61 protein-coding genes (1 of these 61 running past the window's edge) are annotated in these 54287 nt (G+C 66.1%); 18 read left to right on the top strand and 43 right to left on the bottom strand.

Going from position 1 to position 54287, the window contains the following annotated elements; all coding sequences use genetic code 11:
• A protein-coding gene (locus MGN01_RS13435) for an FAD-binding and (Fe-S)-binding domain-containing protein (RefSeq protein ID WP_147047136.1) crosses the window boundary here: on the bottom strand, positions 1-1534 show its 5' portion. Its footprint begins 1397 nt before the window's first position; the window shows 1534 of its 2931 coding nt (coding positions 1-1534); the start codon lies at positions 1532-1534; its stop codon lies off the left edge, out of view.
• Between the two features lie 145 nt (positions 1535-1679).
• Between MGN01_RS13435 and MGN01_RS13430 the strand changes: the two genes are divergently transcribed.
• The 3 genes from MGN01_RS13430 (at position 1680) to MGN01_RS13420 (ending at position 5440) form a co-directional block, all read left to right on the top strand.
• On the top strand, positions 1680-2777 hold the full coding sequence (locus MGN01_RS13430; RefSeq protein WP_238258418.1) for a threonine aldolase family protein: 1098 nt from the start codon (positions 1680-1682) through the stop codon (positions 2775-2777).
• 103 nt (positions 2778-2880) lie between these two features.
• Positions 2881-4197: an MFS transporter gene (locus MGN01_RS13425; protein WP_147047135.1), complete on the top strand. Its 1317-nt coding sequence runs from the start codon at positions 2881-2883 to the stop codon at positions 4195-4197.
• A gap of 40 nt (positions 4198-4237) precedes the next feature.
• Positions 4238-5440, top strand: coding sequence for a CaiB/BaiF CoA transferase family protein (locus MGN01_RS13420; protein ID WP_147047134.1), 1203 nt, complete (start codon positions 4238-4240; stop codon positions 5438-5440).
• An 18-nt stretch (positions 5441-5458) separates the two neighbouring features.
• Here the strand turns inward: MGN01_RS13420 and MGN01_RS13415 are convergent, their stop codons facing one another.
• The 3 genes from MGN01_RS13415 to tsaD all read right to left on the bottom strand — a co-directional run bounded on the left by MGN01_RS13415 (position 5459) and on the right by tsaD (position 10069).
• Complete coding sequence (locus MGN01_RS13415; RefSeq protein ID WP_147047133.1) at positions 5459-6463, bottom strand: NAD(P)H-dependent glycerol-3-phosphate dehydrogenase; 1005 nt, start codon at positions 6461-6463, stop codon at positions 5459-5461.
• A 57-nt stretch (positions 6464-6520) separates the two neighbouring features.
• Entirely contained in the window at positions 6521-8758 is a 2238-nt protein-coding gene (locus MGN01_RS13410) for a mechanosensitive ion channel family protein (protein WP_147047132.1), read from the bottom strand.
• A gap of 261 nt (positions 8759-9019) precedes the next feature.
• Positions 9020-10069: a tRNA (adenosine(37)-N6)-threonylcarbamoyltransferase complex transferase subunit TsaD gene (tsaD, locus tag MGN01_RS13405; RefSeq protein WP_147047131.1), complete on the bottom strand. Its 1050-nt coding sequence runs from the start codon at positions 10067-10069 to the stop codon at positions 9020-9022.
• A 170-nt stretch (positions 10070-10239) separates the two neighbouring features.
• Between tsaD and MGN01_RS13400 the strand changes: the two genes are divergently transcribed.
• The 4 genes from MGN01_RS13400 (at position 10240) to MGN01_RS13385 (ending at position 16113) form a co-directional block, all read left to right on the top strand.
• On the top strand, positions 10240-10944 hold the full coding sequence (locus MGN01_RS13400; RefSeq protein WP_147047130.1) for a uroporphyrinogen-III synthase: 705 nt from the start codon (positions 10240-10242) through the stop codon (positions 10942-10944).
• Between the two features lie 129 nt (positions 10945-11073).
• On the top strand, positions 11074-13230 hold the full coding sequence (locus MGN01_RS13395; protein WP_147047129.1) for a hypothetical protein: 2157 nt from the start codon (positions 11074-11076) through the stop codon (positions 13228-13230).
• 165 nt (positions 13231-13395) lie between these two features.
• Positions 13396-14922, top strand: coding sequence for a heme biosynthesis protein HemY (locus tag MGN01_RS13390; protein WP_147047128.1), 1527 nt, complete (start codon positions 13396-13398; stop codon positions 14920-14922).
• A 96-nt stretch (positions 14923-15018) separates the two neighbouring features.
• Positions 15019-16113, top strand: coding sequence for a hypothetical protein (locus MGN01_RS13385; protein WP_147047127.1), 1095 nt, complete (start codon positions 15019-15021; stop codon positions 16111-16113).
• 56 nt (positions 16114-16169) lie between these two features.
• Here MGN01_RS13385 and MGN01_RS13380 read toward each other — a convergent pair whose 3' ends face one another.
• The 3 genes from MGN01_RS13380 to MGN01_RS13370 are packed head-to-tail and all read right to left on the bottom strand — an operon-like array spanning position 16170 to position 19180.
• On the bottom strand, positions 16170-16508 hold the full coding sequence (locus tag MGN01_RS13380; RefSeq protein WP_147047126.1) for a DUF1491 family protein: 339 nt from the start codon (positions 16506-16508) through the stop codon (positions 16170-16172).
• A gap of 49 nt (positions 16509-16557) precedes the next feature.
• On the bottom strand, positions 16558-17226 hold the full coding sequence (locus tag MGN01_RS13375; protein ID WP_147047125.1) for a peptidoglycan-binding domain-containing protein: 669 nt from the start codon (positions 17224-17226) through the stop codon (positions 16558-16560).
• 55 nt (positions 17227-17281) lie between these two features.
• On the bottom strand, positions 17282-19180 hold the full coding sequence (locus MGN01_RS13370; protein ID WP_147047124.1) for a PAS domain-containing sensor histidine kinase: 1899 nt from the start codon (positions 19178-19180) through the stop codon (positions 17282-17284).
• A gap of 362 nt (positions 19181-19542) precedes the next feature.
• Here MGN01_RS13370 and MGN01_RS13365 point away from each other — a divergent pair, with 362 nt between their 5' ends.
• The gene (locus MGN01_RS13365; RefSeq protein WP_147047123.1) at positions 19543-19827 is read left to right on the top strand and encodes a hypothetical protein; all 285 of its coding nucleotides are present in this window, start codon (positions 19543-19545) and stop codon (positions 19825-19827) included.
• 7 nt (positions 19828-19834) lie between these two features.
• Here the strand turns inward: MGN01_RS13365 and dgcA are convergent, their stop codons facing one another.
• Both dgcA and dgcN read right to left on the bottom strand, forming a co-directional pair.
• On the bottom strand, positions 19835-20818 hold the full coding sequence (gene dgcA, locus MGN01_RS13360; RefSeq protein WP_147047122.1) for an N-acetyl-D-Glu racemase DgcA: 984 nt from the start codon (positions 20816-20818) through the stop codon (positions 19835-19837).
• A 4-nt stretch (positions 20819-20822) separates the two neighbouring features.
• Positions 20823-21836 carry an N-acetyltransferase DgcN gene (dgcN, locus tag MGN01_RS13355; RefSeq protein ID WP_147047121.1) on the bottom strand — a complete coding sequence of 338 codons (1014 nt, stop codon included), beginning with the start codon at positions 21834-21836 and terminating at the stop codon, positions 20823-20825.
• Positions 21837-22073: 237 nt separating this feature from the next.
• Between dgcN and hslV the strand changes: the two genes are divergently transcribed.
• Positions 22074-22610 (top strand): ATP-dependent protease subunit HslV, encoded by a 537-nt coding sequence (hslV, locus tag MGN01_RS13350; RefSeq protein WP_147047289.1) that lies wholly within the window; start codon positions 22074-22076, stop codon positions 22608-22610.
• A 192-nt stretch (positions 22611-22802) separates the two neighbouring features.
• Complete coding sequence (hslU, locus tag MGN01_RS13345; RefSeq protein WP_147047120.1) at positions 22803-24116, top strand: ATP-dependent protease ATPase subunit HslU; 1314 nt, start codon at positions 22803-22805, stop codon at positions 24114-24116.
• Between the two features lie 149 nt (positions 24117-24265).
• On the opposite strand, the gene MGN01_RS13340 is transcribed toward hslU, so the two are convergent.
• Entirely contained in the window at positions 24266-24403 is a 138-nt protein-coding gene (locus MGN01_RS13340) for a methyl-accepting chemotaxis protein (RefSeq protein ID WP_307725953.1), read from the bottom strand.
• A gap of 47 nt (positions 24404-24450) precedes the next feature.
• Positions 24451-25512 carry an MBL fold metallo-hydrolase gene (locus MGN01_RS13335; protein ID WP_147047119.1) on the bottom strand — a complete coding sequence of 354 codons (1062 nt, stop codon included), beginning with the start codon at positions 25510-25512 and terminating at the stop codon, positions 24451-24453.
• 377 nt (positions 25513-25889) lie between these two features.
• Between MGN01_RS13335 and MGN01_RS13330 the strand changes: the two genes are divergently transcribed.
• A complete protein-coding gene (locus MGN01_RS13330; RefSeq protein ID WP_147047118.1) occupies positions 25890-29075 on the top strand; it encodes an efflux RND transporter permease subunit in 3186 nt (1061 codons plus the stop codon).
• Between the two features lie 10 nt (positions 29076-29085).
• Entirely contained in the window at positions 29086-30312 is a 1227-nt protein-coding gene (locus tag MGN01_RS13325; protein ID WP_147047117.1) for an efflux RND transporter periplasmic adaptor subunit, read from the top strand.
• 7 nt (positions 30313-30319) lie between these two features.
• On the opposite strand, the gene MGN01_RS13320 is transcribed toward MGN01_RS13325, so the two are convergent.
• Positions 30320-31411 (bottom strand): Rieske 2Fe-2S domain-containing protein, encoded by a 1092-nt coding sequence (locus MGN01_RS13320; RefSeq protein WP_147047116.1) that lies wholly within the window; start codon positions 31409-31411, stop codon positions 30320-30322.
• Positions 31412-31780: 369 nt separating this feature from the next.
• Positions 31781-32233, bottom strand: coding sequence for a hypothetical protein (locus MGN01_RS13315; protein WP_147047115.1), 453 nt, complete (start codon positions 32231-32233; stop codon positions 31781-31783).
• A gap of 268 nt (positions 32234-32501) precedes the next feature.
• Here MGN01_RS13315 and MGN01_RS13310 point away from each other — a divergent pair, with 268 nt between their 5' ends.
• From MGN01_RS13310 to rimM, 5 genes are all read left to right on the top strand, one after another.
• Complete coding sequence (locus tag MGN01_RS13310) at positions 32502-32723, top strand: eL24 family ribosomal protein (RefSeq protein WP_147047114.1); 222 nt, start codon at positions 32502-32504, stop codon at positions 32721-32723.
• Positions 32724-32738: 15 nt separating this feature from the next.
• The gene (ffh, locus tag MGN01_RS13305; protein WP_147047113.1) at positions 32739-34304 is read left to right on the top strand and encodes a signal recognition particle protein; all 1566 of its coding nucleotides are present in this window, start codon (positions 32739-32741) and stop codon (positions 34302-34304) included.
• Positions 34301-34648, top strand: a complete 348-nt coding sequence (locus MGN01_RS13300; RefSeq protein ID WP_147047112.1) for a chorismate mutase — start codon at positions 34301-34303, stop codon at positions 34646-34648. The genes ffh and MGN01_RS13300 overlap by 4 nt, the downstream gene beginning before the upstream one ends.
• Complete coding sequence (rpsP, locus tag MGN01_RS13295; RefSeq protein ID WP_147047111.1) at positions 34648-35013, top strand: 30S ribosomal protein S16; 366 nt, start codon at positions 34648-34650, stop codon at positions 35011-35013. Before MGN01_RS13300 ends, rpsP begins: the two co-directional genes overlap by 1 nt.
• A 208-nt stretch (positions 35014-35221) precedes the next feature.
• On the top strand, positions 35222-35827 hold the full coding sequence (gene rimM, locus MGN01_RS13290) for a ribosome maturation factor RimM (protein ID WP_147047110.1): 606 nt from the start codon (positions 35222-35224) through the stop codon (positions 35825-35827).
• A 12-nt stretch (positions 35828-35839) separates the two neighbouring features.
• Here the strand turns inward: rimM and MGN01_RS13285 are convergent, their stop codons facing one another.
• Together MGN01_RS13285 and MGN01_RS13280 are read right to left on the bottom strand one after the other, a co-directional pair.
• Positions 35840-36634, bottom strand: a complete 795-nt coding sequence (locus MGN01_RS13285; RefSeq protein ID WP_147047109.1) for a bestrophin-like domain — start codon at positions 36632-36634, stop codon at positions 35840-35842.
• Positions 36635-36716: 82 nt separating this feature from the next.
• Positions 36717-37469 (bottom strand): class I SAM-dependent methyltransferase, encoded by a 753-nt coding sequence (locus MGN01_RS13280; RefSeq protein ID WP_147047108.1) that lies wholly within the window; start codon positions 37467-37469, stop codon positions 36717-36719.
• Between the two features lie 79 nt (positions 37470-37548).
• Here MGN01_RS13280 and trmD point away from each other — a divergent pair, with 79 nt between their 5' ends.
• Positions 37549-38256 (top strand): tRNA (guanosine(37)-N1)-methyltransferase TrmD, encoded by a 708-nt coding sequence (trmD, locus tag MGN01_RS13275; RefSeq protein WP_147047107.1) that lies wholly within the window; start codon positions 37549-37551, stop codon positions 38254-38256.
• 100 nt (positions 38257-38356) lie between these two features.
• Here the strand turns inward: trmD and rplQ are convergent, their stop codons facing one another.
• From rplQ to rpsJ, 28 genes are all read right to left on the bottom strand, one after another.
• Positions 38357-38773: a 50S ribosomal protein L17 gene (gene rplQ / locus MGN01_RS13270; RefSeq protein WP_147047106.1), complete on the bottom strand. Its 417-nt coding sequence runs from the start codon at positions 38771-38773 to the stop codon at positions 38357-38359.
• Positions 38774-38924: 151 nt separating this feature from the next.
• A complete protein-coding gene (locus MGN01_RS13265; protein WP_147047105.1) occupies positions 38925-39944 on the bottom strand; it encodes a DNA-directed RNA polymerase subunit alpha in 1020 nt (339 codons plus the stop codon).
• Between the two features lie 93 nt (positions 39945-40037).
• Positions 40038-40922: an MBL fold metallo-hydrolase gene (locus MGN01_RS13260; RefSeq protein WP_147047104.1), complete on the bottom strand. Its 885-nt coding sequence runs from the start codon at positions 40920-40922 to the stop codon at positions 40038-40040.
• A gap of 23 nt (positions 40923-40945) precedes the next feature.
• Entirely contained in the window at positions 40946-41335 is a 390-nt protein-coding gene (gene rpsK, locus MGN01_RS13255) for a 30S ribosomal protein S11 (RefSeq protein WP_009866710.1), read from the bottom strand.
• A gap of 174 nt (positions 41336-41509) precedes the next feature.
• The gene (rpsM, locus tag MGN01_RS13250; RefSeq protein ID WP_147047103.1) at positions 41510-41878 is read right to left on the bottom strand and encodes a 30S ribosomal protein S13; all 369 of its coding nucleotides are present in this window, start codon (positions 41876-41878) and stop codon (positions 41510-41512) included.
• Positions 41879-42098: 220 nt separating this feature from the next.
• The gene (locus MGN01_RS13245; protein ID WP_147047102.1) at positions 42099-42701 is read right to left on the bottom strand and encodes an adenylate kinase; all 603 of its coding nucleotides are present in this window, start codon (positions 42699-42701) and stop codon (positions 42099-42101) included.
• 131 nt (positions 42702-42832) lie between these two features.
• Positions 42833-44179 carry a preprotein translocase subunit SecY gene (gene secY / locus MGN01_RS13240; RefSeq protein ID WP_147047101.1) on the bottom strand — a complete coding sequence of 449 codons (1347 nt, stop codon included), beginning with the start codon at positions 44177-44179 and terminating at the stop codon, positions 42833-42835.
• Between the two features lie 104 nt (positions 44180-44283).
• The gene (gene rplO, locus MGN01_RS13235; RefSeq protein WP_147047100.1) at positions 44284-44781 is read right to left on the bottom strand and encodes a 50S ribosomal protein L15; all 498 of its coding nucleotides are present in this window, start codon (positions 44779-44781) and stop codon (positions 44284-44286) included.
• A 10-nt stretch (positions 44782-44791) separates the two neighbouring features.
• On the bottom strand, positions 44792-44983 hold the full coding sequence (gene rpmD, locus MGN01_RS13230) for a 50S ribosomal protein L30 (RefSeq protein ID WP_147047099.1): 192 nt from the start codon (positions 44981-44983) through the stop codon (positions 44792-44794).
• Positions 44984-44995: 12 nt separating this feature from the next.
• The gene (gene rpsE, locus MGN01_RS13225; protein ID WP_147047098.1) at positions 44996-45583 is read right to left on the bottom strand and encodes a 30S ribosomal protein S5; all 588 of its coding nucleotides are present in this window, start codon (positions 45581-45583) and stop codon (positions 44996-44998) included.
• A 101-nt stretch (positions 45584-45684) separates the two neighbouring features.
• Entirely contained in the window at positions 45685-46047 is a 363-nt protein-coding gene (rplR, locus tag MGN01_RS13220; protein ID WP_147047097.1) for a 50S ribosomal protein L18, read from the bottom strand.
• A 9-nt stretch (positions 46048-46056) separates the two neighbouring features.
• Positions 46057-46590 carry a 50S ribosomal protein L6 gene (gene rplF, locus MGN01_RS13215; RefSeq protein ID WP_147047096.1) on the bottom strand — a complete coding sequence of 178 codons (534 nt, stop codon included), beginning with the start codon at positions 46588-46590 and terminating at the stop codon, positions 46057-46059.
• Positions 46591-46606: 16 nt separating this feature from the next.
• Positions 46607-47002, bottom strand: coding sequence for a 30S ribosomal protein S8 (rpsH, locus tag MGN01_RS13210; RefSeq protein WP_147047095.1), 396 nt, complete (start codon positions 47000-47002; stop codon positions 46607-46609).
• 12 nt (positions 47003-47014) lie between these two features.
• Positions 47015-47320, bottom strand: coding sequence for a 30S ribosomal protein S14 (gene rpsN / locus MGN01_RS13205; RefSeq protein WP_147047094.1), 306 nt, complete (start codon positions 47318-47320; stop codon positions 47015-47017).
• A 39-nt stretch (positions 47321-47359) separates the two neighbouring features.
• Positions 47360-47890, bottom strand: a complete 531-nt coding sequence (gene rplE / locus MGN01_RS13200) for a 50S ribosomal protein L5 (RefSeq protein WP_147047285.1) — start codon at positions 47888-47890, stop codon at positions 47360-47362.
• Positions 47891-48002: 112 nt separating this feature from the next.
• Positions 48003-48320: a 50S ribosomal protein L24 gene (gene rplX, locus MGN01_RS13195; RefSeq protein ID WP_147047093.1), complete on the bottom strand. Its 318-nt coding sequence runs from the start codon at positions 48318-48320 to the stop codon at positions 48003-48005.
• Positions 48320-48688, bottom strand: a complete 369-nt coding sequence (gene rplN, locus MGN01_RS13190) for a 50S ribosomal protein L14 (RefSeq protein ID WP_147047092.1) — start codon at positions 48686-48688, stop codon at positions 48320-48322. Before rplN ends, rplX begins: the two co-directional genes overlap by 1 nt.
• Positions 48689-48941: 253 nt before the next feature.
• Positions 48942-49214 carry a 30S ribosomal protein S17 gene (gene rpsQ, locus MGN01_RS13185; RefSeq protein WP_147047091.1) on the bottom strand — a complete coding sequence of 91 codons (273 nt, stop codon included), beginning with the start codon at positions 49212-49214 and terminating at the stop codon, positions 48942-48944.
• A gap of 12 nt (positions 49215-49226) precedes the next feature.
• Positions 49227-49445, bottom strand: a complete 219-nt coding sequence (rpmC, locus tag MGN01_RS13180) for a 50S ribosomal protein L29 (protein ID WP_147047090.1) — start codon at positions 49443-49445, stop codon at positions 49227-49229.
• 14 nt (positions 49446-49459) lie between these two features.
• Positions 49460-49873, bottom strand: a complete 414-nt coding sequence (gene rplP / locus MGN01_RS13175) for a 50S ribosomal protein L16 (RefSeq protein WP_147047089.1) — start codon at positions 49871-49873, stop codon at positions 49460-49462.
• Between the two features lie 33 nt (positions 49874-49906).
• Entirely contained in the window at positions 49907-50653 is a 747-nt protein-coding gene (gene rpsC / locus MGN01_RS13170) for a 30S ribosomal protein S3 (protein WP_147047088.1), read from the bottom strand.
• A gap of 10 nt (positions 50654-50663) precedes the next feature.
• Entirely contained in the window at positions 50664-51047 is a 384-nt protein-coding gene (gene rplV / locus MGN01_RS13165) for a 50S ribosomal protein L22 (protein WP_147047087.1), read from the bottom strand.
• A 1-nt stretch (position 51048) separates the two neighbouring features.
• On the bottom strand, positions 51049-51327 hold the full coding sequence (gene rpsS, locus MGN01_RS13160) for a 30S ribosomal protein S19 (RefSeq protein ID WP_147047086.1): 279 nt from the start codon (positions 51325-51327) through the stop codon (positions 51049-51051).
• Positions 51328-51332: 5 nt separating this feature from the next.
• Positions 51333-52169 carry a 50S ribosomal protein L2 gene (gene rplB, locus MGN01_RS13155; RefSeq protein WP_147047085.1) on the bottom strand — a complete coding sequence of 279 codons (837 nt, stop codon included), beginning with the start codon at positions 52167-52169 and terminating at the stop codon, positions 51333-51335.
• A 26-nt stretch (positions 52170-52195) separates the two neighbouring features.
• A complete protein-coding gene (locus MGN01_RS13150) occupies positions 52196-52492 on the bottom strand; it encodes a 50S ribosomal protein L23 (RefSeq protein WP_147047084.1) in 297 nt (98 codons plus the stop codon).
• The gene (gene rplD / locus MGN01_RS13145; RefSeq protein WP_147047083.1) at positions 52489-53109 is read right to left on the bottom strand and encodes a 50S ribosomal protein L4; all 621 of its coding nucleotides are present in this window, start codon (positions 53107-53109) and stop codon (positions 52489-52491) included. Before rplD ends, MGN01_RS13150 begins: the two co-directional genes overlap by 4 nt.
• Positions 53109-53849: a 50S ribosomal protein L3 gene (rplC, locus tag MGN01_RS13140; RefSeq protein ID WP_147047082.1), complete on the bottom strand. Its 741-nt coding sequence runs from the start codon at positions 53847-53849 to the stop codon at positions 53109-53111. The genes rplD and rplC overlap by 1 nt, the downstream gene beginning before the upstream one ends.
• A 49-nt stretch (positions 53850-53898) precedes the next feature.
• Positions 53899-54207, bottom strand: a complete 309-nt coding sequence (gene rpsJ / locus MGN01_RS13135; RefSeq protein WP_147047081.1) for a 30S ribosomal protein S10 — start codon at positions 54205-54207, stop codon at positions 53899-53901.
• Positions 54208-54287: the final 80 nt, after the last annotated feature.

Below are 54287 nucleotides of genomic sequence, written 5' to 3'. Positions count from 1 at the left end.
CGAACCCGTCCTTCACCGTCTCGAAGGCTCGCGTCAGCGTAGGCCCGAACAGCGGCTCGACGAACTCGGAGCGCGAGATGCCGTCGCCGTGCTCGCCGGAATAGGAGCCCTTGTAGCGACGCACCAGATCAGCGGTCTCTTCCGCGATCGCGCGCATCTGCCGGACGCCGCCGGCATCCTTCATGTCGAGGATCGGCCGCACGTGCAGGCAACCAACCGAGGCGTGGGCGTACCAGGTGCCGCGGGTGCCGTGCTTGGTGAACACCTCTGTGACGGCATCCGTATAGTCGGCGAGGTGCTCGAGCGGCACCGCGCAATCCTCGATGAAGGAGATCGGCTTCGCATCGCCCTTCATCGACATCATGATGTTGAGGCAGGCCTCGCGCACCTCCCAGACGGTCTTCTGCCGAGAGGGCTCCATTACCTCCACCACGGCGTCGGGGAAGCCGTGATCTGCCATGCAGGCGTCGAGACTCTTCAGGTCTCGCTTGAGTGAGTCGAGATCGTCGCCGGCGAACTCGGCAATCAGCAGGCAATTCGGCGTGCCACGGGTGATGTCGGCCAGTGTCGACCTGAACAGCGGGATGTCGGCGCCGAGCACCAGGACATTATTGTCCACGAGCTCGACCGCGACCGGCCCGAGGGCGACGAGATGCTGCGTCGTCTCCATCGCCGCGCGGAACGACGGGAAGTGGCAGATGCCGAGCACACGATGCGTCGGCAGGCGCGACAGCTTCAGCGTCACCGAGGTGGTGGCGGCGAGCGTGCCCTCGGAGCCGACCAGCAGATGTGCGAGGTTCGGGCGCGGCTCAATCAGGCTGTCGAGGTTGTAGCCGCCCACGCGGCGCTGCACGTTCGGGTACCGGTCGAGAATTTCCTGGCGGTTCTCGTGGGCGAGCGCGAGCATCCTCCGAGCCAGTTCCTCGGCCCTGACGGAGCCGGTGACGCCCAGGCTCTCATTGCCGGTCAGGCTGAAACCGAAGGCCTCCGCGTCGTGAAAAAGCGCCTCCATGGCGAGCACGTTGTCGCTCATCTTGCCGAAGCGCAGCGAGCGGGCGCCGCAGGAATTGTTGCCGGCCATGCCACCGATGGTGCAGCGGGTCGCGGTGGATGGTTCGACCGGGAAGAACCAGCCGTCGGCCTTCACGCGGGTGTTCAGCCGCTCCAGCACCATGCCCGGCTCGACGGTGATCGTGCCAGCCTCTGCATCGTAGCCGGTGACCGCATTGAAATGGCGCGAGCAGTCGACGACGAGCCCCGACCCGATCGGCTGTCCGTTCTGCGAGGTGCCGCCCCCCCGCATGATCACCGGCACGCCGTGCTCGGCGGCGATGGTCAGGGTAGCAGCTAGATCGTCCCGGCTCTTGGGCAGGACCACGCCCGCCGGCATGATCTGATAGATCGACGCATCCGTGCTGTAGCGCCCGCGCGTGAAGGTATCGAAGCGGACATCTCCTTGCAGGGCAGCCGTCAGTTCGCGGGCCAGATTCCCGCCAAGATCGGACCCGGCCTGCAGCCCCGCGCTCGCTCCCATTGTGTTTTTCCGTTTTGTCTGCTTGTCAGGGCTGGTCCTCACCGGCCCGCCCGCGTCATACTCCGCAATCTGAATTCTTCATACAATCCGCTGCATGGCGAGATCGAGACGGTCGATCGCCGCTGTCGCATGAGGCCCATCAGGCGTGACCATCGATCTTTTCAGCGATACGCAAACCCGTCCGACCGCCGGGATGCGCGAGGCCATGGCCCGCGCCGAGGTAGGTGACGAGCAATCGGGCTCGGACCCGACCACTAATGCGCTCTGCGAGCGCGTGGCGGCGATGCTCGGCATGGAGGACGGCGTGTTCATGCCGTCCGGGACGATGTGCAACCTCGTCTCCATCCTGGTGCAAACACGAGCCGGTGACGAGATCATCTGCGACGACCAGTCTCATATGTACAACACTGAGGCCGCTGGTGCGGCCGCCATCGGTGGCGTGTCGGTCAAGCCGTTGCCGACCCGCGTCGGGCTCTACAGCCTGGCGCAGGCCGAGGCCGCGATCCGCGTCCCGCAGCGGACGGCACCGCGCTCGGCGCTGATCTCCATCGAGCAGACCACGAGCTTTTCGGGCGGCACTGTCTGGGATCTGGGCGTGATGCGCGCCATCCGCGACCTCGCTCATTCCAAAGGTATCAAGGCGCATATCGACGGTGCTCGGCTGCTCAACGCGGTGGTTGCGACCGGCATCGCGGCGAAGGATTACGCGGAAGGCTTCGACAGCGCTTGGATCGACCTCAGCAAGGGCCTCGGTTGCCCTGTCGGTGCCGTGCTCTGCGGCTCGCGGGAATTCGTGGTTGAGGCCTGGCGCTGGAAATACCGGCTCGGCGGCGCCATGCGGCAGAGCGGCGTCCTTGCCGCTGCGGGTCTCTATGCGCTCGACAACCATATCGAGCAGCTGGCCGAGGACAACGCCAACGCCCATCGCATCCACGAAGCGATCCGCAACGCGCCGGGCCTCGCCTTCGACGAGACGGCCGGGCAGTCGAATATCCTCTGTTTCTCGGTTGCCGGCCTCGGCGTCACTGCCGCTGCCTTCGCGGAAGCCTGTCGGAAACACGACGTCCGCATCCGCGCGATCGGCCGCGATCAGATCCGAGTCACGGCCAATCTCGACGTCGACCGTGCCGGCAGCGAGCGGGCCGCCGAGGTGATACTGGCCACCGCGTCAACTTTCGCGAGCCGCGCGGAGACACCCCACAGCTCATCCGCGGGGTTGCCGGCGGGATCGCTCGCCCAATAGAGAAAATGCATTATACGGACGCGGGCGACGACCGCCCGAAGCCCGCAGCCCCTCAAGAGGCTGCACCAAACAACGACAACAAGAACTTCTCAAGGGAAACGCCATGACGCCGCCGATCGAGGCCAAGCGGAAACCGCCGCTCATCAGTGCAACCAACAGCGTCTTGCTGCTGCTCTGCCTGATGTACTTCATCACGTATCTCGACCGCGTGAACGTCGCGACGGCCGGCGGCGAGATCATGAAGGAACTCGGGATGTCGAAGACCGAGTTCGGTCTCATCCTGTCGGCCTTCGCCTACCCCTACGCGATCTTCCAGGTCATCGGCGGCTCGGTCGGCGATAAGTTCGGTGCGCGGCGCACGCTGTTCATCTGCGGGATGATCTGGGCGGTGGCGACGATCCTGACCGGCCTCGTCGGCGGCCTCATCAGCCTGTTCCTCGCCCGCGTGCTGCTCGGCTTCGGCGAAGGCGCAACCTTCCCGACCGCGACCCGCGCCATGCAGAACTGGACGGCACCGGGCAAGCGCGGCTTCGCGCAGGGCATCACCCACGCCTTCGCGCGGCTCGGCAATGCCGTGGCGCCGCCGATCGTCGCCTTCCTGATCTACCATGTCGGCTGGCGCTACTGCTTCGTCATCCTCGGCCTCGTCAGCTTCATCTGGGTTGCGATCTGGTACATCTACTTCCGCGATAACCCGTCCGACCACAAAAGCATCACGCAGGACGAACTCGACGTGCTGCCTGCGCCGCGCGCCCCGGGCACCTCGCAGGCCGTGCCGTGGTGGACGCTCACCAAGCGTATCGCGCCTGTGACGATCACCTATTTCTGCTACGGCTGGACCCTGTGGCTGTTCCTTGGCTGGATCCCGACCTTCTTCAAGGAGAGCTACGGGCTCGACCTCAAGAATTCGGCGCTCTTCGCCTCGGGCGTGTTCTTCGCAGGCGTCGTCGGTGACACGCTGGGCGGCGTGCTCAGCGACGGCATCCTGAAGAAGACGGGCAACATCAAGCTCGCCAGGCTCTCGATCATCGTGATCGGCTTCCTCGGCGCAGCGGCGAGCCTCACCGGCGTGTTCTATACCAAGGACCTGACCTTGGTGGCGCTGCTGCTCTCGTCCGGCTTCTTCTTCGCCGAGCTCGTGATCGGACCGATCTGGTCCGTGCCGATGGACATCGCACCGAAATATGCAGGCACGGCGAGTGGCTTGATGAACACCGGCTCCGCGGTGGCGGCGATCGTGTCGCCGATCGTGTTCGGCTTTGTCGTCGACAAGACCGGAGACTGGACGCTGCCCTTCATGGGTTCGATCGGCCTCTGCCTGCTTGGAGCCGTCCTCGCCTTCACGATGCATCCCGATCGCAAGTTCGAGGATACGTCGTCGGATACGACGGCGCCGACCGGCCTGAAGAAAGCCGCCTGAAGCTCACGCTGAACGACGGGACGGCATGACGGAGAAGCACATGGGCCAGGGCCCTCTCGCGGGTGTCCGGGTCATCGAGCTGGCTCACATCATGGCCGGCCCCGTCTGCGGGCTGATGCTCGGCGACATGGGCGCCGACGTCATCAAGGTGGAGAAGATCGACGGCGGGGACGACACCCGCCGCTCGGTCCCGCCCTCGATCGAGGGTGAGAGCGCTGCCTACATGATGATGAACCGTGGCAAGCGCGGCATCGCCCTCGACCTCAAGAGCCCGGAGGGCAAGGCTGTGCTCCGCCGCCTGCTCGCCGATGCCGACGTGCTGATCGAAAACTACCGCGGCGGCACGATGGAGAAGCTAGGCCTCGGCTACGAGACCCTGCGCCAAGAATTCCCAGGCTTGATCTACTGCGCGCTCTCCGGCTTCGGCCGGACCGGCCCCTACGCCGACCGCGCCGGCTTCGATCTGGTGGCCCAGGGCATGAGCGGCTTGATGAGCATCACCGGCGAGGGACCGGGCCGGCCTCCGATGAAATGCGGACCGCCGGTCACCGACATCACCGCCGGAATCCTCGCGGCCATGGGCGTGCTCGCCGCCTACACCCACAAGCTCAAGACCGGCGAGGGCCAGGCCGTCGACACTTCGCTGTTCGAGGCGGGTATCACACTCACTTACTGGCAATCGGCCATCGCGATGGCGACCGGCGTGGCCCCCGGCCCGATGGGCTCGGCGCATCCGCTGAATGCACCCTACGAGGCCTTCGAGACAGCCGATGGCTGGATCACCATCGGTGCCGCCAACCAGACCAACTGGCTGCGGCTGCTCGGCGTTCTCGGCGTCGAGGAGCTGGCGAACGATCCGCGCTTCGCAGCGAACCGGGATCGCATGGCTCATCGCGAGGAGTTGGTCGCAGCGCTGGCGCCGCATTTCCGGAAAGAGAGTTCGGAGTCTTGGCTGGCGCGGCTCGAAGAAGGCGGCGTTCCAGCCGGGCCGGTCCTCGATGTGTTGGCCATGCAGCGTGACCCGCAGACGCTCGCCCGCGAGATGGTGGTCGACGTCGATCACCCGAAGGCAGGTCGGATGCAGACACTTGGGCTGCCGGTGAAGTTCTCGCAGACGCCAGGGCAGGTTCAGGGACCGGCCCCGACATTCGGCCAGCATGGCCGCACGATCCTGGCTGAGGCCGGTTACGATGACGCCGCCATCGAGGCCTTGGTCGCAATCGGCGTCATCCGCGTGGCCTGACGGACTGCGTCGGGCCGCTTAGTCCGTTTCCGCCTTGAGCGGCCGGGCCAGAAGGCGCGCCACCACCCCATCGACGTCGGATGTGCCGGAGACGACGTCGGCCACCGCCTCCGCGATGGGCATCTCGACATTGCGCGCCCGCGCCAGAGCGATCAGCGCCGCCGCGGTGAAAGCGCCCTCGGCGAGTTTGCCGCCGGCGGCTTTTTCAGGCGTGGCACCACGGCCGAGACGATCTCCGAAGGCGAAGTTGCGGGACTGTGTCGAGGACGCGGTGAGGACGAGGTCGCCGAGGCCCGACAGTCCCATCAGCGTCTCTGCCCGTCCGCCATAGGCCTTCGAGAACCGCATGAGTTCCGCGAAGGCGCGGGCGATGAGGGCCGCACGGGCGCTCTCGCCGAGGCCGCGGCCGGCGACAATGCCCGAAGCAATGGCAAGCACGTTCTTGCCGGCACCGCCGATCTCGACGCCACGCACGTCGTCGGTGTGGTAGAGGCGGAAGGCCGGGCCGGAAATCAGTCCGGCTAGCCGCGCCGCTTCCGCCCCGTCGGTGCAGGCGAGCGTCACCGCGGTCGGCAGGCCGCGGGCGACGTCCGCGGCAAAGCTCGGGCCGGAAAGCACGGCGACGGTGGCTTTCGGCAGCGTTTCGGTGGCGACATCGCTCATGAACGAGTCGGTGCCCCGCTCGATCCCTTTGGCGCAGAGCACCAGCGACGCTTTGCCGAGATGCGATCGGAGCTGCCCGAGCACCTCGCGTACGGTCTGGGCTGGCGTGACCAGCAGGACGGTGCCAGCCTCAGACAGGCAGCTCTCGTCACACGTGGCCCGCACCTGGTCGTGCAGGGGGATGCCCGGCAGATAGCGCGTGTTGTCGCGCGTCTTCTGGATGTGAGCCGCCCCAACCGGGTCGCGCAGCCACAGCGTGACGTCCCGACCTGCGCAGGCGGCAGCATTCGCCAGGGCCGTACCCCACGAGCCGCCGCCGACGACAGCGACGCGGTTGGCTCGTCCGCTCTCGACGCTCATGGTATCTCCCGCCTCCACGGCACCCTGGGTCGTCGCGCCGGTGCCGTCAACGGCGCATCAGGCCGCGACGGGCGACTCTCCGCCACCCCGGATGCCGAGGCGCTCGCAGAGGCGCAGGATGTTCATCATCAGGTGGTTCACGATCTCGGTCTCGTTGGCGCCATTCCGGACATCGAGGCCGTATTTCAGCGTGACCTCGATCCCATCCTGACTCAGAGCCGAGACGGCGACCGACGTGCGCTCGGGCGTCGATTCGGGGATTTCGGCGACGAGTTCCTTCACACCCGAGACCAGCGCCTCGATCTGCGGCACGGTGGTATCGTAAGGGATCGGCAGCTTGGCCGAGTTGAGGTGGAAGCGGCGCGTGCCGAGGTTGTTCACCGTCGCATCCGAGAGCTTGCCGTTCGGCACGATGATCAGGCTGTCATCGGCCGTACGCACCCGCGTCGAGCGGATGCCGACATGTTCGACCGTGCCCTTGGTGTCGCCGGTAGCGATCCAGTCACCGCGGCGGAACGGCCTGTCGATCGCAAGGATGCCGGCGCCGAAGACGTTCGACAGGGTCTCACGGGAGGCAAAGGCCACAGCGAGACCGCCGATGGACAGGCTCGCGACGACGCCCTCGTAGGGCAGCGACAGCTGGATGGCGATGTAGGTGAGCCCCGCTGCGACGAGCCCTATCTTCAGCGCGCCGAAGCCGAGCGAGACGAGAATGTTGTCCATGCTCATGCGGCCGCCCTCGCCGCTGCTGAAGTAGCGAGCGACCACCGCGTCCACGAGCCGCCAGCCGAGCCACATCACCGAGACGGCGAGCATCACGCCGGTGACGCCGACCGAGATGCGGGTTGCCAGATCGGGTAGGCCGAGGGCCGGCACCAGGGCGTTGTAGACGAGGAAGACCACGGTGCCCCAAAGCGGCCAGCGGAAGGCGCGGCGCGCTGCCCGCGGATCTGCCTTACCAACGGCGTGCAGGAGGAAGACCAGGATCGCGCGGGCGATCAGCCATCCGAGGCCGATTGCGAGCACGATGATCGTTGCCCAGCCAGCGATCTGCCACGCTTCGAGCGGTCCGAATTCCGTGAGCATCGGTGGGGCAACGCCGCGCACCCATTTGCGCACCTTGAAGAACACCGAGGGCGGCGCCGGCAGGCTCTTCGTCTCGCTCGTCGGCATCTCCTCGACGGCGATGTAGAGATTGCGCGCATTGCGCACGGTCTCGGGGGTAAACTTCCAGCTCATCGCGTCGCCAGCGCCCTTCGGCGCGATGACGATGCGGCCCTCCGGATGGCTGAAGACGACCAGCGGCTCGCGGTTCTGGGGATCGTCCGAGATCTCCTGCGGCGCCATCTGCCCGATGCGGTTCACGATGCCGTTGAGGTACTGGAGGGCAAGCACGCCCTGATCGTTGCGCACAGCCTCGCTCAGTTCGGAGGTGTCCAGCGTTGCGAGTGCCTGGGCGCGGCCGCCGGTATTCCATTCCGAGAAGGCGCGGGTGAAGCTGCGCATGGCGTCACGCGCGCTCTTGCGCAGTTTGTATGCTTCGGGGCTTGGCGGCCGGCCTCCTGACCGAGCGAACAGGGCCTTGCGGCCTGCCTCCAAGGCGGCTTCATCGGGCATGGCGATGAACCACTTGTCGCCCTTCTTGAAGAGATGCAGCGGTAGCATCGCGCCGGTGCCGGCCTGTTCGAGCTTGAGGTCGACGGCGTCTTTATTGGTCTTGCGACCCGGGACCCCGTGCAGGCGGAAGGTGGTCTGATCGACGAGGTTGAACAGCGTCTGGGCCAGTCCGAGCTTCTGCTCCGGAGTGATCGCGCCAGCATTCTCGCCGAAATCGATGACGGAGACGGCACGAGTCATCTGGTCTGGTGCATCGTAGCGGGCGCTGTTGCCGGCATCGACGAAGGTGCGCAGGGCCTGGCGTGGGCCGCGCTGGTCGATGCCGAGCGCCTCCGGGTTTCCCGTGGTCCGCCCGCCGGTCCACCACTCGCCGGTGTCGAAGCGGCCCATGAAGGACTGGCCGTCATCGGACAGGACGAACTCGATGCCGCCCGAGCGCTCCCCCTGGATCCAGCGCCCCTTCAGCGTGCGCCCCTGGACCTCACCCGCGATCGAGCCGTCGTAGGACAGGTAGGTACCGTGGACGTGACTGCCTTCCTGCTGCAGCGCCATCCGCGCGCCGCCCTGGCGCCAACGTGTATTCCAGGTGCCGGTCCAGTTCGGATCTCCGGCGAAGCTCGGGGCGGAAACGAAAGTGACGGAGATCAGGACGAGCAGCAGGCGTAAGGCGTTGTGCATTGCGTTCCGAAGACGGTGGAAGACGACCGGAAGCTAGGTGGCCGCGATTGAAGGTCAACCATCGGCTCAAAGCACACATTTTCGCCGCATTCTGCCAATGACAGATCGTCATTCGGTCGAGATACGTGATGAAATCAGTATTTAAGGATCCGATCGGCCCATAAGATCCATCGGACATTGTAGATGTGCGTCTTTAGCATCTCATGCTGAGGTCGCTGTTCCCCGCCTCAGCATAAGCAGCTTGGTCAATACCCGGACGCCTCAGGCAGCCGTTGACGCGACGGCGAACGGCCAACGGGCACGGGCCGGGGCCGTGAGATCGTCGACGAGTCCAGCGCGCAGGCGCTCGATCCCGGCCCAGGCGATCATCGCACCGTTGTCGCCGCAGAGCGGCAGCGGTGGTGCGACGAAGCTGAGACCGACCTGCCCGGCCTGCGCTGCCAATGCCCGCCGGATGGCGCCGTTCGCGGCGACGCCGCCCGAGGCCACGAGCGCGGTCGGTCGGCCAGCAACCGCATCGAAGCCGCGGAGCGCCACCCGGACGCGGTCAGCGACCACATCGACCACGGCGGCCTGGAAACTCGCGCAGAGGTCGGCGATGTCCGTGCGCGCTAGCGGGGCGATCTTTTCCGCCTCGATGCGCAGCGCCGTCTTGAGGCCGGACAGGGAGAAGTCGGCCTCGCGCCGTCCGAGCATCGGCCGCGGCAGGGCGAAGCGCTCCGGATTGCCTGCCTCGGCCATCCGCTCCACCTCGGGGCCGCCCGGATAGCCGAGCCCGAGCAGCTTCGCGACCTTGTCGAAGGCCTCGCCAATGGCATCGTCGATGGTACCACCGAGCCGGACGTAATCGCCGACGCCGCGCACTGCCACGAGCTGGGTGTGACCGCCCGAGGCAAGCAGCAGTAGGTACGGGAAGGCAATCCCATCCGTGAGCCGTGGTGTCAGCGCATGGGCCTCGAGGTGATTGATCGCGAGCAGCGGTTTGCGTGAGACGAGTGCCAGCGACTTGGCCGTGACGAGGCCGACGAGCACGCCGCCGATCAGGCCGGGCCCCGCGGCCACGGCGATCCCGTCGAGCTCGGCCAGGGTCGTGCCGGCCTTGTCCAGCGCCCGTTCGATCAAGCGGTCGAGCACTTCGACATGAGCGCGCGCCGCGATCTCCGGCACCACACCGCCATAGGCTGCGTGCTCGGCGATCTGGCTCAGGACCTCGTTGGAGAGGATGTGCCCACTCGGCTCGTCGCCGTCGAGTCGTGCGACGACTGCGGCAGCCGTCTCGTCGCATGTGGTCTCGATGCCGAGGATCTTCATCGGATGTCGCTCATGCAGGCGCTGGCCGTGGCGGACTTAATTCGCCGGGAGGGGCAGGTCGAAAGTCGGCCCAGCCAGGATAAGCCGAGCATACTTGGAAAAGGATGGCCCGAGGGTTTACGGCAGATCGACACCGCCGAACAGCGTGGTCGGTCCGAGGGAGGGCTCGAATGCGGATCTGGGTCGCCCGCCCTGAGCCGGGTGCGTCGCGAACGGCAGAGAAGCTGCGCGTTCTCGGGCATGCGCCTCTCGTTGCGCCGATCTTCACGGTGGCGCCCACAAGGCAAAAGAGGCCGGCCGGGCGTTTTGACGCCGTGCTGCTCACCAGCGCCCAAGCTGTCCCTGTGCTCGCCACATCCAACTTGGACGAGGCCAGTCCGGTGCTCGCCGTCGGCGGCAGGACAGCCGAAGCGGCTCGTGCGGCGGGTCTCGACCCGGTTTATGACGCGGGCGGTGACGCGGTGGCATTGGTCCGCCTGGTACGGTCGCAGTTGGCTCCCGGAGCGAGACTGCTCCACGTCGCCGGCGAGGACCGCAAGGCAGAGCCGGCGGAAAGTCTGGTGACGGCCGGCTACGACCTCGCCGTCTGGGAGTGTTATGCTGCGCGACCCGTGGCCACCCTCCCCGCCGCAGTCGCGGAGGCACTGCGCGACGGCAGCCTCGCGGCGGTGCTGCACTATTCCCGCCGCAGCGCGGAGGCGGCTCTGCGGCTCACGCAATCCAGCGGACTCGACGCGCGCTTTCGGATATTGGATCACTACAGCCTGTCCGCAGACGTGGCCTTACCCCTGGTCGAAGCCGGCCTCGCGGCCCATTTCGTTGCGGCACAGCCGAGCGAGGACGCGCTCTTGGCCGGTCTCCCAAAACCGGTCTGAGCGCGAGGGCCTTGCCCGGGCGAGACAACGAGACCAAGCAAGCCGGCGGAAGACGGCAGGGCCTCTGCGACGGTGGCATGAGCGATTGCCACCGTCGGCCAGAAGCCGAACAAGAGGGACGACACGCCCGTGACATCACCGGCAGACGAGCGCGGCAAACCCAGCGGCCGACCGGACGAGACCTCCGGGAAGCCGGGATCGACGCCGGCCAAACCCGGTTCGACCGGCAGCAGCACGATGGCGCCAAGTGCGACGCCAAAGCCTGCCGAGGGTCAGAAGCCTAGCGAGCCGGCCAAGGCCGGCGCCGCCGGCAGCAGCGCGGGCTCGTCGAGTGCGGCCGGCACGAAATCTTCTGAGACACCAAAGACCGCCGCCGAAGGTGGCGGCAAGGATGCTGCCGCGAAGAGTACAGGAGCTGCCGGCGGTACCGCATCCTCCGCCTCTTCGAGTTCCAGCCCGAACGCGGCCTCGTCCAGCGCATCATCCAGTTCAACCGTGCCGAAGGCGGCCGCCGCCGACGCCTCGAAGACATCCGGTCCAGCACCGACGGAACCGGCAAAGGCGGGAGCTACCGGGAGCAGCGCGGTCCCGCCAGCCTCCTCTTCGACCTCGTCCGGCGCGCCGAAACCCAGTGAACCCCTCAAGGGGGGCGCCACCGGGACCACCACCGCCGGTGCGGGTGCGTCGAAGCCTGGTGCCAGCGCGGGCGCATCGGGCGCCGGCGCGTCGTCCAAGCCGCAGCAGGGCGCTGCGCGCGTCGGCCGCGACGACGCGCTCACCGACGGTCCGATCATCGATCTCAAGGCGAACCGCAGCAGCGATCCAGCGGGCGCCAAGCCCGCAGCAAAGGACGGCGGCAGCACGCCGCCGCCTGCGGCAGCGGCCGGCGCATCCAAGGGCCCCGGCTTCGCCGCTTTGGCCTTTGCCGGCCTCGCCGGTGGCGTGATCGGCGCACTCCTGTTGTTCCTGCTCGCCCAGACGGGCGTCTTGGCATCCAAAGGTGACCGTGCCCGGCTCGACGAACTCGACAAGCGCATCGCATCGCTTGCCCCCAGCAGCAGCGTCGCCGCGCTCGACAAGCGTGTGAGTGCCAACGAGACGGCACTGAAGCCGCTCCCCGAGGCTATCACCAAGGCTCAGGCGGCGGCCTCCGGCGCGGTCGAGAAGGCCGATCAGGCACTGCAGAAGGCGTCGGGTTCCACCGCACCGGTTGCCGAGGGGGCGCCCGTGGCACCTTCGGATCTGGTAGCGCGTCTCGATGCGCTGGATCAGCGCGTCTCGGCCTTGCAGGAGGAGCCCGGCCGCGACCAGGGGTCGGACGCGAAGGCCGTCGCTCACGGGGACGATCCAGTTCGTCTCGCGGACATCGATGAGCGTCTCAAGGCGCTCGAGACCAAGGGTCAGGCACAGGGCGCTACCGTTCCGGAGGAGGATCTGGCACCGAAACTCGCCACGCTTCAGAGGGACGTCGAGGCGCGCACGAAGGCGAACGAGGCGGCCGACAAGGCGCTCGGCCAGCGCCTCGACCAACTGCAGCAATCGCTCGATAGCCGGATCGCGGCCGTGACCGAGGCCGTGCAGCAGGCGAGCCGGCAGACTGCCGAGGCCGGCAAGGCCCAGGCCGAGGAGGCGGCTAAAGCCATCGATCGTCGCCTCCAGGAGCAGGGTGACCGCATCGCTGCCCTCGACAAGACGATTGACGGCAGCGCAAAAGCGGCGACGGTCCAGGCGGCGTTGCGGGCCGTTGCAGCCAATCGCATCTCGGATGCGCTGGCGACCGGTGCTCCCTACGCTGACGCGCTCGCAAGCCTGCGCGGTAATGATTCCGGGGAGGGCGCGCAGTTGCAGCCACTGACGGCCTTCGCCGATGCCGGGGCTCCGACCGCATCCGTACTTGCTGACGAATTCCGACCGATCGCGGAGAAGATCGCCTCCTCGCGCCGCGCGGCCCGGGCGTCTGCTCGTGCTTCCAGTGGGAGCATCGGTGATCGTCTGCTGGGCATGGCGGAATCTGTGGTGCAGGTGAAGCGCGTCGGTTCGACCGGCAACACGGCGTCCGCGACGCCGGCGGCGGATGACGAGCCCGAGGCCAAGGTGCAGGACGCGCTCGACCATAGCCGTCTCGACGCGGCGGCCAAGGCCTTCGCGGCGATGCCGGAAGATGCGCGTGCTCAGGCCAAGGAGTTCGGGGCGCGACTGAAGTCGGCCTCCGATGCCCGGGCCGCCGCCCAAGCCCTGCAGGCAGATGCTTTCAGGGAACTCCAGGCGCCGGCTGCCGGCCGCTGAGGGTGACAACGCACTTCGAGAGCCACCCGAAGGTAGGGTGGACGATCGCGGCTCGGATCGGCGGCGCGGATGCCGCGCCGCTGCCCGGCCGTGTTACACCGCAACAGTTTAGCGCGGCCGATCCGTCGCGATCCGGCCATTCGACGTTCTGGAGTTCTTGACCGAATGTGGCGCGCCCTTGTCTTCCTTGCCCTCCTGGCCATTGCCGCCGTTGGCGCTGTCTGGGTCGCCGACCACCCGGGCACGGTCACCATCGTATGGAGCGGTTACGAAGTTGGCGTCAGCCTCGCCGTGGCGCTGGTTGGTGTTCTCGTCGCGGTGCTGGTCGTAGGGATCATCCTCGCTGTGGTGCGCGGCGTCATCGGGCTGCCCGGCTTCCTCAGCCGCTCGACGCGGGAGCGCCGCCGCGCCAAGGGCATGTCGGCTCTTTCGCGGGGGATGATCGCGGTAGGCTCGGGCGATCCGCTGGCCGCACGACGTCATGCCGGCGATGCCGAGCGCCTGCTCGGCGCGCAGCCGCTGACCCTGCTGCTCAAGGCGCAGGCCGCCCAGATCTCCGGCGACCGCGACGCGGCCGAAAAGGCGTTCCGCAGCATGGCCGACGATCCAGAGACGCGGGTGCTCGGCTTGCGTGGCCTCTATGTCGAGGCACGCCGCCGCGAGGATGACTCGGCGGCGCGTGCCTACGCGATCGAGGCGGCACGTCTGGCACCCAGCGTGACCTGGGCGAACGATGCCGTGCTCGAAGCACAATGCGCCGACGGTGACTGGTCTGGCGCGACGCAGACGGTCGAGCGCCGCGCTTCCCTCGGCCTGATGGACAAGAGTGCTGCCCGCCGCCAGCGCGCCGTGCTGCTCACCGCCTCGGCCCAGCAGCATGAGGCCGGTGAGCCGGAAGCGGCGCTCGCCGAGGCGCAGAAGGCGGTGAGCCTCGCACCGGATCTCGTGCCCGCTGCCTGCATCGCCGGCAGGCTGCTCGCTCGCAAGGGCGACTTACGCAAGGCTGCAAAGGTTCTCCAGACGGCGTGGAAGGCCGAGCCGCATCCCGACCTCGCCAAGGTCTATCTTGGCCTGCGTCCCGGCGATTCGACGCAGGACAGGCTCAACCGCGCCGAGGTGCTGGCCCGGCTGTCGAGCTGGCATCCGGAGGCTCGGCTCGCGGTCGCACAGGCGGCGACCGAAGCGCGCGACTTTGCCAAGGCACGGGAGACGCTGGCGCCCCTCGTCGCCGATCATCCGACCGTGCGCACCTGCCTGCAGATGGCTCGGATCGAACAGGCCGAGCACGGCGCCGAGACCGGCCGCGCCCGCGAATGGTTGGCACGTGCCACCCGTGCCCCGCGCGATCCCGCCTGGATCGCCGACGGCATCGTCTCGGAGCGCTGGGCCCCAGTCTCGCCCATATCGGGCCGCGTCGACGCCTTCGTGTGGAAGACGCCGCCGGAACTGCTCGGTGGCCCCGATCGGGAGGCCGAGCATGAGCCCGAGACCACGCAGGCGTCTGACGTGGGGAAAGGCCCGTCCACGTCCGGCGATCATGGACCCGGTACAGGGCCGCTCAAGCCGATGAGCGACGCGGCTGCCAGAAGCACCTCTCCCGTCGACAGCGGTACGCCGCCCGTTCCCCCCGTCTTCAAGGCCGGGCAGCCTGCCGGCAGGAACGAGACGCCCGAACTGCGCGGCCTCTCGTGAGCGAGGCCGGGACAACCGCGGTCACGCCGGCTTAAAGCTCGATTCACGCAAACTCGCTTAACCTGGGCAAAGCGAGTTCTGCGTAATCGAAAGCCCATGACCTCATCCGTCATTGACACGCCGGACATGACCGGCCTCATCGAGCTCTCGCGCGATCCAGGGCTCGATCTGAAACCGGTGATCCTAAGGGTTCAGACCGATCTGTTCCTGGCCGCGCCGATCCGCGACCGGGCCGTGCTGTCCTCCTTCGCCTCTCTCGCGACCGGCCTGATCTCGACCGTCGACGAGGAGACGCTGCTTACCGTCGCTCGCAAGCTCGCGCCTTGCCCTGAGACGCCGCAGGCCGTGCTTGCCGCTTTGGCCGCCCGCGGCGGCGAGGCCTGCAGGGAAGTGATCGATTCTGCCGTGGTGCTGGAGCCAAGTGTCATCGCCGCCGCGCTGGAATCGGGCGCCGATATCGGCGCGGCCATTGCGGCCCGGGCCGAGCGCGACCTGCGCTCAAGGCGCTCTCCTGCCGCGCCGACACAGCCAGCCACGTCCGATGCGGCGCTCGACCGCGCGGGCTTTGACGATCTGATGAACCGAGCACGTCAGGACGGCGATGTCGCAGCCGCCCTGCTCGCGCGCTCCGATATCGCCGCTGCCGATCTCGCCCCGCTCTGGCTGCATGCAGAGCCGGCCGTGCGGCTGAAGATCCATGAGGCGGTTGCAGCCACGGCAGCCCTGCGTTCGCATCCGCCAGCTCCACGCGGCCTCGGCGAGACGCTCACGGGCCTATCGCGGAATGGCGATGTCAAAGGCTTTACCGCGGCGCTTGCCGGGGCGCTCGGCCTTCCGGCGAATTTCCTTGCTTCGGCGCCAAATCCCGCCTCGCGCTATGATCTCCTGACGCTTGCCCTGCGCGCGGCCGATCTCAGCGAGGCGGAGGCGGTCTACGTCTTCCTCACGCTGAATGCGACCGTCGCTCGCTCGGCCGACCGTGTCTTCTCGCTCGTGCAGCTCTTCCGCTCATTGACGCGTCCCGCGTCCCGCGATCTCCTGGCGGCCGTCCTCGACGTCCGGCTGCAGGAGCGGGCAGCCAGCGCAGAGCACCGTCCATACTATGCTCCGGATACTGAAAAGCCGCGGCCGGCGGCGGAGCGCATCTCCGCTCGCAACATCCTGCCAACCCGCATTCGGCAGACGAGTTGAAGCGGGTCCCCGGCCGATCGGATCGGCCTTCCGCGGCCCGCGTCGATCGACCAACATCACTCCACCAACTCGAGCCCGTGGCGTCCGTCGCGGTCGTCGATCTCGATGATCCACAGATCCTCGTCGAAGCGGATCTCTTTGGCGATGCGCGTCTCGACATCGGCGCCGTCCGCGCCCTTCAAGATCGCTGAGAAGCGCCGCTCGCCGTCATCCGCCTCGATCAGCGCCTGCGGAGCCGGGCCATAAAGATCGGCGGTGCCGTTCAGGCGGTCGACCTTGAGAAAGATTGCGCCTGCCTCTGGCGAGCCGCGCCGGCGCTGGACCGCAGGAATGCCCTCAACGGCAAGGCGGCGCAGATGCGCGGAGACCCAGAAATCGGCGCGGAGACGAGGCATGGCTCCGCGATAGCGCGTCGGGCGCGCCTCTGCACCTTCGCCGTCGCGGTCAGCCCTTGGCCGCGCTGGCCTTGGCGGCGAGTTCACGAAGCGTCCGGCCCGATGCTTCTCCTGTCACAGGAAGCTTGCGGTCGCGCTCGAACTTCTCGATGGCCGCCTTCGTCGCCGGTCCCATCACGCCGTCGGCCTTGATCGTGCCGTAGCCGAGCTTCGCCAGTGCCCGCTGAGCCTGTACAACCTTGTCGACGGTCTTCGGCGTCACCGAGGCCGTGGTGTCACTAGGAGTGCGCAGGATGTCACCGATGGCATCGCGGACGGGGGCCTTCTCACGGGCGTGCGGTTCCGCCGCTGCAGCGACAGGCGCCACGGGCGGGGTCACAGGAGGCGCCGGTGCGGCCTTCGCCTGCTGGATCGCGGCCTTCGGGAGAATCGGGGCCGGGTGAGGTCCTGACTGGCGGCCGAGCGCGTTCACGCTGACGTAGCCAACTGCCACCAGCGCCGCCATGGAGCCCAAGGCTTCGCCGGGACGGGTGATGCAGGTCCGGGCAATCCAGCGGCCGAACGCGGCCGTCGTTGCAAGGAATTCAGCAGTCGCCGAGCCGGAGGATTGCGCGCGTGCGGCGCGGCGCGGCGCCGCTTTGGCAACGGCTTTCCCGGCTCGCATATCGCGCGGCACGATGATCTCGCGCTGGTCCCGCTGCGGGCTTGGCTCGCGCATCAACGCGCTCCTTCGATGGTTCGGATCGCTGCTTCGTGTCGAAGGCCCAGCATGGTCAGCCCGCCTTCCGGAGCGTGCCGACGCTCTCGTTGTACGGGAGAGGGCCGTCGTCGAAGAGGCCGATCGGCAGACGCACGACAGTCGAAGCGGACGCGGCAACCGGCGCTGCACCGCGCAGACTCGTGCGGATCGGTGCCGGTTCGGCCGGAGTCGTGCTGCGGCGCGGCTCGACCGGCAGCGTCACGGAGACGGTCGTACCGAGACCCGGTGCGCTCTCGATGGAGATCGAGCCGCCATGCAGCCCGACGAGACCGCGCACCACCGAGAGACCGAGGCCGGTGCCTTCATGCGCCCGCTCGTAGCCGCCATTTGCCTGGAAGAAGGGGTCGCCAATACGCGGCAGGTCGTTCTCGCCTATGCCGTAGCCAGTGTCGCTGACGACGAGGTCGAAGTAGTTCGCGCCGCGCCGCACACCGACCTCGATCCGGCCGCCTTTCGGCGTGAACTTCACGGCGTTCGAGATCAGGTTGATCAGCACCTGCCGGCAGGCGCGCGCATCCGCCTTCAGCTTGGCGCCCGGCGGGATCGCCTCGCGCACGAGCCGGATGCCAGCGCCGTCCACCTTCATCTGCATCAGGTCGCAGCAGCCATTCACCAACTCGGCCACGTCGAGCGGTTCGGGATCGAACTCGAAATGCCCGCTCTGGATGCGCGACATGTCGAGCAGAGTGTTCACGACCCCGAGCAGGTGCCGGCCGGAGGAAGCGATGATGTCGGCATATTCCTTCGAGCGCTCGGCGGTGAGCGTGCAGGCGCCCTCACCGGCCAGCACCTCGGAGAAGCCGATGATCGCGTTGAGCGGCGTGCGCAACTCGTGGGTGACGGTAGCGAGGAACTGGCTCTTCACAGCGTCGGCACGCTCGGCATCGGCGCGGGCTTGGTCGAGCTCGGCTGCGTGGCGATGATGCTCCGAGACATCGCGTGTGACGGCGACGACGGTCGCACCTTCCGCGCCGCCGAGGCCCGCCTCGATCCGGTGGGCGCGCATCTCTGCGAACAGGGAGGTGCTGCCGTCGGCACCTGGAGCGGCCAGGTGCAGACGGAAGGGAACCGTGACCGGCTCGCCGCTCACGGCGACATCACTGATCGCTTTCAGCAGCGCCGGACGGTCGCCGATATGCACCCGATCGAGCAGGCCGAGACCGCGTAGGCGGCTGGGCTCGGTGCCGACGAACTTCAGCGCCGAGGCGCTCGCCTCCAGCACGCGGCCATTGCAGTCGTGCCAGGTCACGAGGTCGTCGATGGCGGAGAGGAGGAGGCGGTCGCGCGCCTCGCTGTCGTGCATTCGGGCGCGCCATTCGCCCTCGCGGCGGAGGTGCTCGATGACCTGCGCGCAGATGTGTCCGATCGCGGTGATCGCGAAGAGCGGCATCGCGATGGCGCTCGGCCAGCCGATCACCTGTGCGGTCAGGTCGAACTGCCCCACCACGACGATGGCGAGGGCGCCGAGAGCCGCAATGATCGCAGCGGCCACGGTGGCGCGGATCGACCCCGAGACCAGGGCTTCGAGGGGAATCGCGACCAGCCAAAGCGCGGCCGCCGAACTCGACCCGCCGGTGAGCGCAGCAAGACAAACCACGACGCCCGTCAGGCCGGCGGAGGACAGAGCATGTGCGATCCAGAGGATGCCGGTCCGCGACAGGACCGCGGCAGCCAGCACCGGCAGGAACAGGGAGGCGATGCCGAGGGCCTCGATGCCGCTCGGCACGCCACGCCACAGCAGATAGGGCGGCAGCGCCGCCATCATCACCACGCCTGCGGCGAGGCGCGACACCAGGAAGCGCTCGTGCCGGAAGCGGATTCCCGGTTCGTCGAGGGCGGTCTCGTGAACGAGCCCCGCCAGGCGGGCGTCGAACAGCGACGCAAAGGTAGTGTTGATACGCAAACTCGCCACGCGCCACGCGATCGGCCGCAAACCGCGACCGGAATTCGCGCCCTTCAAGCTTATCGCTTCATCCGATGCAGACCGTCGCAGAGCCGGTTTAAGTGACGATGAAGCGGATACGTCGGATCGAGTCGCATGCGTCCGATCATGAGCGCCGGCCGCCTCAGAAGGATGAAGCCGTGGCAGTTTTCCACAGCCAGGCTCGCCGTTTTTCAGCGTTTCCCAAAGGGCTATGCGACCGAGACAAGGCTTCGTTCACCACGCCCAACTTTTCCAGCTGCTGCGTGGGATGCGCTTCATGCTCCGGTGCGAGGGTAAGGCTCGACACCGTCACCGTACGGGCGCGACGCCCGTATCCAGCAGGTCGCACCATGTCGTTCCTTCTCCGGGCTGCCCTTGTGATTGCAGGCCTGTCCTATTTCGCCATGCAACGTGACGGGACCGTCCCGCAGGCTGCGGACGTCAAAGCCGTAGCGGAGCGCCAGGGCGAACAACTGACGGCACTGTCGGGATCCGTGCCGGCCCAGATGCGCGATGCCGCGGCCAGGGCTGCCACGGCGGAGTTGGTCAAGCGCCTCTCGACGCAGACGGCCTCACGCGACACGCTGCTGGCCCTCGACCGCCTGCCGGAATGGCGTGGCAGCGACCTTCGCTGAGCGAGGACTACCCCCAGAGAGCGGCCGTCGGCGGGTGCACCGTACTTCCTTCGTAGAGCAGACCCGGCTCACGGTCCCGAGCCAGAAGGAGTGGCCCGTCGAGATCGACATAGGCCGCGCGCGAAGCCAGCAGCATGGCAGGCGCCATCGCGAGTGAGGTGCCGACCATGCAGCCGACCATGATGGCCAGACCGCGCGCCTGCGCCTCTGCCGACAGCATCGCCGCCTCGGTCAGACCGCCGGCCTTATCGAGCTTGATGTTGATGGCGTCGTAGCGCTTGGCCAGCGCGTCGAGGCCGGCGCGATCGTGCAGGCTCTCATCCGCGCAGATCGGGATGGTGCGGTCGATCGTCTCGAGCAGCGCGTCCTCACCGGCTGGCAGCGGCTGTTCGATCAGGCCGACGCCCGCCGCAGCGCAGGCCGCGAGGTTGTCCTCGATGGTCTCGGGCCGCCAAGCCTCGTTGGCATCGACGATGAGCCGCGAATCCGGAGCGCCCCGCCGCACGGCGGCGATGCGGGCCGGATCGCCCTCCCCTCCGAGCTTGACCTTCAGGAGCGGGCGATGCGCGGCTTTTCGCGCGGCGGCTTCCATGCTCTCGGGATCGCCGAGGCTAAGCGTGTAAGCCGTCGTCGTGGGCGCCGGCGAACCGAGGCCCAGCAGCTCCCACACATGGCTGCCGCTGCGCTTTGCCTCGAAATCCCACAGCGCACAGTCGAGGGCGTTTCGGGCGGCCCCCGGCTTCATCCGGTCGAGAAGGTCGCGTGGCGAGACCCCGTCGGCTACCGCGCCGGCCTGCACCTCAATCAGCGCCGTCACGCTCTCCACAGTTTCGCCGTAGCGTGCGTAGGGCACGCACTCACCGCGCCCACGGGTCTTGCCTTCCTCCACCGTCGCAACGACGACCACGGCTTCCGTGCGACTGCCGCGGGCGATGGTGAAGGCGCCGGCGATGGGAAAACGCTCGACCGTGACGGAGAGGCGGCGGGTCATGGGCTCAGGCCTTCGCAAACTCGGCGGCGATGCGGTCGACGATCCCATCGACGCCGAAGCGCACCGGATCTGTCGCCGGAAGATCGTGCTCTCTGGCGAGATCGTCGAGAAGCCGCCGTGCCTCTGCTTCCTCCAGTGCCTGTGTGTTCACGGCAATGCCGACCGGCCGGATACCCGGATTGGTCAGGCGACCGCTGGCGACCGTCTGCTGAATGACGTCGGCGATAGAGGGAAGCGGGTGCCGCACGCCGCGCATCGTCGTGCGGGTCGGCTCGTGGCAGATCACGAAGGCATCCGGCTGCGCGCCGTGCAGCAGGCCCAGGCTGACCCCGGCGAAGGATGGGTGGAACAGCGAGCCTTGCCCCTCGATCAGGTCCCAGTGTGCGGGATCGGCGGCGGGCGAGATCCACTCGACGGCACCCGAGATGAAATCGGCCACCACGGCATCGATGGCGACGCCGCGGCCGGAGATGAATACGCCAGTCTGACCCGTCGCGCGGAAATCCGCGTCGAAGCCGCGCTCGCGCATGCGCTTTTCGAGAGCCAGCGCCGCGTATTTCTTTCCCACGGAGCAGTCGGTGCCGACGGTGAGCAATCGCAGGCCCGGCCGCTTGGTGCCCTTGCCGGTATCGAACCGCTCGTCGCTATGGCGGACGTCGTGGAGTTGCCGGCCATTTCTCTGCGCGGCTTCAGCGATCTCGGAGATCGAGCCGAGGCGCACGTGCAGGCCGCTCGCCACGTCGAGCCCGGCCTCCAGGCCGGCGACAATCTCGGCGACCCAATGCTCCGGAAGCCGGCCGCCAGCATTGACCACGCCGACCACCATGGTCCGGCAGCCCTTCTCGACGGCCTCCGTCAGCGACAGGTCCGGGATGCCGAGATCGGCAGCGCAGCCTTCCATGCGGATCTGGCCGATGCACCATTCGGGACGCCAATCGGCGATGCCGTGGGCGGTCTTGGCGGCGAGTCGGTCTGAGACGTCGCCGAGGAACATCAGGTAGGGCGTGGCGATCTGCATGGGTTCACGTCCATTGATGGAAGCTGAACGTCGTAGCGTGGGGGCTGCGACCGGCCGGTGTCGATCCGTCAGTTGCGGGCTATACGACCGCAGGCGTCTCGGCCACATCCCTCGCCGACCGGTCTCGTGCGGGCCAGTCTCTTGGAGGCGGTCCCGAGAGCGCCTACCTGATCGCAAGGATTGCAGCCGATACGGACACCCCCATTGCCCCAATCCGAAGCAAGCGCCACGCCGCTCATGCATGCCACCACCATCCTGATGGTTCGCAAGAACGGTCGGGTCGTCATCGGCGGTGACGGTCAGGTCAGCCTCGGGCAGACGATCGTCAAGGGCAACGCCCGCAAGGTGCGTCGCCTCGCCAAGGGCACGGTGATCGGCGGCTTCGCCGGGGCGACCGCGGATGCCTTCACGCTATTCGAGCGCTTGGAGGCCAAGCTGGAGCAGTATCCCGGCCAACTCACCCGCGCCTGCGTCGAGCTGACCAAGGACTGGCGCACCGACCGCTACCTGCGCCGGCTTGAGGCGATGATGGTAGTAGCCGACAAGGACGTGAGCCTGCTTCTCTCCGGCGCCGGCGACGTGCTGGAGCCCGAGGGCGGCGTTATGGCGATCGGCTCCGGTGGCAACTATGCCCTCGCCGCCGCGCGGGCACTGGAGGATCAGGATCTCGACGCCGAGGCGATCGTGCGCAAGGCGATGAGGATCGCCGCGGAGATCTGCGTCTACACCAACGGTAACCTCGTGATCGAGGCGTTGGAAACCGACAAGCCCTGAGTTGCGCGCTACGCTGCGGGCGCCCTGCCCCAACCCGGTCGCCACAGCATGGGACAGGGTGGGACGCCTGGGACGCGCGTCATTCGTCCCACATGCATTGGCGGACTTACCTCACGTCTGGAAACGCCGCGTTCGCACCGTTAGATCGGCACAGATTCGCCGACTGCGACGGCGAGGCTTCTCAGGAACCCGATGACCACCTTCTCTCCCCGTGAGATCGTCTCCGAACTCGATCGCTTCATCGTCGGCCAGAAGGATGCCAAGCGCGCGGTGGCCATCGCCCTGCGCAACCGCTGGAGGCGGCAGCAGCTCACCGGGCCGCTGAAGGAGGAGGTCGCCCCCAAGAACATCCTGATGATTGGCCCCACCGGCTGCGGCAAGACCGAGATCGCCCGGCGCCTGGCCAAGCTCGCGGGCGCGCCTTTCCTGAAGGTCGAGGCGACCAAGTTTACAGAGGTCGGCTATGTCGGCCGCGACGTCGAACAGATCATCCGCGATCTCGTCGAGGTCGGCATCAGCCTCCGGCGCGAGGAGAAACGCAAGGAAGTGAAGGCCAAGGCCGAGGCGGCCGCCGAGAACCGCATTCTCGACGCCCTTGTCGGTCCCACCGCGAGCCAGGCCACCCGCGATTCTTTTCGGAAGAAGCTCCGCAACAGTGAGCTCGACGACAAGGAGGTCGAGCTCGAACTCGCGCAGGGCGCGCCCCAGGGCCTACCGATGTTCGAGATTCCCGGGATGCCTGGAGCCTCGATGGGTGCCATCAATCTCGGCGAGATGCTCGGCAAGGCCATGGGCGGCGGGCGCGGTAAGCCCAAGCGCATCAGCGTCCGGGATGCCTATGCACCGCTCCTCGCCGAAGAGAGCGACAAGCTCGTCGACGATGATGCGCTGACCCGCGAGGCCATCCGCGAGGTCGAGGATAACGGCATCGTCTTCCTCGACGAGATCGACAAGATCTGCGCCCGCGAGAGCCGCTCGGGCGCCGACGTTTCCCGCGAAGGTGTGCAGCGCGACCTGCTGCCGCTGATCGAGGGGACCACGGTGGCAACGAAGCACGGCGCGGTGAAAACCGACCACGTGCTGTTCATCGCCTCGGGTGCCTTCCACGTCTCGAAGCCCTCCGACCTGCTTCCGGAGCTGCAGGGTCGCCTGCCAATCCGTGTCGAGCTGCAGCCGCTGACCGTGGAGGATTTCAAGCAGATCCTCACCAGCACCGAGGCGAGCCTGCTCAAGCAGACGGTCGCGCTGATGCAGACCGAGGGCGTCACCCTCGACTTCACGGAGGATGCCGTGGATGCGCTGGCTCGTGTCGCCGTGGAGGTGAACTCGTCCGTCGAGAACATCGGCGCACGCCGGCTGCAGACGGTGCTGGAGCGCGTGATCGACGAGATTTCTTTCACCGCTACCGACCGGTCGGGCGAGACGCTGACGATCGACGCTGCTTACGTCCGCAATCGGGTCGAGGATCTGGCTGCGAATGCGGATCTCAGCCGGTTCATTCTGTAGGCGAAACGACGCCCTCGCCCGCTGCCACCATTGCGTCCAAGGACAATCCATATCCTCGACGTGAGACTGGCGGCCCCGGATCGCTTCGCCGTCGGCTCGTGACGGTGTGTCTGCTGAGGTCCATGGCCGCCTTCGGATGGCGGCGGCCTTTAAAAGGCCGAGTTGACCAAACGCTGCAACGTATCGAGCTCGTCTGCGGCGTTCGTCGTCTGCGTGGCCAGCCTCTTCATCTCACCCGCGATCGCGGCGAAGCCACGGCCTGCCTCGCCAGCTCGTGCAGCCGCGATCGCAGTGTGCAGAGCCGGAAGGTTGATCTGCTCCGCAATGCTGCGGATCAGGCTATCCAGACCTGCCCAGGTCGAAGCGGCAGAAACACATTTTGGCTCAGACCCGCCGCGCCGAGTGCCGCTGCCAGGGCCTCCGCCGGCCGTTCAATTCCTTCGTCGGTGAGTTTGAACGTACCCCAATGGTGGCCGAGCGCCTGCTCGGCTCCGAGCAGCCGAAAGGCCTCGACAGCATCGGCAGGGTTCATATGCTGCGGCTGCATGAACCAGCGCGGCTCATAGGCACCAATCGGCAGCGTGGCGAGACGCGGCGGGCCGAAGCGTGCGCGGATCTCGCGGAAGAGTGCGCCGCTGCCGAGCCCTGTATCACCGACGTGATAGTGCACGCCCCGCGGCGTCGTCAGGACGAAGGCGCACCACAGCGCCATGCGACGGTCGTTGAGTCCTCGGGCCGACCAGTGGTTGGCAGGAGTGAGATGCACGGTGACGCCGTCGCCCAGGTCGATCGACTCGCCCCAGTCACGCGTCTCGACATGCATCGTCTCGTCATAGCCGCGCAGGATCGCGTCGTTGCCGAGTGGCGTGATGATCAGCGGCTGATGCACCTGCCAGAGGCGCGCCATGGTCGGACCGTCGAGGTGGTCGTAGTGGTTATGCGTGATCAGCACGACATCGATCGGCGGTAGGTTGTCGAAGGCGATGCCCGGTGGGTTGGCGCGCTTCGGTCCAGCGAAGCGAACCGGGCTCGCACGCTTGGCGAAGACTGGGTCCACGAGGATGTTCTTGCCGGCGACCTGGAACAGGTAGCTCGCATGCCCGATCAGAACGACGCGTAGGCCCTCGAAACGCTCCGGAGGCACGTCGGCCGCGAACGGGCTCGGCGCGGCTGCCGGCCAATCCTCGCGCTTCGCCGTCATGCGCCAGCGGACGATGTCGGAGAAATCTTTGTCCGGGGATTGCTCGGGCCCGAAGAAGCGCAGGCCGTCGAAATGATCGCTGACCGGGCCGCGGTAATACGGGTTGGAATTGCGCTTATGCGCGGCGTAGCCGACCCCGCCCAGAGTCATCACCGTTGCCGCGCTCGCGACCGTGATCAGGCTTCGCCGTTTCATGGATTGAGAAATGGCGGGTCGTCGCCTAGCTTCAAGCGTGCCGTGTCCGAATAGGTTGGGACACGAAAATGTTATCGACTGCCTCGCATCACGGACGCTCCCGCCCCCGCGGCGCTCGACCGTCTACGTTGCTATTTGCTAAATAATAGTTCTTGCCTGAATACGCAACGCCGAGAACAAATAGGCATCTTATTAAGAAATCCAGAAATATATAGCTGTTTTACTGATTTGTATCACTACAGTGAAGATTTGTTTCTAGTTTGTAACGCGCGAGAAGTCATAGAATTGCCTGAAAAGCTCTGGTATGCCAAACAGCCGCCGCGCCCTCGACGAAGCGGCCTACCCGAGCAACCTGGACATTAGACTGACCCAAGGCCATGGCGTCGATCGTCCGACTTGCGCTAGTTCGCCCCTACACCTTCGTCGTGATGTCGATCCTGATCCTGATCTTCGGGGTCATGTCGATCTTCCGGACGCCGACCGATATCTTCCCAAGTATCGGCATTCCAGTCATCAGCGTGGTCTGGCAGTATACTGGCCTGCCGCCCGACGACATGTCTGGCCGCATCGTCTCGGTTTTCGAGCGCGTGCTGACCACGACCGTCAACGACATCGAGCATACCGAGTCCCAATCGGTGCCCGGCTACGGCATCGTGAAGATCTACTTCCAGCCCAACGTCGACATCACAGCGGCCCAAGCACAGGTCACGTCGATCTCGCAGACGATGTTGAAGCAGCTTCCGGCCGGCATCACGCCGCCGCTGATGCTGACCTATAACGCGTCGAGTGTGCCGATCATCCAGCTCGCCTTGTCGAGCAACACGCTTTCGCAGAGCGCGCTTCAGGACCTCGCGGTCAACTTCATCCGGCCCCAGCTCACGACAGTTCCGGGCGCGCAGATGCCCTATCCGTATGGCGGCGTAGCGCGGCAGGTTCAGATCGACCTCGACCAGTCGGCACTGCATGCGCACAACCTGTCGGCATCCGATGTCGGGGCTGCCCTGGCACGCCAGAACCTGATCACGCCGGTCGGCACGCAGAAGATCGGCAGCTACGAGTGGATCGTTGATCTCAACGACTCGCCGAAGACGATCGAGGAGTTCAACAACCTGCCGATCAAGGTCGTGGATGGAGCCACAGTGTTCATCCGCGACGTAGCCCATGTCCGCAACGGCTCGCCGCCTCAGACCAACGTGGTCCAGCTCGACGGCAAGAAGGGCGTCCTCTTGTCGATCATGAAGATCGGCAACGCCTCGACGCTCGACATCATCGCCGGCATCAAGGCGCGCCTGCCTGCGATCCAGGCGACGCTGCCCCCGGGCGTCGACATGAAATACGTGGCCGACCAGTCGGGCTTCGTGAAGGACTCGGTGGTCGCGGTAGTGCGCGAGGGCATCATCGCCGCCGCGCTGACCGGCTTCATGATCCTGGTCTTTCTTGGCTCCTGGCGCTCGACCCTGATCATTACGGTATCCATCCCGCTTGCGGTGCTGTGCTCGCTGATCGCCCTTTCGGCGCTGGGTCAGACCATCAACGTGATGACGCTCGGCGGCCTCGCGCTCGCTGTTGGCATCCTGGTCGACGACGCCACGGTGACCATCGAGAACATCAACCGGCACATGGAAGAGTTCGGCGAGGACATTGTCACGGCGATCACGCTTGGCGCGCAAGAGATCATGCCGCCGGCCACCGTCGCGCTGTTCTGCATCTGCATCGCCTTCGTGCCGCTGCTGGCGCTCGGCGGCGTGGCGGGCTTCCTGTTCCGCCCGCTGGCGATGGCGGTCGTCTTCGCGATGATCGCGTCCTACGTTCTCACCTACACCGTGGTGCCGACGCTGGCGCGCTACCTGCTGGCGCACCAAGCCCAGCACCATGCGCCGGGCACGGATGGCGCACCCCAGCAACTCGGCGTCTTCGGACGCTTCCAGCAGGGCTTCGAGCGGCGCTTCGAGCGGTTCCGGCAGGCCTATCTTGGCCTGCTCGGGCTGGCGCTCTCGCGCAAGTACCACTTCTCCTTTGGCTTCATCGGCGTGGTGCTGCTCTCGTTCGGGCTGCTCCCCTATCTCGGAACCGACTTCTTCCCGACAACCGATGCGGCGGCCCTGCGGATTCACCTGAGGGCGCCAACCGGCACGCGCATAGAGGAGACGACGGCGCTGGCTGGACGGGTGGAGGCGCGTGTGCGCGCGTTGATCCCAACCGAGCGCGTGGCGAGCATCGTCAACAACATCGGCCTGCCGATCAGCGGCATCAACGTCTCCTATAGCAACAGCGGCACCATCGGCACGTTCGATGCCGACATGCTGGTGACGCTGCACGAGGGTGAGACCTCAAGCGCCGAGATCACCAAGACCCTGCGCGAGCGCTTGCCGCGGGACTTCCCCGGCGTGACCTTCTCGTTCCTGCCGCCCGACATCGTCAGCCAGATCCTGAATTTCGGCTCGCCGGCGGCGCTCGACGTGCAGATCGCGGGCGGCAATGCCGAGGCGAACCGCGCCTACGCCCATCAGTTGCTCTCCCGCATCCGCCACGTCACCGGCGTGGCCGACGCCCGCATCCAGGAGCAGTCGAAGGGTCCGGGCCTGCGGGTCGACTTCAACCGCGAATTTGCTAGGGTGGTCGGTCTGACCGAGGGCGACGCTGCGTCAAGCATCCAGGCGAGCCTCTCGGGCAGTACGCAGACAGCCCCGACCTACTGGCTCGATCCGAAGAACGGCGTCTCCTATCCGGTCTCGGTGCAGACGCCACAATATTCGATTGATACGCTCGGCGAGCTCAGGAACCTGCCGATTACCGCCGCCCGCTCGATGCAGTTGCTCGGCGGCCTGGCGAACATCTCGCCGGAGCCACACAGCGCCGTTGTCACGCACTACAACGTCGCGCCGACGGTCAACATTCTGGCCGCCACGCAGGATCGCGACCTCGGCGCCACCGCCTCGGACGTGCAGACGATCATCGACGAAACGAAGGACAGCCTGCCGAAGGGCGCGACCGTGTCCGTGCGCGGCCAGTCCGCCACCATGGCAAGCGCCTACCGGCAGTTGCTCATCGGCTTGGCCTTCTCGATCGTGCTCATCTACCTGCTGATCGTCGTGAACTTCCAATCCTGGCTCGACCCGTTCGTGATCATCATGGCGCTGCCAGCAGCGCTCGCCGGGATCGTCTGGATGCTGTTCATCACGCAGACCACGGTCTCGGTGCCGGCACTTACCGGCGCGATCATGTGCATGGGTGTAGCAACCGCCAACTCGATCCTGGTGATCAGCTTCGCGCGCGAACAGCTCAAAGCCGGCTACGACGCGGTCCAATCAGCTCTTGCGGCCGGCGCGACCCGGCTGCGGCCGGTCGTCATGACGGCGCTCGCCATGATGATCGGCATGGCGCCTATGGCGATAGAGCCTGGCCAGAACGCGCCGCTCGGCCGCGCCGTCATCGGCGGCCTGCTCTTCGCCACGGCCGCAACGCTCCTCTTCGTCCCAGTGGTGTTCAGTATCGTCCACGGGCGTGCGAAGCGGCACGCCGACGCGGACATGCCGTCTGCCCTCCCATCCCCGTCCGTCTGAGCCGAACGCCATGCATTCTGCCCAAGGCCCCGTCACGGCGCCTGCGCCCTCGAAGCGCAAGCTGTTCCTTCTTCTTTGCGGTGTGTCCGTCGGCGCGGCCTTCCTCGCGTATTCCGGCATCACCGGCCGGGCGAAGGGCATGCAGGAGACCGCAGCCTGGACCGAGGCGCAGTCGATCCCGACGGTGAGCGTCGTCCAGGCCAAACGCGGTCCGCAGAGCGAGGACCTGACCCTGCCCGGCTCGCTCGCTGCGATGTCCTCGGCGCCGCTCTACGCCCGCGCCAGCGGCTACGTCAGCGCCTGGAACAAGGATATCGGTGCCCGCGTCCGCAAGGGCGACGTGCTTGCAGAAATCTCGGCCCCCGATCTCGACCAGCAACTCGCCGAGGCGCGCGCCACGCTGTTGCAGCTCGAGGCCGCCGTGCAGCAGGCCCAGGCGAATTCCGACATGAGCGAGGCTACCAACCGCAGAACCTCGCGGCTCGTCCAGCAGGGCTGGTCAAGCGAGGAGCGCGGCGACACCGATCGCTTCACCGCCGCGTCGCGGACCGCGGCCCTGTCGGTCGCCAAGGCGAACCTTGTGGTGCAGCAGGCGGTCGTCGGCCGTCTTGAGGAGCTGTCGCGCTTCAAGCAGATCAGGGCGCCCTTCGATGGCATCGTCACCGCCCGCACCATCAATGTCGGCGACCTGCTGACGGCAGGTGGTACGGCCGGGCGCCCGCTCTTCCGGATCTCCGACATCAGCCGCATGCGGATCTACGTGGACGTGCCGCAAGCCTTCCTGGCGGCCATGAAGCCCGGCCTGAAGGCGACACTGAGCGTTCCGGGCCACGAGAAGAGTTTCACTGCCGAGGTGACCTCGACCGCCAATGCCGTTTCGGAGGAATCCCGCAAGGGCCTTGTCGAGCTACAGGCCGACAATCCGAACGGCGATCTTTGGCCCGGTGCGTTCACGCAGGTCCAGTTCCACATTCCGTCGAACCCGGACACGCTGCGCATCCCGGTGACTGCGCTGATGTTCAACCGGAACGGCACCTTCGTCGCGGAAGTCCAGGCCAACAAGGTTGAGCTGAAGCCGGTCAATCTCGGCCGCAATCTCGGCAACGATGTCGAAGTCCGCAGCGGCGTGATGCTGAGCTCGCGGCTCATCGACAACCCGCAGGAATTCATCACCACAGGCGATACCGTCCATGTCGCCGGTGAGCCACTCGCCCAGCATACCGCTTCGGCGAACTGAGCGCGGCTCAGGAACGCCAGCGCAGCTCCTGCTGGGTGAGCGGGTTCTCGAAGGTGCGTCCGGTGCGCGCCGCGTCAAGCGCCTCGCGTTTCAGGCGGAAATACCATTGCGAGGGCAGATCGCCCTGGCCGAGCAGCACCATGGTCGGCTTGCGGTCGAGACCGGCCTGGGCGTGCTGAAGCACCTGCTGGTCCTGGCTCAGGAACTGCCGCATGAGCGGCCGCGCTACAGGCTTCAGCAGGTTGAGCAGCGGCATGCTCCAGTAGAGTGCGTTGGTGAGCATGGTACGGTTGTTCGAGAGCGGCGTTGCGAAGGTGTAGTTCGCCACCCGCTTGTCGCCGGCCACGATGCGCTCCAGCCGCACGCCCGGCAGCCGGAACTCGATCTCGACATCCGGTACGCCGCCAAGCAGCTTGTAGACCGGCGAAGACTTCGTCGTGGCGTGGCTCGACATGACGAAGCCGTGCGGCACCGGGATGAAGGTCTTCACCTTCTCGCGCAGCTCCTTCGAGGGCCGGAACCACCAGGAATCGTGCACGAAGGCGACGTGCCCGGGATCGACCAGGCTGAGCGTCGTCAGGTCGAAGCTCGCCTCCACCACCAGCTCGACCACGAGGCAGCCGGCCGCCTCGAAGCCGAGTTCCGGCACGGCCGGAACGTCCTGCGCGGTAGCTGGGCCGAGATAGGGGTTGATCCAGAGGAAGCCGGCGCTCTCGATCACAGGGAAGCGTTGCACGACGATGCGCGAGAAGTCGGAGGAGTCGGTCTCCGACAGGGTCGGCACGTCGCGGCAGCGTCCGTCTGTTCCGAAACGCCAGCCGTGAAAGGGGCACATCACGGAAGCGCCGTCGAAGCGGCCCTTGGACAGCGCCATGCCGCGATGCGGGCAGCGGTCGCGCATCGCGAACAGAACGCCCGAGGCATCACGGCCGACGACGATCTGCTCGCCGTTCAACTCCACCGGTCGCATCCCGCCGGCCTTGAGGGTTGCTGCCTGGCCGACGCAGTACCAGGCGTTCGGCAAAGGCTCGCGCATCGCCTTGGGATCGAGCGCGTCGGATACGGTGTCGTCTGCGGCGCGCGTCGTCGCGGCGAGCATGGAAGGCCTGGTTCGTCTGAGGCGGCACCTGTGAGGCGCGGTCGGGTCCTCTTACGCCGCCGGCGAAGACGTTGCCAGCAGCACGACCCCGCACCCATTTGTGCATTGCGGCGAGAGGGCGCAGGCAGAGGGCTTTACGAAAGCCGCCTGCAGTCCCTACCTTCGGGGTCTCAGCAACGAACGAAAGGAGGTGATCCAGTGTCTCATTGTCATCAGCCGCTGTCGGCGACCAGGACCTGGACCGTTACCTCCGGCGAGTGCATCTAGCGCTCGCGGGATACGCTACAGGTTTCGTCGGACCGCGGTTCGGCAATGGAAGGGCCGCCCTCGTCGGGGCGGCCCTTCGGCTTTTGGGGTTTGGAGAAGGGGTCAGCGCGTGCCGTTGAAGAGCGGCTGCATCAGCGCCTCGCAGCGCGCCTTCCAGAGATCGCGCTCCTCGCGCAGATCCTCCAACTTGGCGATCTCTTCGGTAACGTGACCGCGCAGCTCTCGGATCTCCTGGGCGAGCAGGATTTGGAACTCGTCCTGACGGTCCGCCGCGAGCCGCAGCTTGGCCTTCAGCATCATGTTCTCGGCAATGAGCTCGGCGACTTCATCATCCTGGGACTGAGCCTGCGGCGCGTCGACGGTCGCGACGAGGCGTGGCGCCCAGCCGGCCTGTTTGGAAGCCTCGGCAGCCGGTTGCGGTGCCTCGGGCCCCTGCTGGCGGCCCTCGGGTGTCGTCGCTCGCATGGCAGCGAGCCAGTCGCGCAGCGGACCCGGCTGGGTCGAGGGCCGGCTCGTGGTGTCGTGGAGAGAAGCGTTACGAGCAGGTTCCGACATCGGCTGGATCCTCGATTTCGAGGGTATTTCAACCGGACATGCTTAATGAATGGTAAAGCTTACCGCGATCAGGCACGTACCGGCGCGGGATCTTGACTTGAACGCCGGTACGGCCTACCGCCCACGGCTCAATCCGACGACATGTCGTCACCGAGAGCCACTGACCGGTCCGAGAGGCCGGAGGTCAACGCCCGACAGCGCGTCTGCGCCCTCGGGCGGGCTTTGCGTTGGCGGCGTGCGTTCTCACTGGCGAGGCAAGCAGCAGCCCATGGCGCCTGCAAGCGAGACCACTCTGCGCATCGAGGATGCGATCAACGAGATTTGCCCCTGGTCGGGTAAGCCGATCTCGGCCGACTCGCTGACGCTCTACAATGGCGCCGTCGTCGGGTTCTGTAATGCCGAGTGCCGGGACAAGTTCGCCCGCGCCGTGGCGAGCTTCGAGGATGCGCTGCAGGCGCGCCGCGCGGCGAATGCCGGCATCTATCAGTAGGCGACCGGGACCCGCATGTTCGAAGGCCTTTCCGACCGCCTCTCCGGCATTCTCTCCGGGCTCACCCGCCGTGGCGCCCTGACCGAGGCCGACGTCACCGCCGCGATGCGCGAGGTGCGCCGCGCCCTGCTCGAGGCGGACGTCTCGCTGGAAGTCGTCCGAGGGTTCACTGACGCAGTGCGCGAAAAGGCGGTCGGCGCCACCGTCGTAAAGTCGGTCACGCCCGGCCAGATGGTCGTCAAGATCGTCAACGACGAACTCGTGGCGATGCTCGGCACTGAGGCCGGGATCATCGACCTCAATGCCCCTGCCCCCGTCGCCATCCTCATGGTCGGCCTACAGGGCTCGGGTAAGACGACGACCACCGCCAAGATCGCCCGCCGGCTGAACCAGCGCGACAAGCGCAAGGTCCTGCTCGCCTCCCTCGATACCCGCCGCCCGGCGGCGATGGAGCAGCTCGCGGTGCTCGCCAAGCAGGTCGAGGTCGAGAGCCTGCCGATCGTCGCCGGTCAGTCGGCCGTGCAGATCGCCCGTCGCGCCATGGAGGCGGCACGCCTCGGCGGCTTCGACGTGGTCATGCTCGACACCGCAGGCCGCACCACGGTCGACGATGCCCTTATGGCCGAGGCCGCCGAGGTAAAGGCGGTGGCGAAGCCCCACGAAGTGCTGCTCGTCGCCGACGCGCTGACTGGCCAGGACGCGGTGAACACCGCACGCGCCTTCGACCAACGCATCGGCGTCACCGGCATCGTGCTGACCCGCATGGACGGCGATTCCCGCGGTGGCGCGGCGCTCTCGATGCGCGCCGTCACAGGCAAGCCCATCAAACTCGTCGGCGTCGGCGAGAAGGTCGACGCGCTCGAAGAGTTTCACCCGGCCCGCGTGGCCAACCGCATCCTCGGCATGGGCGACATCGTCTCCCTCGTCGAGAAAGCGGCGGAAACCATCGACGCCGAGGCGGCGATGCGCACCGCCGAGAAGATGCGCAAGGGCAAGTTCGATCTCGAAGACTTGTCCATGCAGCTTGCCCAGATGGAGAAGATGGGCGGCATCGGCGGCCTGATGGGCATGCTGCCTGGCATGGGCCAGATGAAGAAGCAGGTCGAAGGTGCCAACCTCGACGAGAAGATGTTCAAGCGTCAGCGCGCGATCATCTCCTCGATGACCCCGCAGGAGCGCAAGAACCCGGACCTGCTGAAGAACAGCCGCAAGAAGCGCATCGCGGCCGGTTCGGGCGTTGACGTCTCGGAGATCAACAAGCTCCTCAAGATGCATCGGACCATGGCCGACATGATGAAGGCGATGGGCTCGGGCAAGCGCGGCATCGGCCAGGCGCTCGGTTCGATGTTCGGCCTCGGCGGCGGCATGCCGGGTGGTCTCCCTGGCGGCATGAAGATGCCGGCCGGCATGCCCGAGCCGACTCCAGAGCAGATTGAACAGATGCAGAAGCAGTTCGGAGGCAAGCTTCCACCGATGCCTCCGGGTCTCGGCGGCGGGATGCCGAAGATGCCCGGTCTACCGGGCCTGGGTGGACCCAAGCTGCCGGGTCTCGGCGGCTTCATCCCGGGGAAGAAGAAATGACGATCCTGGCCGCACAAGGCGTCGACCCGGAACTCGTTCGACTGCGCGACAGCATCGACAATTTCGATGCGGCGCTGATTCATCTGCTCGCCGAGCGCTTCCGCTGCACGCAGCGGGTCGGCGAGCTCAAAGCTCGCAAGGGTATGCCGGCCTCCGATCCCGACCGGGAGGCGCGCCAGGTGACCCGACTGAGAAAACTCGCGGTCGAGGCCAAGCTCGACCCCGACTTCGCCGAGAAATTCCTGGCCTTTGTGGTCAAGGAAGTCATCCGGCACCACCAGACGATCGCCAAGAATGCTGAATTCGATGCCGATCTGAACAACGACACCGAAAGGAAAGACTGATGTCCCTCAAGATCCGCCTCACCCGCGGCGGCGCCAAGAAGCGCCCCTACTACCGCATCGTCGTCGCCGACGCCCGCGCACCCCGCGACGGCCGCTTCATCGAGAAGGTTGGCGCTTACGACCCGATGAAGGCGAAGGACGATCCGGCTCGCGTCGTGCTCGACAACGAGAAGATCACGTCCTGGCTTCAGAAGGGCGCTCAGCCGACGGACCGCGTCCTGCGCTTCCTTGACGCTGCTGGTCTCGCCAAGCGTCCGACCCGCAACAACCCGCAGAAGGCCGAGCCGGGCGAGAAGGCCAAGGAACGCGCCGCCAAGCGCGCCGAGAAAGCCGCCGCTCCGGCGTCGGAAGACGCCGCGGCGTAAGCTACTGCTGCAACCTCTCCCCGCTGCGGGAGAGGGTGCCTGCGGAGCACGCGGGTGCGGGGTTGGGATGACGGTGCCGATGAGGCGCCTAGTCCCAGTCTGCCTCTCTTCTGTACTCTCGCTCCTCTCTCCCGATCCTCGCAAGCGCGAGGGTCCACCCTCTCCCGCAGGAGGGAGGGGGTTTTGCCCCAGCTACCGAGATCCGCACATGCCCCGTCGCCCCGGCCCCCCATCGCGCGCCGCGAGCGAGTCACGGGCTGCCCCTAACGACCTCGTCATGCTGGGTGAGTTCGGCCGCGCGCAGGGTCTGCGCGGCGAGATTCGGCTGAAATCCTTTACGAGCGATCCGCTCGCCATCATCAGCTACGGCCCGCTCCGTGCGGCCGACGGCCGGACCTTTGTCCTCACGGAGGCCAAGCCGGCCCCCGGCTCATCGCCTGACCTCCTAGTCGTCCGCGTTCAAGGCGTGAGCGACCGCACCGGCGCCGAGACACTGACGCGGGTCGCGCTTTACTGCGAGCGCGACAAGCTCGGGGCACCGGAGGACGAGGACGAGTTCTTCGCCGCCGACCTCGTCGGCCTCGAGGCGGTCGACGCCGAGGGCGCCACGATCGGCACCGTCGTTGCCGTGCCGAACTACGGTGGCGGCGATCTTCTGGAGATCCGCTCGGCGAAAGGCGGAGCGACGGCGCTCCTGCCCTTCACCAAGGCCTTCGTGCCTGTCCTCGACGTTCCGAACCGCCGTGTTGTGGTCGACCCGCCGGCAGACTTTTTCGCGCCGGCCGGTCCGAAACCCGCCGACGAGCCGGGTTGATTGTGAGCGCCTCTACGGCGCCTTGATCTCCATACCGGCTCGCGCCGCACGTAGCGCGTCCGGTTTCAACGCCATCGGACCATCGAAGGGCCGCTCGTGAAGGGCAATCAGCCCGAGCGTCGAGATCATCGCGACAGAGAAGAGCAGCAGCACCATCGCCTGCGCGCACGGCTTCTCCAGATGGATCAGCGCGAGCGCGACAAGCGTCAGCGCCGCCAGGACTAATAGGGTCAGCCATTTGGTCTCATCGCCTTGAGCGTCGGCCAGCGCGAGACGTTCGCCGCGTGCTGAGCGCAGGTTCATCACCGCGTCGAGAAGCGTCGATTGAGCCGCCGCGCCTGCCTCGGCTCCAGCCTTAGGGTCGGCCACGGCCTGGAGCAGTCGCCCCAAGGCGGCGTTCGCCTGCGGGGAGGCTTGACCGGTCTCGGCCATAGCTGGCCATTCGTCGCTGATCACCGCATCGAGATATCCGGCAAGCAGGACCCGGATGTCGCTCATGTCCGAGACCGTCGCGATGCTGAGATCGTAGACGGCACGAGCGTTGACCCGCTCGGATTGGACCACGCGTGAGGCCTGTCGCTGCCGCTCCCAGGCATCGTTGGCGACGAAGCCCGTCAGCAACGCCAGCATCACCGAGACCGCACTGAAATACGGTGCCACGATCCCCGTGCCGCAGGCCTGCATCAGCGGGCGCGAGCGCCGCCACAGCGTCAGCCCCGACAGGATCGCACAGAGCCCGAGGAACGGCACGGCGAGCAAAGCGAACATCAACCAGACTGGCTGGTCGAGCCAAAGGCCGAGGATCATGACGGCATTCCGGAATGGGAGCTGTCAGGCTAGCCGCCAAATCCTCGCAAGCAGTGAATGGCCTTATGCTGGTTTCTTCGGATCAGCGCGCCTTTTTTCGGGTCGTTTCGTCCTTGCAAGGTGTGATCGTCGCTGGATCGGGCCGCGCCTCTGGTGACGGCGGCTCGAAGATCGCCAGATAGCCGACGCCGCCCTTCAGCGTCTTCATGCTCACCTCTCTGTAGCCGGCAGCCGCGAGTTCGCAGCGCAGGAGCTTCGGGGGCGTGCCATGCTTCGACGGGATGTCATCCGCATCGACGATGCCGACCCAGCCGCCCGGCTTCATCGCGGTGGCGAGGTTGTGGAGCAGACCGTAGGGCTGGCTGATCTCGTGATACATGTGGACGAGGACAGCCACATCGAGCGAGGCTGGCGGAAGCCGCGGATCGTGAGCGTCGCCGCGCACCACCGTAATGTTGGACTGACCGCTCTCGCGGACCCGCTTGTCGAGGTCGACAAGGTAGTCCGGCGTAATGTCCTCAGCGAGGACCCGACCAGTCGGTCCGACGCGCTTGGCGAGCCGGAAAACGTAGTACCCGTTGCCGGCGCCGACATCAGCGACGGTCTGGCCCTCGCGGATACCCATAAGGGTGGCCACCTGCCCGACTTCGTCGGCTTGGTTGCGGCGCTTCTCAAGCGCCCAGGCTGGTGAGACGATCTCGGCGACCGGACGATCGGGCTTTGGAAAGCGATCGGCCGCGATGCCCGGCGGCGCCATGGGTTGGACGTCCTGGGCGACGGCACCGTTCGCGAATGCGGCTGTGAGGGCAAGGATGCAGAGCGGACGACGGATCATCGCACGAGCATAGCGTACTGTCCGCCCATATGCCGCGCCAACATTTGACGCCCACCCGCGCGAGGCGCCATGGGAGGCCATGACCACCGACACCGCGCCCTGGCGGGCCACCATCCTGACGCTCTATCCGGAGATGTTTCCTGGCCCTCTCGGGCTCTCCCTGTCGGGCGACGCGCTCGCGCGCGGCACCTGGGCGCTGGAAACCCATCAGATCCGTGAGCACGGCATCGGTCGCCACCGCAGCGTCGACGATACGCCCGCTGGCGGCGGCGCCGGCATGGTGCTCCGGTGCGACGTGCTCGCCGCTGCCATCGATGCGGCCGCGGCGCCCGACGACCCCCGCCCTCGCCTATTGATGTCCCCCCGGGGAAAGCAGCTGAGCCAAGCGCGCGTGCGTGCCCTGAGTGCGGGCCCCGGCGCAGTGATCGTCTGCGGCCGCTTCGAGGGCGTGGATGAGCGTGTGATCAGCGCCCGCGGCCTGGAGGAGGTCTCGATCGGCGACTACGTGCTGTCCGGCGGCGAGATCGCAGCTCTCGTGCTCGTCGATGCCTGCGTGCGACTGCTGCCCGGCGTGATGGGAAAGGTCGCTTCGGGCGAGGACGAGAGCTTCGAAGCCGGGCGGCTCGAGTATCCGCACTATACGCGGCCCCGCGAATGGGAGGGACACGCGATCCCGGACATCCTCAACAGCGGCAATCACGGTGCCATCGCGCGGTGGCGGGAAGCGGAGAGCTTGCGGCTCACGCAGGAACGGCGCCCGGATCTGCTGACCCGCCACGAAGACTAGGCGAACGGTCGGCCATGGATCCGGCAATTCGGCCAGATCGGCGGAATAAGAAAAGGCGGCCCGAGGGCCGCCTTTTCAAACATTCGATCAGCTGCGCGGCTCAGGCCGCTTCAGCCTCGCCACCTTGAACCGGGCCCGAATCCTTGCCACGGGCATCGACGTCGCGATCGACGAACTCGATGACGGCGAGCGGGGCATTGTCGCCCTTGCGGAAGCCGGCCTTCATGATGCGCAGGTAGCCACCCGGACGCGCCGCGTAACGCGGACCGAGCACCGTGAAAAGCTTCACGACCATGTCGGCGTCGCGGATCTGGCCCATGGCGAGACGACGCGTGTGCACGCTGTCGGTGCGGCCCAGCGAAACCAGCTTCTCGACGACCGGACGAAGATCCTTCGCCTTCGGCAGCGTGGTGATGATCTGCTCGTGCTTGATCAGCGCGGCGGACATGTTCGCGAACATCGCCTTGCGATGCTCGGTGGTGCGGTTGAAGCGACGACCGCGGAAACCGTGACGCATGATGGCTATCCTTGTCTGTCACGGCCGCCGTGCCACGGTACGGCCGTGTGCCTCATGGTGAGGCTGTTTCTATGATCCGCTTGACCCCGCGGCGGGATTCTCTTGGCAGTGCTGGCTCGACGGGAATAGGCCCATCGAGCCGAAGCGCGGCTCAGTAATGCTCTTCGAAGCGCTTGGCGAGGTCTTCGATGTTCTCCGGCGGCCATCCGGGGATGTCCATGCCGAGGTGCAGGCCCATTCCGGCGAGCACTTCCTTGATCTCGTTGAGCGATTTCCGACCAAAGTTCGGGGTGCGCAGCATCTCGCCCTCGGACTTCTGGATGAGGTCGCCGATGTAGACGATGTTGTCGTTCTTCAGGCAGTTCGCCGAACGGACCGACAGCTCGAGCTCGTCGACCTTCTTGAGCAGGGCCGGGTTGAAGGGGAGCTGCGGCGCGAGCGGGGCAGCCTCTTCCTTCCGGGGCTCTTCGAAGTTCACGAAGATCTGCAGCTGATCCTGGATGATGCGCGCGGCGTAGGCGAGCGCGTCCTCCGGCGTGACGGCGCCGTTGGTCTCGACCGTCATGGTCAGCTTGTCCTTGTCGAGGTCCTGGCCCTCACGGGTCGTCTCGACGCGGTAGCTCACCTTGGTCACGGGCGAGAAGAGGGCGTCAACCGGGATCAGGCCGATCGGCGCGTCCTCGGGACGGTTGCGCTCGGCCGGCACGTAGCCATTGCCGGTAGCGACCGTGAACTCCATCCGGATTTCGGCGCCGTCGTCCAGCGTGCAGAGCACGAGGTCGGGGTTGAGGATCGTGATGTCGCCAACCGCGCCGATATCGCCAGCGGTGACGAGCCCGGGGCCGGTCTTGCGCAGGGTCATGCGCTTCGGCTGGTCGGTCTGCGAGCGGATTGCGATCGTCTTGATGTTCAGGACGATGTCGGTGACGTCCTCGCGCACGCCCGGGATCGAGGAGAACTCGTGCAGGACGCCATCGATCTGCACCGAAGTCACAGCGGCGCCCTGGAGCGAGGAGAGCAGCACGCGCCGCAGCGAGTTGCCAAGCGTCGTACCGAAGCCGCGCTCAAGCGGTTCAGCAACGACGGTCGCGATCCGCTTCGGATCGTCTCCAGCCGAAACCTGCAGCTTGTTCGGCTTGATGAGCTCTTGCCAGTTCTTCTGAATGACCACGGTCCTACCTCTCGTCGTACTCGCGTGTCCGGCGTCCCGGATCACGCTTCGGCCGACCCCCACACGCCCCCGCGCCGGGATCGGTCCCTGAAACTATTGTTGCCCTGAGACCCAGAGCTCCGGCACGAAACGGTATCCACCGCCATCGCGCGTCACATAGCCGAGCGCCGGGAACTCGAGGTGAGACCCGGCGATCAGCGTACCCGTATCGGCAACCTCGGCGAGGATGCGCTTGCGCGTCTCCCGTGCCAGCTCGCCATCCACGTCGAAGCCCACGCCCGCCTCGGGTTTGGCGAACTGGATCGCCGGCAGGTGGACGATGTCGGTCCACATCAGCAGCGATTGGCTGCCCGACGTGATCCGGAAACCGGTATGGCCCGGCGTATGGCCGGGCAACGGAACGGCAACGATACCGGGAGCGACCTCGCCACCACGGTGCTCCTGAACGCGTCCCTCGTAGGACGAGATCACCTTGCGGGCATTCTCGAAATACGGCTTGGCCCCGTCCGGCGCCCCGGCAAGAGCGGCATCGGGAAGCCAATGAGCCGCTTCGTCGGCATGCAGCGCGATCGTAGCGTTCGGGAAGCGTGCCTTGCCGACTTCACCAAGCAACCCGCCGATATGGTCGGGATGCAGGTGGCTGACGAGCACCATGTCGATCTCGGCCGGCGCGACGCCCGTGGCGGCCAAAGCTGCGGCAACCCGGCCAAGAGAGGCCACTGGAGCGAGCGGGCCGTAGCCAGCATCGATGAGCAGCGGCCTGCGGCCGGGACCCGTGATCAGGAAGGCGTTCAGCGTGATGCGCGGATCCGAAGGCCGGTACCCGGACTTCTGAAGCGCGACGGCCTCCTCGGGGGAGATGCCGGTGACGAGGTTCTCAGCCGAGTCCTGAAACCAGCCGTCGTTGAGCACGGTGACCGTGAGGTCACCGAGATTCCAACGCAGCACTCCAGGAAGTGGCTTCGAACCGTCCGACACGCGGGACTCCTTCCGATCCCCGCTCAGACGCGGCGACGCTTGCGCGGGCGGCAGCCGTTATGCGGGATCGAGGTCACGTCGCGGATCGAGGTCACGGTGAAGCCAGCGGCCTGCAATGCGCGAAGTGCGGATTCACGGCCGGAGCCCGGACCGGACACTTCGACCTCGAGGGTGCGCATGCCGTGCTCGGCAGCCTTGCGGCCTGCATCCTCGGCGGCAACCTGTGCGGCGTACGGGGTCGACTTGCGCGAGCCCTTGAAGCCCATCGCGCCAGCCGACGACCACGAGATCGTGTTGCCCTGCGCGTCGGTGATGGTGATCATCGTGTTGTTGAACGAGGCGTTCACGTGGGCAACGCCCGACACGATGTTCTTGCGTTCGCGCCGGCGGACGCGGGTCGGTTCCTTGGCCATTTGTTCTCAGTCTCTTCCTTCAGGCACGCCCGTAACACCAGGCGCTCGGGATGGATGTTTTCGAATATCGAAGGCACCGCCCGGGGCGGACACATCGAACGATCACGGCTGCGAAGGATCCGCTCCGTGAAGGCGAAGGAGGCCGCGCTCTGCCCGGCCTCCGATTGACGAGGATTACTTCTTCTTGCCGGCGATCGGCTTCGACTTGCCCTTCCGGGTGCGGGCATTGGTATGCGTGCGCTGGCCGCGGACCGGGAGCTGCTTGCGGTGGCGCAGGCCACGGTAGCAGCCGAGATCCATCAGGCGTTTGATGTTCATCGAGACGTCGCGGCGCAGGTCGCCCTCGACGAGGTAATCCCGGTCAATCGTCTCGCGGATCTGGAGAACCTCGGCATCGGTCAGCTCGTTGACCCGACGCTCGGCCGGAATGCCGACCTTCTCGGTGATCTCGCCGGCCTTCTTCGAGCCGATGCCGTGGATATACTGAAGCGCGATGACGACGCGCTTGTTGGTCGGGATGTTGACGCCTGCGATACGGGCCAAGGTCTTCTCCATCTGGGCCGGGCGAACCCGAGCCGCGAGTTGTGCGTGCGTCCGGTGGAGGCCGGCCCCTGCACGCGGTGCTGATGTCCAGGCCGATAACGACAAATCGGCCCAAGAGCAGCCTCTGAGAGGCACCCTGGACCTAAGCGCGGTCTGGACGAAGGTGGCCCGCCTAGCGCAGGCCACCCGGGGAGTCAAGGCAGGGTCCGAGCCGATCGGCTCAAGACGCTACGGTCTGACGATACCTGTCGAGAATAGCAGTGAGATCCTTGGTCACCTCGTCGATCGGCTTCATGCCGTCGATCGTCTGGAGGTGGCCGAGGCTGGCATAGTAGCTCGACAGCGGAGCCGTCTGCTTCTTGTAGGCTTCGAAGCGCGACTTGAAGACTTCTGGCGTGTCGTCCTTGCGCACGGGCTGGCCGCGTGCCGCCGTCTCCTCGGCACGCTTGGCGATGCGGCCGACCAGGGCATTCTCGTCCACGACGAACTCGATCACCGTGTCGAGCTCGAGCCCCTTCTCCTTGAGCATCTCGTCAAGGGCGATGGCCTGCTCGACCGTGCGCGGAAAACCGTCGAGGATGAAGCCGTGCTCGCAATCCGGCTCTTCCACACGATCGGCGACGATGCCAACCACCACGGCATCCGGCACCAAGCCGCCGCTCTCCATGATCGACTTGGCTTCCAGGCCGACGGGCGTGCCGGCCGCTACGGCGGCGCGCAGCATGTCGCCGGTCGAGAGCTGGGGAATGCCGTAAGTCTGGGTGATTCGCTCGGATTGCGTACCCTTCCCCGCCCCAGGGGGTCCGAGCAGAATGATCCGCATGGCGCCGTGATCCTCCTCAGGCCCGCCTCGCGGGCTCGTTATTCCGTTCGGCAGGGTAATCACCGGGGGCCCGGAAAGGAACGTCTTTTGTGCGCTCCTTTCCGTAGACCTTTGGCCGAGATTGGCTGATTTCAGCGGCGGCGCTGTGTGGTGGAAGCGCCGCGCAGCTTCGCCTTCTTCACCAGGCCCTCATACTGGTGCGCCATCAGGTGCCCATGGATCTGGGCGACCGTATCCATGGTCACCGAGACCACGATCAGCAGCGACGTGCCGCCAAAGCCGAGGCTCTGCGATGTCTGCGATGCCACGATCTCCGGCACCAGACAGACGAAGGTAAGATAGAGCGCACCGATCACCGTGATCCGGGTCAGGATCTTGTCGATGTAGCTCGCCGTACGTTCGCCGGGACGCTGACCGGGAATGAAGCCGCCGTGCTTCTTGAGATTGTCGGCCGTCTCTTGCGGATTGAAGACCACGGCCGTGTAGAAGAACGTGAAGAAGATGATCAGGGCGGCGTAGAGCAGCATGTAGAGCGGCCGGCCGTGCCCGATATAGGCCGTCAGCGTGCCGAGGATGCCCGTCGACCCCTGGTTCGCCGAGAAGCTCGCCACCGTGGCGGGCAGCAGCAGGAGCGACGAGGCGAAGATCGGCGGGATAACGCCCGAGGTATTGAGCTTCAGCGGCAGGAACGAGGTCTGACCCTCGTACATGCGGTTGCCGACCTGCCGCTTCGGGTACTGGATCAACAGCCGGCGCTGAGCCCGCTCCATGAATACGATGAAATAGACGAGGCAGATGGCTGCGATCGTCGCACCGAGCAGCAGAGCAGGCGACAGCGCGCCAGTCCGTGTCAGCTCCAGCGCGCCGAAGATCGCGGCTGGAAGGTGCGCCACGATGCCGGCGAAGATGATCAGCGAGGAGCCGTTGCCGATACCGCGCGAGGTAATCTGCTCACCGATCCACATCAGGAACAGCGTGCCGCCGGTCAGTGTCAGCACCGTCGACAGAATGAAGAACGGTCCGGGATTGATCACCGCGTTCGAGCCTTGAAGGCCGAAAGCGATGCCCCAGGACTGAACCAGCGCCAGCACCACAGTGAGGTAGCGGGTGTATTGATTGATCACCTTGCGGCCGGACTCGCCCTCCTTCTTGAGGGCTTCCAGCGTCGGCACCACAGAGGTGAGGAGCTGAACGATGATCGAGGCCGAGATGTACGGCATGATGTTCAGCGCGAACACGGCCATGCGCTCGACGGCACCGCCGGAGAACATGTTGAACATGCCGAGTACGCCACCGGCCTGACTCTGGAAGTTCTTGGCGAACTGCTCGGGATCGATACCGGGAATCGGGATGTAGGTACCGAGCCGGAACACGATCAGCGCACCGATCGTAAACCAGATACGCTTCTTGAGCTCGTCGGCTTTGGCGATCGCGCCGAAATTTAGATTGGCGGCAAGCTGCTCGGCGGCTGATGCCATGTCACGTATTCCCGAAGAATGCCGTCCGGATGGGCCTGAAACAGAGACGGCGGCCACGCGCCTAGCACGGGCCGCCGCTCAGGTGGTTCGACTTAAGCGTTGGCTCAGGCCGACGCAACAGTCGCCCGGTGAGCTGCGCCTGCGGCGAAGACGGTCGTGACCGAGCCGCCAGCCTTCTCGACCGCCTCGATGGCGGACTTGGAAGCGCGCGTGACCTCGAAGGTCAGCTTGGTCGTCAACTCGCCGACGCCGAGCAGCTTCACACCGTCGCGAGCGCGGTTGATGATGCCGGCTTCAACCAAAGCGGCAACCGTCACGGTCGCTGCCTTGTCGAGCTTGCCCGCGTCGATCGCCTCCTGGACCCGGCCGACATTCACCTCGTTGAGGTCGGTCGAGTACAGGTTGTTGAAGCCGCGCTTGGGCAGGCGACGATGCAGCGGCATCTGACCGCCCTCGAAGCCCTTGATGGAAACGCCGGTGCGGGCCTTCTGACCCTTCACGCCACGTCCGCCAGTCTTGCCCTTGCCGGAGCCGATACCGCGGCCGACGCGCATGCGGGCCTTGGTCGCGCCTTCGTTGTCGTGGATCTCGTTGAGCTTCATCGCGCCCTCCTCAAGCCACGTCGCCGTGGACGCGCACGAGGTGCGCAACCTTGCGGATCATGCCGCGAACGGAGGGGGTATCCTCCAGCTCGGACACACGGTGGAGCTTGTTCAGTTTGAGGCCGATCAGCGTCGCGCGCTGAGAGGCTTCGCGGCGGATCGGCGATCCGATCTGCTCGATACGGACAGTCTTGGTAGCCATTCTGCCCTCCCCTTACGCCACTGCGGCTTCAGAGGTATCCGTCGGATCGGCATCGCGGCGGCGCGACTGAAGCGCGGACACCTTGAGGCCACGACGGGCGGCGACCGAACGAGGGCTGTCCTCGTTCTTGAGAGCGTCGAAGGTCGCACGGACTAGGTTGTAGGGGTTCGAGGAGCCGAGGCTCTTCGCTACCACGTCCTGCATCCCGAGCGTCTCGAAGACAGCGCGCATCGGGCCGCCGGCGATGATGCCGGTACCCTGCGGTGCAGCGCGCAGAATGACCTTGCCGGCGCCGTGACGTCCGTTGACGTCGTGGTGCAGAGTGCGGCCCTCACGCAGCGACACACGGATCAGGCCACGCTTGGCAGCCTCCGTTGCCTTGCGGATGGCTTCCGGCACCTCACGGGCCTTGCCGTGGCCGAAGCCGACGCGACCCTTCTGGTCGCCGACCACGACGAGAGCGGCAAAGCCGAAGCGACGACCACCCTTCACGACCTTTGCGACGCGGTTGATGTGGACGAGCTTGTCCACGAATTCGCTGTCGCGCTCCTCGCGGTCGTCGCGGCGGCCGCGGCCCCCGCCTTCACGTTCACGTGCCATCGTTCTTCCTATTCATCTCACTGGCGCAGGCCGAAACGGTCCGCTCGCTCGATATCTTTGCAGTCGACGGGCGTGCTTCGCTCGCCCGGGTCGTTGCGGCCTCAGAACTCCAGGCCACCTTCGCGGGCAGCGTCGGCAAGAGCCTTGACGCGGCCGTGGAAGATGTAGCCCGAGCGGTCGAAGACGACCTTCGAGACGCCTGCAGCCTTGGCGCGCTCAGCGACGAGCTTGCCAACGGCCTCGGCCGCTGCCTTGTCGGCACCGGTCTTCAAGCCGCTCTTGAGATCCTTGTCGAGGCTCGATGCTGCGGCCAGCGTCTTGCCGGCAGCGTCGTCGATAACCTGAACGTAGATCTGCTTGGACGAGCGGAACACCGAGAGACGCGGCCGACCGTTCGCTGCTGCCCGAAGTGCACGGCGCACGCGCGCCTTACGCTTGATGAGGGCTTCGTTCTTTGAAGACATGTCGCCCCCTTACTTCTTCTTGCCTTCCTTGCGGAAGATGAACTCGCCCGCGTACTTCACGCCCTTGCCCTTGTAGGGCTCGGGACCACGGTATTCGCGGATCTCAGCGGCGACCTGACCGACCTGCTGACGGTTGATCCCCGAGATGGTGATCTCCGTCGGCTTCGGCGTCGCGATCGTGATGCCGGCCGGGATCTCGTATTCGATGTCGTGGCTATAGCCGAGCGACAGCTTGAGGGCCTTGCCGGACATCGCTGCGCGGTAACCCACGCCGGTGATCTCGAGCTTCTTCTCGAAGCCCTTCGACACACCCTCCACGAGATTGGCGACCTGGGCACGCGAGGTGCCCCACAGGGAACGAGCCTGCTTCGACTGGTCCTTGGGCTGCACCGAGACGGCGCCGTCCTTGAACTCGACGACGACCTGGGGCGGAACCACGAATTCCAGTTCGCCCTTCGAACCCTTCATCTTCACCGTCTGACCCGTGACCGTGGCGGTGACGCCGGACGGAACGGGGACGGGCTTCTTGCCTACGCGAGACATTTGGCTGTCCTCCGGATCAGAACACCTTGCAGAGCACTTCACCGCCGACATTGCGCTCACGCGCATTGTGATCGGCCATGACGCCCTGCGGGGTCGAGATGATGGTGATGCCGAGACCGTCGGCAACGCGCGGCAGCTCGCCAACCGACGAGTAGACGCGACGGCCGGGCTTCGACACGCGCTGAAGCGAGCGGATGACCGGCTGGCCATCGTAGTACTTCAGCTCGATCGCGAATTCCGTGCGGCCGTTTCCGAGATCGCTCACGGAATAGTCGCGGATGTAGCCCTCGGACTTGAGGACATCGAGAACGCTCTTGCGGAGCTTCGAGCCTGGCGTCTGGACGACGTTGCGGCGCCGGAGCTGACCGTTGCGGATGCGGGTGAGCATATCACCCACGGGATCGTTGACCATGGTGGCTCCCCCTTACCAGCTGGACTTCACGAGACCCGGGATCAGGCCCTTATTGCCGAGCTCACGCAGGGCGATACGGGACATACCGAGCTTGCGGTAATAGGCGCGGGGGCGCCCGGTGACTTCGCAACGATTGCGAATGCGGGTCGGCGACGAGTTGCGCGGCAGCTCGGCGAGCTTGAGCCGTGCCTCGAAGCGCTGCTCCATCTCGAGCGAGGTGTCGTTCGCCGTCGCCAGCAGCGCCTTGCGCTTGGCAGCGAAGCGCTTGACCAGCGCTTTGCGGCGGTTGTTCTTTTCGACTGAGCTTGTTTTAGCCATGTCTGTCTATCTCCAGTGTCCGCGTATGAGCCCGAGGGCTCACTGCCGGAACGGGAACTTGAAGTGGGCGAGAAGGGCCTTGGCCTCTTCGTCGGTCTTGGCACTCGTCTGAACGACGATGTCCATGCCCCAGGTCTGCTCCGCCTTGTCGTAGGAGATTTCCGGGAACACGAGGTGCTCCTTGAGGCCCATGGCGTAGTTGCCGCGGCCGTCGAAGGAACGCGGGTTCAGGCCGCGGAAGTCGCGGACGCGCGGGAGCGCGATCGTAACCAGGCGATCCATGAACTCGTACATCCGCGCCTTGCGGAGCGTGACCTTGCAGCCGATCGGCATACCCTCGCGGACCTTGAAGGTCGCGATGGCCTTGCGGGCCCGGGTGATCACCGGCTTCTGACCGGCGATCAGTGCGAGGTCGCCGGCAGCAACGGTCGCCTTCTTCGAATCCGCGGTGGATTCGCCGACGCCCATGTTAATGACGATCTTCTCGATCTGCGGCACTTCCATCGGGTTCTTGTAGCCGAACTGCTCGATGAGCTTCTGGCGCACGACCTCGTCGTAATGCTTGCGCATCCGCGGGGTGTAGCCGTCGGCACTCGCACCGCGCTTGGCGCTGCCCCCATTCACGGTCTGGGCCTCGTCCGCCTGACCGGCGTCCTTCGGGGCCTTTGCAGACTTCTTAGCGTCAGCCATCGATCAGATCCCCCGAGCGCTTGGCGAAGCGGACCTTGCGGCCGTCATCGAGAATACGGAAACCAACGCGCGTAGGCTTGCCGTCCTTGGGGTCGGCAATCGCGATGTTGGAAAGATGGATGGCGGCCTCCTTGGAGATGATCCCGCCTTCCTGGTTCTGCGTCTGCTTCTGGTGCTTCTTGACCAGGTTCACACCGCGAACGAACGCGCGATTCTCCTTCGGAAGCACCTGAATGACCTCACCCGAGCGACCCTCGTCGCGGCCGGTGAGAACGACGACCTTGTCGCCCTTCTTGATCTTCGCAGCCATCACAGCACCTCCGGAGCGAGCGAGATGATCTTCATGTGATTGCGTGCGCGAAGCTCGCGCGGCACGGGTCCGAAGATACGGGTGCCGACCGGCTCCTTCTGATTGTTGATCAGAACGGCAGCGTTTTTGTCGAAGCGGATCACGGATCCATCGACGCGCTTCACGGCCTTGGCCGTACGAACGACGACCGCCTTCATGACGTCGCCCTTCTTCACGCGGCCGCGCGGAATCGCTTCCTTGACGGAAACGACGATGATGTCGCCGACGCCGGCATATTTACGCTTCGACCCGCCGAGCACCTTGATGCACATCACACGACGCGCACCAGAGTTGTCAGCGACGTCCAGATTCGTCTGCATCTGGATCACGGAAGTGACCTTTCCTTGTTTCGGGCGGGTATCCGCACACGGACGGTATTGTCCGGCGGACGACGCCTGATGGGGATCTGAGGTCCCCGAATGTAACGGACCGCGCAATCGGCGTTGGAAACGCCGGCGCGGTCACCGCGGTCATGTGAAGGTGCGAACACCCTCACGGAATGTCTGCGAAGGTCGGCGCGATACTACGTGCCGACCGTCGATGCAAGAGGCCAGATGTCGATCGACCTCTCGGGAGCGGTCCTCAGGCGGCGGGCGCCTGACCTGCGGCTTCCGCTGCGGCAGCCTGATCCTCGACCAGCTTCCAGGTCTTGGTCTTCGAGAAGGGACGCGACTCCTCGATGAACACGGTCTGGCCCGTCTTGGCGACGTTGTTCTCGTCGTGGGCGTGATAGTGCTTCGAGCGGCGCACCGTCTTCTTCATCACGGGGTGGGTGTAGCGGCGCTCCACCTTCACCGTGATGGTCTTGTCGGTCTTGTCGCTGATGACAGTGCCCTGCAGCACGCGCTTCGGCATAGTCTGAACTCCTTAGCCTTGCGCCGACGACGCCAGCGTCTTCTGACGCTGAAGCGTACGGACGCGGGCGATGTCGCGGCGGACCTCACGGACGCGGGCGACGTTCTCGAGCTGGCCCGTGGCACCCTGGAAGCGCAGGTTGAACTGCTCCTTCTTCAGGTTGACGAGCTCGTCGCTCAGTTGATCCGGCGACAGGGCGCGCAGATCCGACAGTCTCTGTGATGACTTCATGATCCCCTCCCCTCTCAGTCGGCGATGCGGGCGATGATGCGGGTGCGCACCGACAGCTTGGCCGCTCCGAGGCGCAGGGCCTCGCGGGCAACCATCTCGGCGACGCCGTCCACTTCGAACATGATGCGACCCGGATGGACGCGGGCCGCCCAATACTCGGGAGCACCCTTACCGGAGCCCATGCGGACCTCGGTGGGCTTGGCGGTGACTGGAACGTCCGGAAACACCCGGATCCAGACACGGCCCTGACGCTTCATCTCGCGGGTGATCGCGCGGCGGGCCGCCTCGATCTGGCGTGCGGTGACACGCTCCGGCTCGACGGCCTTGAGGCCGAACGTGCCGAAGTTCAGGTCAAAACCGCCCTTGGCCGCGCCATGGATGCGCCCCTTGAACTGCTTACGGAACTTGGTCTTCTTGGGTTGCAGCATGGCAGCCTCTCAAACTCTCCTGGCCTCGGGCGATCAGGCGTGAGCCGGCTCGCGGCGGCCACGGCCACCACGGTCATCGCCGTCACGCTCGCGACGCCCGCCGGAGCGGCCGCCCTCTTCCTGGGCCTTCTTGTCCTGGGCCATCGGGTCGTGCTCGAGGATTTCGCCCTTGAACACCCAAACCTTGATACCGCAGGTCCCATAGGTGGTGAACGCGGTGGCAACGCCGTAATCGACGTCGGCCCGCAGCGTGTGCAGCGGAACGCGGCCCTCGCGGTACCATTCCGTGCGTGCGATCTCTGCGCCACCGAGACGGCCAGCGCAGTTGATGCGGATGCCTTCAGCACCGAGACGCATCGCCGACTGGACGGCGCGCTTCATGGCACGACGGAAGGCAACGCGGCGCTCGAGCTGCTGAGCAATCGAGTCGGCCACCAGGGTGGCGTCGATCTCGGGCTTGCGCACCTCGACGATGTTGATCGTCACATCGGCCTTGGTCATCGAGCCGACGAGCTTGCGCAGCTTCTCGATATCCGCACCCTTCTTGCCGATCACCACGCCCGGACGACCCGAGTGGATCGTGACGCGGCACTTCCGGTGCGGACGCTCGATCACGATCTTGGAGACGGCGGCCTGCTTCAGCTGCTTCATGAGAGCGGCGCGGATCGCAACGTCCTCATGCATGAGCTTGGCGTACTCGCCCTTGCCGGCGAACCAGCGGGATTCCCAGGTCCGGTTGATGCCGAGACGCAGGCCGATCGGATTGATTTTCTGACCCATGGAGTCCTCCTCAGGCCGCTTCAGCGCGCACTTCGCGAACCACGATCGTGAGGTTCGCGAAGGGCTTCAGGATGCGCGCGCCGCGGCCGCGGGCACGGGCGTGGAAACGCTTGAGAACGAGCGCCTTGCCCACGAAAGCCTGGGAGACGACGAGGTCGTCCACGTCCAGGTCGTGGTTGTTCTCTGCATTGGCGATCGCGCTCTCGAGGCACTTCTTGACCTCGACGGCGATACGCTTGCGGGAGAACTGAAGATCGGCGAGCGCCGTATCGACCTTCTTGCCGCGGATCAGCTGCGCCACGAGATTCAGCTTCTGGGGCGACACGCGCAGCATGCGCGCGACGGCCTTCGCCTCGTTCTCGGGGAGCGCGCGGGGGGTGGCAGCCTTGCCCATCTTAGCGCCTCTTCGCCTTCTTGTCGGCCGCATGGCCGGGGAAGGTGCGGGTCGGCGAGAACTCGCCGAACTTGTGACCGACCATTTCCTCGGTGACGTAGACCGGGATGTGCTTCTGTCCATTGTGCACACCGAAGGTGATGCCAACGAACTGCGGGAGGATCGTGGAGCGGCGGCTCCAGATCTTGACGACCTCGTTGCGGCTGGAGCCGCGGGCGGCGTCGGCTTTCTTGAGGAGGTAGCCGTCGACGAACGGCCCCTTCCAGAGGGAGCGTGCCATGGCGATTACTTCTTACGGTTATGACGGCTGGACAGGATGAAGGTGTCGGTCCGCTTGTTGGACCGGGTCTTCTTCCCCTTGGTGGGCACACCCCAGGGCGTGACCGGGTTGCGGCCGCCCGAGGTACGACCCTCGCCGCCGCCATGCGGGTGATCGACGGGGTTCATCGCCACGCCGCGGTTATGAGGACGCTTGCCGAGCCAGCGGTTGCGGCCAGCCTTGCCGAGCGAGATGTTCATGTGGTCCGGGTTCGAGACCGCACCGACGCTCGCGAAGCACTGGCCGTGCACCAGGCGCTGCTCGCCCGAGTTCAGGCGCAGCGTGACGTAGCCCTGGTCACGTCCGACGATCTGAGCGTAGTTGCCGGCGGAGCGGGCGATTGCGCCGCCCTTGCCGATCTTCAGCTCGATGTTGTGGACGATCGTGCCCACCGGCATATTGCCGATCGGCCCGGCATTGCCCGGCTTGATGTCAACGTTCTCACCGGCGACGACCTTGTCGCCAGCAGAGAGGCGCTGCGGGGCCAGGATGTAGGCCTGCTTGCCATCCTCGAACGCGATCAGCGCGATGAAGGCGGTGCGGTTGGGATCGTACTCGATCCGCTCCACGGTCGCCGTCTGGCCGAGGTTTTCGCGACGCTTGAAGTCGACGTTGCGCAGGGTGCGCTTGTGACCACCGCCGCGGAAGCGGACGGTCACGCGACCGAGGTTATTACGGCCACCCGAGGACGACTTGCCCTCGGTCAGCTTCTTCACCGGCTTGCCCTTGTAGAGCTCACGGCGGTCGACGAGCACGAGCTGGCGAAGGCTCGGCGTGACCGGTTTGAATGTCTTCAAGGCCATCGGCTTGATCCTAGACTATCGTGTTCTCAGAGGCCGGTCGTGACGTCGATCGTGTCACCCTCGGCGAGGGTGATGATCGCCTTCTTCACGTCGGACCGCTGACCGCGTTGGCCGCGGAAGAACTTCTTCTTGCCCTTGGTGACGAGCGTGTTCACGCCGGTCACCTTGACGTCGAACAGCTTCTCGACCGCTTCCTTGATCTGCGGCTTGGTAGCCTTCGGGGCGACCCGGAAGACGACCTTGTTCTGCTCGGTGAGGTTCGTTGCCTTCTCGGTGATGACCGGGGAGACGATGACGTCGTAGTGGCGCGGATCGGCACTCATTTGAAACGCTCCTCCAGCGCATCGACCGCGGCCTTCGTCAGGACGAGGGTGTCACGGCGCAGGATGTCGTAGACGTTGATGCCCTGCACGGGCAGTACGTCGATCTTCGGCACGGCGCGGGCGGCGCGGCCGAAATTCTCGTCGACCTCGGCACCGCCGATGATCAGGGCGCTCGACCAGCCGAGCTTGCCGAAGCGCTCGACCATGGCCTTGGTCTTGTGGCTATCGACCTTGATGTCGTCGACGACGATTAGGGTCGAGGCCTTGGCCTTGGCGGAGAGCGCATGCTTCAGGGCCAGCGCACGGACCTTCTTGGGGAGGTCGTGGCCGTGGTCACGCACCACCGGGCCGAACGCACGTCCACCACCGCGGAACTGCGGGGCGGAAGCGGCGCCGTGGCGGGCGTTACCGGTGCCCTTCTGCTTATAGATCTTCTTGGTCGACCGATCGATGTCCGAGCGGTTCTTGACGGCATGGGTGCCGGCACGCCGCTTGGCGAGCTGGTAGCGGACCATGCGCTGCAGAAGATCGGCGCGGGGCTCAAGGCCGAAAATGGTCTCGTTGAGCTCGACCGAGCCTGCGGAGGACCCATCGAGCGTGGTGATATCGAGCTTCATCACGCGTTCTCCTCGGCTGCGGGCGCCTCAGCGGGCGCTTCGTTCGAAGCCGAACCATTCGAACCGTTCTCACGGAACTTGCCAGGATGCGGCACCTCGGCGGGCAGCTTGCGCTTGACCGCGTCGCGAACCTGGATCCAGCCGCCGGCAACGCCGGGAACGGCCCCTTCGACGAGGATCAGGCCGCGATCGGGATCGATGCGCACGACCTTGAGGTTCTGCGTGGTGACACGCTCGACGCCCATGTGACCGGGCATCTTCTTGTTCTTGAAGGTCTTGCCCGGATCCTGACGGCCGCCGGTCGATCCGATCGAACGGTGCGACACGGACACGCCGTGAGTGGCGCGTAGACCACCGAAGTTCCAGCGCTTCATACCACCGGCGAAACCCTTACCCGTGGTGGTGCCCGTCACGTCGACGAACTGACCCGGGATGAAGTGATCCGCAGTGATCTCGGCACCGACCGGGATCATGGAGTCCTCGCTGACGCGGAACTCGGCGAGCTTCTGCTTCGGCTCGACTTTGGCGACCGCGAACCGGCCGCGTTCGGCAGCCGACACGTTCTTCACCTTGGCCTTGCCCACGCCGACCTGGAGGGCGACGTAGCCGTCCCGTTCGGTCGTGCGGTGTGCCACGACCTGGCACTGATCGATTTGAAGCACGGTAACCGGCACGTGCTCGCCTGCGTCGGTGAAGACGCGGGTCATGCCGACCTTTCGTGCAATGACGCCTGAGCGCATAGGTCTCTCCCTCGCGCGTTGATCGCTGAAGCCCTAAATCCCGCGGGACTTAGAGCTTGATTTCCACGTCCACGCCAGCGGCGAGGTCGAGCTTCATCAGCGCGTCCACGGTCTGGGGGGTCGGATCGACAATATCGAGCACTCGCTTATGCGTGCGCATCTCGAACTGTTCGCGCGACTTCTTGTCGATGTGCGGCGAGCGGTTCACGGTAAACTTCTCGATGTGGGTCGGCAGCGGGATCGGACCACGGATCTGCGCACCGGTGCGCTTGGCCGTCGAAACGATCTCCTTGGTCGACGCATCGAGGATGCGATGGTCGAACGCCTTGAGGCGAATGCGAATATTCTGACCGGTCATAACCTGAACCTCGGCGGAAACGTGAAGAGCGGGCGGGAGGGCCCGCCCCTCAACGTCCCCTGTCGATGATGTGGTGAGGG

Origin of the sequence: Methylobacterium gnaphalii (assembly GCF_007992215.1) — a bacterium.
In the GTDB taxonomy this organism is placed as follows: Bacteria; Pseudomonadota; Alphaproteobacteria; order Rhizobiales; family Beijerinckiaceae; genus Methylobacterium; species Methylobacterium gnaphalii.
This window is presented reverse-complemented; position numbering and strand designations above follow the sequence as displayed.

Excerpts from the sequence above, each read along its gene's own strand:
- MGN01_RS13425 (WP_147047135.1), top strand. The coding sequence starts at position 2,881 with ATGACGCCGCCGATCGAGGCCAAGCGGAAACCGCCGCTCATCAGTGCA.
- MGN01_RS13420 (WP_147047134.1), top strand. The coding sequence starts at position 4,238 with ATGGGCCAGGGCCCTCTCGCGGGTGTCCGGGTCATCGAGCTGGCTCAC.
- MGN01_RS13415 (WP_147047133.1), bottom strand. The coding sequence starts at position 6,463 with ATGAGCGTCGAGAGCGGACGAGCCAACCGCGTCGCTGTCGTCGGCGGC.
- MGN01_RS13410 (WP_147047132.1), bottom strand. The coding sequence starts at position 8,758 with ATGCACAACGCCTTACGCCTGCTGCTCGTCCTGATCTCCGTCACTTTC.
- tsaD (WP_147047131.1), bottom strand. The coding sequence starts at position 10,069 with ATGAAGATCCTCGGCATCGAGACCACATGCGACGAGACGGCTGCCGCA.
- MGN01_RS13400 (WP_147047130.1), top strand. The coding sequence starts at position 10,240 with ATGCGGATCTGGGTCGCCCGCCCTGAGCCGGGTGCGTCGCGAACGGCA.
- MGN01_RS13390 (WP_147047128.1), top strand. The coding sequence starts at position 13,396 with ATGTGGCGCGCCCTTGTCTTCCTTGCCCTCCTGGCCATTGCCGCCGTT.
- MGN01_RS13385 (WP_147047127.1), top strand. The coding sequence starts at position 15,019 with ATGACCTCATCCGTCATTGACACGCCGGACATGACCGGCCTCATCGAG.
- MGN01_RS13380 (WP_147047126.1), bottom strand. The coding sequence starts at position 16,508 with ATGCCTCGTCTCCGCGCCGATTTCTGGGTCTCCGCGCATCTGCGCCGC.
- MGN01_RS13375 (WP_147047125.1), bottom strand. The coding sequence starts at position 17,226 with ATGCGCGAGCCAAGCCCGCAGCGGGACCAGCGCGAGATCATCGTGCCG.
- MGN01_RS13365 (WP_147047123.1), top strand. The coding sequence starts at position 19,543 with ATGTCGTTCCTTCTCCGGGCTGCCCTTGTGATTGCAGGCCTGTCCTAT.
- dgcA (WP_147047122.1), bottom strand. The coding sequence starts at position 20,818 with ATGACCCGCCGCCTCTCCGTCACGGTCGAGCGTTTTCCCATCGCCGGC.
- dgcN (WP_147047121.1), bottom strand. The coding sequence starts at position 21,836 with ATGCAGATCGCCACGCCCTACCTGATGTTCCTCGGCGACGTCTCAGAC.
- hslV (WP_147047289.1), top strand. The coding sequence starts at position 22,074 with ATGCATGCCACCACCATCCTGATGGTTCGCAAGAACGGTCGGGTCGTC.
- hslU (WP_147047120.1), top strand. The coding sequence starts at position 22,803 with ATGACCACCTTCTCTCCCCGTGAGATCGTCTCCGAACTCGATCGCTTC.
- MGN01_RS13335 (WP_147047119.1), bottom strand. The coding sequence starts at position 25,512 with ATGAAACGGCGAAGCCTGATCACGGTCGCGAGCGCGGCAACGGTGATG.
- MGN01_RS13330 (WP_147047118.1), top strand. The coding sequence starts at position 25,890 with ATGGCGTCGATCGTCCGACTTGCGCTAGTTCGCCCCTACACCTTCGTC.
- MGN01_RS13325 (WP_147047117.1), top strand. The coding sequence starts at position 29,086 with ATGCATTCTGCCCAAGGCCCCGTCACGGCGCCTGCGCCCTCGAAGCGC.
- MGN01_RS13320 (WP_147047116.1), bottom strand. The coding sequence starts at position 31,411 with ATGCTCGCCGCGACGACGCGCGCCGCAGACGACACCGTATCCGACGCG.
- MGN01_RS13315 (WP_147047115.1), bottom strand. The coding sequence starts at position 32,233 with ATGTCGGAACCTGCTCGTAACGCTTCTCTCCACGACACCACGAGCCGG.
- MGN01_RS13310 (WP_147047114.1), top strand. The coding sequence starts at position 32,502 with ATGGCGCCTGCAAGCGAGACCACTCTGCGCATCGAGGATGCGATCAAC.
- ffh (WP_147047113.1), top strand. The coding sequence starts at position 32,739 with ATGTTCGAAGGCCTTTCCGACCGCCTCTCCGGCATTCTCTCCGGGCTC.
- MGN01_RS13300 (WP_147047112.1), top strand. The coding sequence starts at position 34,301 with ATGACGATCCTGGCCGCACAAGGCGTCGACCCGGAACTCGTTCGACTG.
- rpsP (WP_147047111.1), top strand. The coding sequence starts at position 34,648 with ATGTCCCTCAAGATCCGCCTCACCCGCGGCGGCGCCAAGAAGCGCCCC.
- rimM (WP_147047110.1), top strand. The coding sequence starts at position 35,222 with ATGCCCCGTCGCCCCGGCCCCCCATCGCGCGCCGCGAGCGAGTCACGG.
- MGN01_RS13285 (WP_147047109.1), bottom strand. The coding sequence starts at position 36,634 with ATGATCCTCGGCCTTTGGCTCGACCAGCCAGTCTGGTTGATGTTCGCT.
- MGN01_RS13280 (WP_147047108.1), bottom strand. The coding sequence starts at position 37,469 with ATGATCCGTCGTCCGCTCTGCATCCTTGCCCTCACAGCCGCATTCGCG.
- trmD (WP_147047107.1), top strand. The coding sequence starts at position 37,549 with ATGACCACCGACACCGCGCCCTGGCGGGCCACCATCCTGACGCTCTAT.
- rplQ (WP_147047106.1), bottom strand. The coding sequence starts at position 38,773 with ATGCGTCACGGTTTCCGCGGTCGTCGCTTCAACCGCACCACCGAGCAT.
- rpsK (WP_009866710.1), bottom strand. The coding sequence starts at position 41,335 with ATGGCCAAGGAACCGACCCGCGTCCGCCGGCGCGAACGCAAGAACATC.
- MGN01_RS13245 (WP_147047102.1), bottom strand. The coding sequence starts at position 42,701 with ATGCGGATCATTCTGCTCGGACCCCCTGGGGCGGGGAAGGGTACGCAA.
- secY (WP_147047101.1), bottom strand. The coding sequence starts at position 44,179 with ATGGCATCAGCCGCCGAGCAGCTTGCCGCCAATCTAAATTTCGGCGCG.
- rplO (WP_147047100.1), bottom strand. The coding sequence starts at position 44,781 with ATGAAGCTCAACGAGATCCACGACAACGAAGGCGCGACCAAGGCCCGC.
- rpmD (WP_147047099.1), bottom strand. The coding sequence starts at position 44,983 with ATGGCTACCAAGACTGTCCGTATCGAGCAGATCGGATCGCCGATCCGC.
- rpsE (WP_147047098.1), bottom strand. The coding sequence starts at position 45,583 with ATGGCACGTGAACGTGAAGGCGGGGGCCGCGGCCGCCGCGACGACCGC.
- rplR (WP_147047097.1), bottom strand. The coding sequence starts at position 46,047 with ATGTCTTCAAAGAACGAAGCCCTCATCAAGCGTAAGGCGCGCGTGCGC.
- rplF (WP_147047096.1), bottom strand. The coding sequence starts at position 46,590 with ATGTCTCGCGTAGGCAAGAAGCCCGTCCCCGTTCCGTCCGGCGTCACC.
- rpsH (WP_147047095.1), bottom strand. The coding sequence starts at position 47,002 with ATGGTCAACGATCCCGTGGGTGATATGCTCACCCGCATCCGCAACGGT.
- rpsN (WP_147047094.1), bottom strand. The coding sequence starts at position 47,320 with ATGGCTAAAACAAGCTCAGTCGAAAAGAACAACCGCCGCAAAGCGCTG.
- rplE (WP_147047285.1), bottom strand. The coding sequence starts at position 47,890 with ATGCGCAAGCATTACGACGAGGTCGTGCGCCAGAAGCTCATCGAGCAG.
- rplX (WP_147047093.1), bottom strand. The coding sequence starts at position 48,320 with ATGGCTGCGAAGATCAAGAAGGGCGACAAGGTCGTCGTTCTCACCGGC.
- rpsQ (WP_147047091.1), bottom strand. The coding sequence starts at position 49,214 with ATGCCGAAGCGCGTGCTGCAGGGCACTGTCATCAGCGACAAGACCGAC.
- rpmC (WP_147047090.1), bottom strand. The coding sequence starts at position 49,445 with ATGAAGTCATCACAGAGACTGTCGGATCTGCGCGCCCTGTCGCCGGAT.
- rplP (WP_147047089.1), bottom strand. The coding sequence starts at position 49,873 with ATGCTGCAACCCAAGAAGACCAAGTTCCGTAAGCAGTTCAAGGGGCGC.
- rpsC (WP_147047088.1), bottom strand. The coding sequence starts at position 50,653 with ATGGGTCAGAAAATCAATCCGATCGGCCTGCGTCTCGGCATCAACCGG.
- rplV (WP_147047087.1), bottom strand. The coding sequence starts at position 51,047 with ATGGGCAAGGCTGCCACCCCCCGCGCGCTCCCCGAGAACGAGGCGAAG.
- rpsS (WP_147047086.1), bottom strand. The coding sequence starts at position 51,327 with ATGGCACGCTCCCTCTGGAAGGGGCCGTTCGTCGACGGCTACCTCCTC.
- rplB (WP_147047085.1), bottom strand. The coding sequence starts at position 52,169 with ATGGCCTTGAAGACATTCAAACCGGTCACGCCGAGCCTTCGCCAGCTC.
- MGN01_RS13150 (WP_147047084.1), bottom strand. The coding sequence starts at position 52,492 with ATGAGTGCCGATCCGCGCCACTACGACGTCATCGTCTCCCCGGTCATC.
- rplD (WP_147047083.1), bottom strand. The coding sequence starts at position 53,109 with ATGAAGCTCGATATCACCACGCTCGATGGGTCCTCCGCAGGCTCGGTC.
- rplC (WP_147047082.1), bottom strand. The coding sequence starts at position 53,849 with ATGCGCTCAGGCGTCATTGCACGAAAGGTCGGCATGACCCGCGTCTTC.
- rpsJ (WP_147047081.1), bottom strand. The coding sequence starts at position 54,207 with ATGACCGGTCAGAATATTCGCATTCGCCTCAAGGCGTTCGACCATCGC.